Here is a 53989-nt window from a genome sequence, read left to right on the forward strand (position 1 = left end):
CAGCACGGCCAGCGCCGCAAGGGCAAGCTTTCCGACTTCGGCCTGCAGCTGCGCGCCAAGCAGAAGCTGAAGGGTCACTATGGCGACGTTTCGGAAAAGCAGTTCCGCAAGGTCTATGAAGAGGCGAACCGCCGCAAGGGCGACACCTCGGAGAACCTGATCGGCCTGCTGGAGTCGCGTCTGGATGCGGTCGTCTACCGCGCCAAGTTCGTGCCGACCATTTTCGCCGCCCGCCAGTTCGTCAACCACGGCCACGTCAACGTCAACGGCAAGCGCGTCAACATCGGCTCGTACCGTTGCAAGCCGGGCGATGTCGTCGAAGTGCGCGAAAAGTCGAAGCAGCTCGTGATCGTGCTGGAATCGGTTGCGCTCGCCGAGCGTGACGTGCCGGACTACATCGAAGCCGACCACAACAAGATGGTCGCGACCTTCTCGCGCATCCCCGGCCTGTCGGACGTTCCGTTCGCCGTGCAGATGGAGCCGAACCTGGTCGTCGAATTCTATTCGCGCTAAGCGAAAGCTTTCACGGTATCTTGGAAAGGCCGCCCTCGGGGCGGCCTTTTTGTTTGGCGCATCCGCTTTGCCGTTTCGATTTCCCGGCCGATGCGCTAATCCGGGCGGAAATCACATTCTGGGGCCGCCGCGCCATGAACATGCTGCCAGACATCGAGACGCTTGAGCCGGCCGGCGAGGGCGGCTGCCACCCGCTCTTCGCCGAGGTGCCGTCCTCGGTCGAGTTCAACAAACTGCGCAAGCGCCTGCTGCGGCTCACGCGCCAGGCGATCGAGGATTTCGCGATGGTGGAGCCGGGCCAGCGCTGGCTGGTCGCATTGTCGGGCGGCAAGGATTCCTACGGACTGCTGGCCCTGTTGCTCGACCTCAAATGGCGCGGGCTGCTGCCGGTTGACCTGCTGGCCTGCAATCTGGATCAGGGCCAGCCGAATTTCCCCAAGCACATCCTGCCCGACTATCTCAACGCCAACGGCATTGCGCACCGTATCGAATACCAGGACACCTATTCGGTGGTCACCGACAAGCTGCCGCAGGGGAGCACCTATTGTTCTCTCTGCTCGCGGCTGCGGCGTGGCCATCTCTATCGCATCGCGCGCGAGGAGGGGTGCTCCGCGCTGGTTCTCGGTCACCACCGCGAGGACATTCTCGAAACCTTCTTCATGAACCTGTTTCATGGCGGCCGGCTCGCGGCCATGCCGCCCAAGCTTCTCAACGACGAGGGCGACGTTATGGTGCTTCGCCCGCTGAGCTATTGCGCCGAGGCCGATCTGGAAAAATTCGCCGCCGCGATGCGGTTCCCGATCATCCCTTGCGACCTCTGCGGCAGCCAGGAAGGACTTCAGCGCAACGCCATGAAGGCCATGCTCGAAGACATCGAAAAGCGCATGCCCGGCCGCAAGGACACGATGATCCGCGCGCTGTCCAATACCAGGCCATCGCATCTGCTCGACCGAAAACTGTTCGATTTCGCCGCCCTCAACCACAACCTCATGACAGGACAAGACGCTTCCGATGACATTTGACGATACCGCGATCGACTGGCTGGCCGGCTTACTGGCCGAAGCGGCTGACGCCGAGATCATGCCGCGTTTTCGCCGGCTGGGCGATGGCGACATCAGGCAGAAGACCTCCGCCGCCGACCTGGTGACGGAGGCGGATGTCAATGCCGAACGCTTGATCACCGCCAGGCTGCGCCAGCGCTACCCCTCGGCCATGGTTGTCGGCGAGGAAGCCTGTTCCGACAATCCGGCGCTGCTCGATGGCCTGGGTGATGCTGATCTCGCTTTCGTCATCGACCCCGTCGACGGCACCTTCAATTTCGCCTCCGGCGTGCCCTTGTTCGGCGTCATGCTTGGCGTCGTGGTCCGGGGCGAGACGGTTGCCGGCATCATCCATGATCCGGTCGGCAAGGATTGGCTTATCGGCGCCAGGGGCGCCGGCAGCCACATCCGCCACGCGCATGGCGCCATCGAGAAGGTGAGGGTTGCCGCGCCGGCGCCGATATCGCAGATGACCGGCGCCGTCTCCTGGCAATACATGGCAGAGCCCGACCGCACGCGCCTTGCCTGCAACCAGACCAAGACGCTGTCGCAGTTCAACTACCGTTGCGCTGCGCATGAATACAGGCTGCTGGCGAGCGGGCATGGCCATTTCGTCGTCTACAACAAGCTGATGCCATGGGATCATCTCGCCGGCGCGCTGATCCATGCCGAGGCCGGTGGCCATGCGGCGCGCTTCGACGGCAGCGCCTACTTGCCGGCGCATGTCGGTGGTGGCCTGCTCGTGGCGCCCGACAAGGAAAGCTGGCAGGAACTGCGCCGTGAGCTGTGGGCGGCTTGAGCCGCCCGCCCGACTTCAAGGCTGGCCCGCGCTCAATGCAGGTCGGTGACATGCCCTGAAACGGGTGGATTGTGCGGCTGGAACATCCGGCCGCGCTCGGCAATGAGGATCATCAGCAGCGCCGCGACGGAGACGCTGCAGAAGCCCGCGGCAAGCGGTGTCACCGTGCCGTTGAAGGCCTGGCCGATGAGCGCGCCGATGATGGCGCCCAGAAACGTCTGCATGAAGCCCAGGATGGATGCGGCCGTGCCGGCGAGTTCGCCGAGAGGCTCCATGGCCAGCGCATTGAAATTCGCGCCCAGTCCGCCGAACGGCAGCATCGCGCCAGCGAAGAAGGCAATGAACAGCCAGAGCGGCATCTTCATTTCGAGCGAGACGACCAGCCAGGCAAGGCTGATGCAAAGGAACACGAGCAGCGCGCCTTGCGACAGCCGGCGCATGCCGATCCGTCCGACCAGCCGCGAGTTGAGGTAGTTCGAGAACGCGAGCACGCCGGCAACGCCGGCGAAGATGACCGGGAACAGCTCGCCGACATGGAAGATGTCGACATAGATCTGCTGTGCCGAGCTGATGAAGCCGAACATCGCCGCGAAGATGAACGTGCTGGCAAAAGCGTAGCAAAGCGTGAGGCGGTTGGTGAGCACGATGCGGAAACCGTCGACGACCGAGCTTACCGTCAGCGGCCGGCGATATTCCGGATGCAGGGTCTCCGGCAGGCGCAGCAGCGACCAGGCCGAAATGACAAGCGCGCCGACCGCCATGGCCACGAAAATCCAGTGCCAGCTGGCAAACAGCATGATGAGCTGGCCGATACCGGGCGCCACCACCGGGATCGCCATGAACACCATGAAGATCAGCGACATCACCTCGGCCATGCGCCGGCCTTCGAATGTATCGCGAACGATCGAGACGGCGATGACGCGGGTCGCGGCGGCGCCGAAACCCTGCACGAGCCGGCATGTGAGCAGGATCGCGAAACTCGGCGCGATGGCCGCGGCGCCCGCGGCGGCGACATAGACGATCAGGCCGAAGACCAGCGGGGCGCGACGCCCGTACCGGTCCGAGATAGGTCCGAAGAAAAGCTGCCCGCCGCCGAAGCCGAGCATATAGGCTGTTATGACATACTGGCGGTGGTTCTCGCTCTCGACGCCGAGCGAGGCGCCGATCTGCTGCAATGCCGGCAACATGATGTCGATGGCCAGCGAATTCAGCGCCATCAGCGCCGCGCAAAGCGCGATGAACTCCCAGCGAGGAATGGGCAGTTTGCTTGCCGGGGGCAAAGTGCCTGCCTGTTGCGGCGCTGTCGATTGCTGATCCACGGCAAGTCCGATCTCTCAAACGAAAATGCGCCGGCGGGCCGGCGCATTGGCTCGTCTCGGTCCCGGATTCGGGACATAAAATTGCCGAGGTGGGGCAGCCCCGGATTGCTCAGGACATATCGATCAGGACATGCCCAAACCTGAAATCAGGCCGCGCCTTTGACGCTGACGCCCTTCTCGACCAGGAAATCCTGCAATTCGCCGGCCTGGAACATTTCGCGCACGATGTCGCAACCGCCGACGAATTCGCCCTTGACGTAGAGCTGCGGAATGGTCGGCCAGTTGGAATAGTCCTTGATGCCCTGGCGCAGTTCGGCGGAATCGAGCACGTTCACGCCTTTGTAGTCGGCGCCGATATAGTCGAGGATCTGGACGACCTGACCCGAGAAGCCGCACTGCGGGAAACCGGGCGTGCCCTTCATGAAAAGGACGACGTCGTTGCTCTTCACTTCATTGTCGATGTAGTCGTTGATGCCGCTCATGGACGATCCTTTCACGCCTGTGGGAGTCAGGCTCGAAGCATGTCCCTCAGATAAACCCATAGGTTGCCCGAAACAAGACATTAGCCGCGCCATGGCCGAAATGGCGCAAAGAATGGCCTGATTTGGGCCAAGGCAAAGCCATCACGCAACAAGTCATCACGCAAACATGATTGTTAATATCATGTTTTGGCATTACTGCATGTCCGCAACCAACCAAAGTAGGGATGTGCGTGATGCGGAATGTTTCTCGATGCGTTTTTGGCCTCGGATTGGCCGCCTGCCTGTTGGCCGGTGTGGCGCTGGCCGAAGACGCAAAAACCCAGTCCGTCGTTGACGATCGCGGCGTCACGGTCGAGCTTCCAGCCCATCCCGCGCGGATTGCATCGATTTCCTATTTCGCCACGGATGTCGCGTTGGCGCTTGGCGTCAAGCCGGTCGCGACGACATACATGGTCGCGGGACGTTACCCCGACTTTCTGCTCGGCCTGACGAAGGACATCGAGCAGATAGGCCAGCGTGCGAAACCCAATCTCGAACTGCTGTCGCAGGCCAAGCCCGATCTCATCATCGCCATGAAGCGCTACACCATCGGCAATGCCGAGCAGCTGCAGAAAATCGCTCCCTACGTCGCCTATAACATGGAGCTTTTGAGCGAGAGCTACAGCGAGGTGGCCGAGCTTTCGAAGATCATGGGAAAGGCGGAGCGCGGCCAAGAGCTCAACGCCGAGTTCAAGAAACATCTGGCGGAGTTCGCCGGGCGGGCGCCGAAGGATGAGCATCCGCGCTTCCAGATCATGTGGGGCGGCGACACGCCTTTCTCGTTCCATACCGAGAACACGGCGGCTTCCATTGTAGCCGCGCTCGGCGGCGACAACATCGCCGGCCCGATGACGCCGGGTGGCCATTTCGGCATCGAACTCAGCCTGGAAACCATGCTGGAGAAGGACCCGCAGGTGATCTTCGTCATGGATAGCGGCCCTGACCGTCCGCACGAGAACAACCCGATCTGGAGCCAGCTCTCGGCAGTCAAGAACGGGCGCGTGCACTATGTCGGCGACGAGTGGGCCGAAACCAACGGGCCGATCGGCCGCGAGATCGTGCTGCGTGAAGCGGCGCACTATCTTTATCCCGACACGTTTCCGGAAGTCGACGTGAAGGCCGAGGCCGCAAAGCTCATCCCCGCCGACATGCGCCAATGACGTCAGGCCGGACAGCGCGGCCGCCGGCACATCACCTCCGAGCCTTGACGGTGACGGCGGCGATAACAGTCATTTCCCTTCTGGTTATCGCAGGCGGGTTGACGATCGGCACAAGGCCGCTTGCACCGCAGGCGGTGATGTCGGCTCTGTTTACGCCCGATGGCAAGATCGATTCGATCCTGGTCTGGACGCTCCGGCTGCCCCGCAGCCTCGCGGCCTTTGTCGGCGGCGCCGGCCTCGCTGTCTCCGGCTATCTCATGCAGACACTCACCCGCAACCCGCTTGCGGGGCCGGAACTCACCGGCGTCAGCGCAGGTGCCGTGGCGCCGATCGTCTTCTGCTTTGTGTTTCTGCCCTGGCTGTCGTCCGCGCTCTATCCGTTCATCGGCATGGCCGGTGGGTTGGCCGGCGCATCCGCCACTTTCTGGATCGCGCGGGGAGGGAGGGGAAGGCCGCTGCATCTGGCGCTGGGCGGCATCAGCGTTTCCCTGTTCCTTGGCGCGATCACGACATATGTGCTGCTCCTCAGCGGCCCCCAGGTGCCATCCTTGCTGTTCTGGCTGTCGGGGGGCTTTCAGGGCCGCTCGTGGCCGCAACTCGCCTATATGGCGCCATGGGTGATTGTCGGTGTCGCGGGCGCGCTGGCCTGCCATCGCGTGCTCGATCTGCTTGCGCTGAGCGAACAGGCGGCGGCGGGCATGGGCCTGCGGCTGGCGTTCTGGAAATCCGCCGTGCTGTTTCTTTCCGTGCTTCCGGTTGCGGGCGTCGCTCCCGTGGCGGGCCCGGTGGCTTTCGTCGGTCTGGCGACGCCACATATCGTGCGCTTGCTGCGGCCCGGTTCGCCGGCGTGGTCGATCGCGCTGACGGTCGCGCTTGGCGGCTTGATGACGGCAAGCGCCGATATTATCGCGCGCAGTGTTGCCGCGCCCAAGGAGATTCCCGTCGGCATCATCACGGCGCTGATCGGTGGGCCGGTGTTTATCTACCTCGTCCAGCGCCGCGATGGCGCGCGAGCGGGTGGGCTATGACGGCGGCAACCCAGGCCTCGCAGCGCGCAGCTTCAGGCTGGCTGGTGCTGGCCTTCGCCGGCATGGCCGTACTGTCCCTGGCCCTCGCCACCTTCCTCGGTGTCGTCGACCTGCCGCCATCCGACGTCATCGCCGCGCTTGCCGGGCACGGGTCGAGCGAGGCGCGCTCCATCATCCTCGACATCCGCCTGCCGCGGGTCGTCACCGGTATCCTGGCGGGCATCCATTTTGCCGTGGCGGGCCTTTTGCTTCAAACGATCACGCGAAATCCGCTGGCCGATCCATCGCTGATGGGGATCTCGCAAGGTGCGATGCTGGCCGTCAGCGGCTTTCTGGTCTTCACGGTGTATGTTCACGATCCCGGCTCCAACACGCTGCAGGCGCTGCCGCTCGGCTGGCTGCCGGTGATCGGCACCATCGGCGGCATGCTTGCCGGTGGCTTCATCTATGCGATCGCCTTTCGCCGCGACCTCGGCCCGCTGCGCATCACGCTCTGCGGGATCGCGGTGGGTGCCGTTCTGCATGCCATAGGCATCGGGATGATCGCCGGCTGGGGATCGGCGCGTATCGAGGTTCTCCTCGAATGGTTCTCGGGCAGCCTCTATGCGCGCAACTGGCAACATGTGGTCTTTCTGCTGCCGTTCACCGTGGCCGGCCTGGCTATCCTGCCGCTGGTCAGGCGACCGCTGGCGCTGCTTCGGTTCGAGGCGACCGTTGCCCGTTCCTTCGGGCTTTCCTACCGCCGGCAATTCTCATTGGCGCTGCTGATCGCGTGCGTGCTCGCCGCCAGCGCCGTCGGTGTCGTTGGCCCCGTCGTGTTCGTCGGGCTCATCGTTCCGCATCTGGCGCGCTTCATTGCCGGCCGGCGCTTCGACCTAGTCCTGCCGCTGACGATCGCCTTGGGGGCGATATCCGTAACGCTGGGCGATCTGGTGGGCCGGCTCCTGGGCCAAGCCGAGGAAATCCCCATTGGCGTCATCACGGCTGTCTGCGGCGTGCCCGTGCTCGTTGCGCTGCTGCGCAGAACCGCGTGAGGTATCCAATGCTTTCCTGTTCCGGGCTGTCTGTCTCGTATGGTCGTCGTAAAGCATTGAGTGATTTCAGCCTCTCGCTGGCTCCCGGCGAGATAAGGGCGCTGATCGGACCAAACGGGTCCGGCAAGAGCACGGCTCTCCAGGCGCTGGCCGGTTTGATAAGACCCGCGGCGGGAAGTGCTGCGATCGGCGACCGGGCGGTTGCCTCGATGTCACGCCGCGAGATCGCGCGCCATCTGGCATTCCTGCCGCAACAGCCCGTCGCGCCCGACGAGATGACCGTCGAGCAACTGGTGCGCCAGGGCCGCTTCAGCCATGTCGGCCTGTTCAGGAGCTATGGCCCACGCGACGATGAGGCCATTCGCTGGGCCTTGGAAAGCACCGGGCTGGCCGACTTCGCGGACAGGGGATTGCGCGAGCTTTCCGGCGGCGAACGCCAGCGGGCGTGGATATCGGCGGCACTTGCCCAGGAGGCGCGGATCTTGCTGCTCGACGAGCCGACCTCGTTCCTCGACATAGGCTACCAGATCGAGGTGCTCGATCTGGTCTACCGCCTGAGCCGGGAGCGCGGCGTCGGCATCGTCATGGCGATCCACGATCTCAACCAGGCCATGTCGATCTGTGACCGCATTTCCCTGTTGGAGAAAGGCAGGCTTGTGTTCGACGGACAGGCGCAGGCGCTGGCCGAAAGCGGGCTGATCGAGAAGGTGTTTCGCGTCGAGGGGCGCTTTGTCCAGCTCTCGCCGGAGTCGGCGCCTCATTTCGACGTTCACCTGTCGCGCTGGCGCGCCGTCACGGCTTGACCAGCCGGTACACGATCTTGGTGCGGGTATAGTAGTCGAGCGCGTCGGCGAAATTGGGCATCCAGCCGTCGGGCACATAGGGGATGAAGCCGTCGAATCCGAGCCTGCGGGCCGAGACCGTGAAACCGGCAGCCGCGAAGACCTGTGCGTAATCGTTGATGGAACGGTCCTGGACGACCGTGTTCGTGCGTTCGGCGACCAGCTTGCGCCAGCTTGGCCAGAGCGGATTGTCGGTGTGGCAGCCGGTGATGGCATAGTAGGTGCCTCCCGGTTTCAGCGCCCGCCAGATATCGCCGGCATGCTCCTCGATATCGGCTACCAGATAGATCACCTCATGGCTGAAGGCGAGGTCGAACTCCTCGTTCCAGCCGGGCAATCGCGAACCCGCCTGATACTGGATCGGCAGATTGCCTTTCAGCGCATTCGCCCTGGCGATCGACTGCTCGGCGATATCGATGCCGAGCGCTTTGCGAAAGGGCCGCATCGCATGGAGGTGGCGCAGGAAGCCACCCTGGTTGCAGCCGAAATCGAGAATGGCTTTTCCCGAGAGGTCGCGTTCGGGCACCAGTTCGATCAGGTGCCGCCAGATCGGCGCATGGCCGTCGGCCATCGCGTCTTCGGCGTCCGGATCGATATACCATGTCGATATTGTCGGAGCGCCATTCATGCGGGCTTGATCCTTACTCGCGTGCTCAAGTTTTTAGTTGTGGATGTCAGGAGCGCAACTATCCCGTTCTATTTTTTTATTGCGCGAACGCAAATGAACGCGGGTGCCAAGCTCAGTTCGGCAAAATGCCTCGGATCGACCGTTTGCATTTCGGGTACCGGAAGCGGCTCGACGAAACGGTCGAGCCTCCAGCCAGCATCGACAAGACCGTTGATGATATCGCCAAGCGGTCTGCGATAGGATTCCACATAGGGATTGGGTTCGCCAAACCCGCCCCAGTACATGCCCCACCGATTGGTTTCAAAATAGGTCTTCTCGCCTCTGGCGAGGGTATCTGCCCAGTCCCGCATGGGATGCCCCATGGAAAAGACCAGCCAGCCGCCCGGCCGGGCAATGCGATGGAATTCGTCGAACACTGGTCGGAGATTCTCGACATAGTCGAGCGCCAGCGAGCACAGCACGCCGTCGACGGTATGGTCTACAATCCAGTCCAGCGGCTTCGACATGTCGCCTTCGCGAATCTCCACTCCGAGTCCGGCGCAGCGTTGCCGGGCAAGGGCCGTCATTTCCGGCGTGACGTCGAAGGCGCGGACATGCGCGCCGGCACGCGCTAGCTTTTCCGAGCAGATGCCCGAGCCACAACCTGCATCGAGAATGTCGAGCCCCGCGACATCGCCGACGAGGGCCAGGGAGGCCGGGCGTTCATAGAGCGCGTTGTGCGGCTTGGTTGGAGCAAGCGCATCGTAGCGATCCGCAAACGATGCATAGGCTGGCTTGGCGATCGGCATATCGCTGGTCATCTTAGCCGTCCCTGCGATGGGAGTGAAAATACCTCAGTCGGGCACGCTGGTCTGCAGGGCAAGGGCATGCAGCACGCCGCCCATGTTACCCTTCAGCGCGTCATAGACCATCTGATGCTGCTGGACGCGGCTTTTTCCCCGAAAACTCTCGGCCACGACTTCCGCCGCGTAGTGGTCGCCATCGCCGGCTAGGTCGCGGATCGTCACCCTTGCGTCCGGGATGCCGTCCTTGATCAGTTTTTCGATGTCGCGGGCGTCCATTGCCATTCTACAATTTCCTGTGTCGGGCGGGCGGCGCTGCGGCAACCCGTGCAATGAGAGTCGGTCAAGCCTAGAGACTTTTCCGTCCGGATTGAAGCCGTTCCGTCCGATTGACGGTCAGGAGATGGTCCCGCCCTCGTCTTGCACGGGATCATCCTCGCGCATCGAAAAGGCGCGGCCGAGGCTGAACACTAGTATGTAGAGCGGAATGTTGAGCACCAGATTGACTATCGGCAAGTAGCTCGTCATCCCCCAGGCGGATGAGAAGAAAGGTTGGCCGTAACCATCGCAGGCAAGCGAGGAGCCATACTCCCAGAGCGCGCCGATGACCGCCGCGGCGAGGAAAAGCTTGATGCAGGTGACAATCCGCTTCGCTCGTGCAGGCTCCGGCAGAATGCGGTTCCAAAGCACCAGGCAGATGATCGGAATCGCATAGATCAGGTTCTGCAGAGCCAGCATCGGCAGCGTGCCGTTTGCCATGGCCAGGAACTGCTCCCGTCTTTCCAGGAGCGGGCAAACCTGGCTCGACGTCGTCGACAGCAGGAAGAAGACGAACGGACCCAGGCACCAGAAGAAGAACAGCGACGGCCAGAAAACGACTGCGAGCAGCGCCCGGACGGCCAGTGCGTTCAACTGGCCTGATCCATGAAGCGGGGGAACCAGCCTTCATGCGCGGCGGTCAGGTCGGCAACCGGTATTGCCTTGGCATCGCCGAGCTTCAGCGTGTTGCCGCCGGTCGAACCGATCCACGGCGCGAAGATGCCGAGTTCGCCTTGCCGTTTGCGGATGGCGTCCCACTCCTGGCCGTGAGGGTCGATGGAAAGCGTCAGCAGATAGCGGCCCTGGTCCTCGCCGAACCAGACCGGGATAGGGTCGGTGCCGACCAGGCCGGGAATGGTCGCGCCGATGCCCGACGCCATCGCCATTTCGGCCAGGGCGACAGCGATGCCGCCATCGGAAACATCGTGTGCCGCGGTGACAATGCCGGACGCGATCAGGGCGCGCACATGGTCGCCGACACGCTTCTCATGGTCGAGATCGACCGGCGGCGGCGGGCCATCGGTGCGGCCATGGATGTCACGCATGTATACCGACTGGCCAAGATGCGTGCCCCAGGAGGAGGGCGCCCCGACCAGCAGGATCATCTGACCTTCGGCCGCGAAGCCGATGCGCACCATCTTCGACCAGTCGGCGATCAGCCCGACGCCGCCAATGGTCGGCGTCGGCAGGATGCCCTGGCCGTTGGTCTCGTTGTAAAGCGAGACATTGCCGGAAACGATCGGGAAGCCGAGCGCGCGGCAGGCGTCGCCGATGCCTTTCACCGCGCCGACCAACTGGCCCATGATCTCGGGCCGCTCGGGGTTGCCGAAATTGAGATTGTCGGTGGCCGCCAGCGGCTGTGCGCCGGTGGCGGTCAGGTTGCGCCAGCATTCGGCGACAGCCTGCTTGCCGCCCTCATAGGGGTCGGCCTCGCAATAGCGCGGCGTCACGTCAGAGGAGAAGGCAAGCGCCTTAGTGGCATGGCCCTCGACCCGGACCACGCCTGCGTCGCCGCCGGGAAGCTGCAGCGAATTGCCCTGGATAAGCGTATCGTACTGTTCCCACACCCAGCGGCGCGAGGACAGGTCCGGGCCGCCGAGCAGCTTCAGCAGCGCATCGGCGACATCGGCCTGAGGAACATCATTGGCGGCAAGCGGCGCCGGCTTCTTGGGCTCGATCCAGGGGCGGTCATATTCCGGCGCCTTGTCGCCGAGATCCTTGATCGGCAGGTCGGCGACCTGCTCGCCCTGATGCAGCACGCGGAAGCGCAGATCGTCTGTGGTCTTGCCGACGATGGCGAAGTCGAGCCCCCATTTGTGGAAGATCGCTTCGGCTTCCTTCTCTTTCTCGGGGCGCAGCACCATCAGCATGCGCTCCTGGCTTTCCGAGAGCATCATCTCATAGGCGCTCATGCGCTCCTCGCGCACCGGCACCTTGTCGAGATCGAGTTCGATGCCGAGGTCGCCCTTGGCGCCCATCTCGACCGCCGAACAGGTGAGGCCGGCCGCGCCCATGTCCTGGATGGCGATGACGGCGCCCGATGCCATCAGTTCCAGGCAGGCTTCCAGCAGGCATTTTTCGGTGAAGGGATCGCCGACCTGCACGGTCGGGCGCTTCTCGTCGATCTTGTCATCGAATTCGGCCGACGCCATGGTGGCGCCGCCGACACCGTCACGCCCGGTCTTGGCGCCGAGATAGACGACCGGCAGGCCGACGCCCTTGGCTTCGGACAGGAAGATGGCATTGGTCTTGGCCAGGCCTGCGGCAAAGGCGTTGACCAGGATGTTGCCGTTGTAGCGGGCGTCGAAATTGACCTCGCCGCCCACTGTCGGCACGCCGAAGGAATTGCCGTAGCCGCCGACGCCCGAAACCACGCCGGCGACGAGATGCCTTGTCTTGGGATGGTCCGGCGCGCCGAAGCGCAAGGCGTTCATCGCCGCGATCGGCCGCGCGCCCATGGTAAAGACGTCGCGCAAGATACCGCCGACACCGGTCGCGGCCCCCTGGTAGGGCTCGATGAAGGAGGGATGATTGTGGCTTTCCATCTTGAAGACGACGCAGTCGCCGTCGCCGATGTCGACCACGCCGGCATTCTCGCCCGGACCCTGAATGACCTGGGGCCCCTTGGTGGGCAGCGTGCGCAGCCATTTCTTCGAGGATTTGTAGGAGCAGTGCTCGTTCCACATCGCCGAGAAGATGCCGAGTTCGGTAAAGCTCGGTTCGCGGCCGACCAGGTCGAGGATGCGCTGATATTCGTCGGGCTTGAGCCCGTGGGCGGCAATGAGCTCTGATGTGATCGGCACGGAATTAGAAATGGTCATGGGCGGTGATGTATGTCCATGGAAGCGGGGATTTGAGTCCCCTCTTATTGCAAGCCGACAGGGCGATACACCCATGGATTGACGAAAAACGCAGGAAAACCGGACAAAGCGACAGGGTGGTCCGGCTAGGTCGATATCCTGCGGCTGCGAAGCAATCCGGTTCAGGAAAAACTGTCGTAACCCGCCCGGCCTTCGTCCAGCAGACGCCTGATCACCGCGACGCCGCCGGCGATATCCTCGCGCCGCCTCGGCTGCGAAACGCCGAAGCGCACACCGTGGAAAACCCGCTCCGAGCGTCCCGCCTTGAACTCGTCTTCATCGTCGATAAGCACGCCGTGCTCGAGGCAGGCATTCTTGAACGTGCCGGAAAGCCAGGGGTCGGGCAGGGTAAGCCAGACGAACGGCACTTTGTCGTGTGCCTTGAACGAGAAGCCTGCCAGGCTCTCGCGTACGATGGAGATGCGGGCACTGATCTCGGCGATGCTGCGCTTGCGGATGTCGCTGGCCTGACCCGACAGCACCAGCCGCGCATTCACCTCGGCCAGCAGGAACGGCATGCCGCCGGTCATCATCTTGTGGGCGACGCGGATGCGATGGCGATAGGCGGGCGGGCAGGAGAGCCAGCCGCCCCGCAATCCGGCGGCCACCGATTTGGATAGGCCGCCGGCAACGATGGTTCGCTCCGGCGCATATTCGACGAGCAACGGCGTCGGATCGTCGGTCAAATGGCCGTAGAGATCATCCTCGATCAGGATGACATTGTAGTCCCGCGCGACGCGCGCGATCGCTTCGCGGCGTGCCGCCGACAAAGTGACAAGGGTCGGGTTCTGCGCCGTCGGTATCAGAAACAGCATCCTGGGGTGCTTCTGTGCGCAGACACGCTCGAAATCGATTGGATCAAGGCCCTCATCGTCCGACGCCACCAGCGCGGTACGCCGCCCGATCAGCCCTGCGCTGCGGGAAATCTGCGAGTAGGTGAGGTGCTCGAAGGCGACATAGTCGCCCGGCGCGGTGAGCGCCGCGATCACGGCCATCACCGCTGCATGCGTGCCGAGGGTGGGGACGATGGTATCGGCCGTTGGCAGAAACGAATTGCGCGACAGCCACCGGGCACCGGCTTCATACCAGCGGTCCGGAAAGTCGCGCGTGTAGCTGGAAATCTCGTGCGGATGGTCTTGTGCCGTCCGCGAAAGAACGTCGGCGACGATGGTGCCCTGGCCGATGTCGGGAGCCGCCGTGCTGTCGAAGCGCAGCTTGTCCTTGGGGGCATCGACATAGCGCGTGCCCTCGACACTCACGTCCGAGGCTTCCGGCTGGGCGCCCGGACTCTGCCCGAGCACATAGGTGCCGCGGCCGACTTCGCCGCTGACGAGACCGCGCTCGCGCAGCAATTGATAGGCGCGGCCGACCGTGCCGACAGTGGCGCCTATGTCGTAGGCGAGGTCACGCTGCGGCGGCAGTTTTACCCCCGCGCCGATCACCCCCCGATCGATATCGGCTTCAATGGAGTCCGCGAGGCGCTGATAGAGCGGCCCGGAGCCCGTCAGGTCTGGAATCCAATTTGTCATGGTGACAATTTTGTATATTGCACCGTCTTGTGAGTCAATACATATCACGATTGCGTCAAAAAAGGTGCAATTGACAATTTCGGCAGAAAGACAATGGACACAATCGCAACAATCCGTCACCCGGCAACCGAATTGCTCGGCCAGTCCGCCCGCCCATCAGGCCGGCGTGGTTTCGTCGGCCGCTTTGTGCAGGTGGTGATGTCGCTGGCGAAATGGATCGACCATCTGCTGGAACGCCGCCGCAGCCGGCTGGCATTGCTCGAGATGACGGATGATCAGCTCAAGGACATCGGCATCTCCCGCTGCGATGCCCACCGCGAGGGTATCAGGCCGTTCTGGGAGTAGGAACTGGCCCTATCCTGCGCCTTTGGTCCTGAGGCTCGCGACGCCATGATCGGCGAGCACCGCGACGGCGCTTATAGCAACGAACAATGCGGTGATGGCGAGCGCTGACACGGCGACACTCTCGATGCCGTTCTTGGCGACATCCAGGAACGGGTAGGGCACCTCGCCGGCCAGCGGTGCCCGCGCCAGAACATAAGCCAGATAGGCGATGGGGTAGAGCATCCACCAGGAGATGTCGCTCCATCGCGTCCTGCCATCGGTGCCAGATATCAGCCACCAGAGTACGAAAAGTACTGGCGTCACATAATGCAGCAGCACGTCGCAAAGCAGAAACAGACCTTGCGGTTGCCAGAGCGGGGCCAGAACCGTGGCATAGACTGTCGACACCAGGGTGATCGAAACCGCCACCCCGGCACGCATGCGTGATCTCGCAAAGGCCGGCAGCCAGGCATAGCCGGTGGACGAGAGCAGTGCGGTATGGACGAGCACTGCGCCGATGTTGGTCAGGATGGTGAAAAAGCTGAAATAGAAGACAACAGAGCCGAGGAAGCTTCGGCCTGCCGCCATCGATGCCGGGATGGTGATCGCCAATTGCAACACAAGCCCGATCAACCCGACGACCAGCCCCGCGATCTGCAGGAACCGGCCCATCGCAGCCTTACGCGGCAGCCGTGCAGGACGGATTACCCGCCTGCCAGCGGGCAATGTCGGAACCGATACGCGCGCCGAGCGGATCGTTCATCAGCGGGCCGAATGCGTCGACGCGGCTCGAATTGCCTTGCGCCTGCACGACCAGAAGCGGCTTGCCGCCATAGTGCTTGGCCGGCACCAGCAGGAAGCGCGGCGTGCCGCTGAACGAATTCAGTTCGTTCGCCATCTGATATTGCCTGAAGGCCGGGTCCTTGCTGGCGATCCAGCATTTGTGGGCCGCGATCGCCACCTGCTCCATGGCCAGCAGCGACGCGCTCTTGCCCGAAGGGGCAGGCGTGCTCTTCGGGCTCGACTGGCACGATGCCAGGGCAAAACCGGCCGCGACGACTAAGAAGACAGTCTTGCTCTTGATCAAGCGGCACCCATCTCGAGTTCGGACAGAAAAATCTTCAGGCCGTCGGTCATCTCGCCCCATACCCTGGACAATGCCGGGTGCTGCAAGGCGATCTGCTCATAGGCATCGAATTTGGGGTAGGCGTCGAGCAGATCATGGCGGCCGGTCATGACACGGAAATTGTTGAAGACGAACCGGGTCGGCGTCAGCCAGGCATCGGCGAAGCTGATGTCGTTGCCGAGCGCGAACGGGCCTTGCGCCATGCGCGCCTCGATCGCCGCCAGTCCGTGGTGAAGACGGGCGAACTGGGCGTCGATCTCGGCATTATTCCGCTTTTGCACGAAATGCAGCTCGAACAGTTTCATCGTCGGCGTCAACACATCGAGATCCGTGATGCGGGAGAACATGCGCACCAGCGCGCGGTCCCTGGAATCGGCCGGCAGCAGCGCCGGTTCCGGAAACCGCTCCTCGAGATATTCGGCGATGACCACCGATTCGACGATCGTTTCGCCGGAGCCGGTGATCAGCACGGGAATCCGGTTCATCGGCGAGATGGCGCGAAACTCTTCGGGGATCGGGAAGCCGGGCGGCGGCGCGATGATCTTGAGCGGCACGTCCTTGATATAGGCCAATGCCCGCACGATCGACGAGTAGGGCGACAACGGCCGCGAATAGAGTTTCATGACCGTTTCTCCCCGAGATTGTTATTTTGAATCACCGCAATTCTTAAGGTTGCGGTCGCAAACTTCAAGCGGCAATGCCGAGCGCGCCTTCGAACAGCGCCCTTCCGTCGCTGCCGCCATGAGCCGCCTCGATCAGATTCTCTGGGTGCGGCATCAGACCGAGCACATTGCCCTTGTCGCTGATGATGCCGGCAATGTCATTGATCGAGCCGTTGGGGTTGGTGCCCTGGGCATAGCGGAACACCACCTGGCCCTCACCCTCGATGCGGGCGAGCGTTTCGGCGTCGGCGAAGTAATTGCCGTCATGGTGCGCCACCGGCGAGCGGATGATCTGGCCCGGCTGGTAGCGCCGGGTGAACATTGTGTTGGCATTGGTGATCTCGAGCTTCACCTGCCGGCAGACGAATTTCAGCGAAGCATTGCGCATCAGCGCGCCCGGCAGCAGGCCGGCCTCGACCAGGATCTGGAAGCCGTTGCAGACGCCGATCACCATAACGCCCTTGGCCGCCTTTTCGGCGACCGCCCGCATGACAGGCGTGCGCGCCGCGATCGCGCCGCAACGCAGGTAGTCGCCAAAGGAAAAGCCGCCGGGAATGGCGATCAGGTCGACATCGGGGATTTCGGTGTCGGTCTGCCAGACGGTGGCCGGCGCCTTGCCGGAAATCTTGGTCAGCGCGGCGATCATGTCGCGGTCGCGGTTGAGGCCAGGAAGAAGGACGACGGCTGATTTCATCTTGGTTCGTAAGGCCTCTGAGCTTCGGCAAGTTCACGCAGTTCGAGACGGCGATCTATGCGTTCAAGTCGATCATCCTGGCGGGCGAGAATGCCATAGATGTTATGGATGTCACTCTGCGTCGCCACCATGTGACCCCGCATCACATTCAATTCCCGTTTCGTCTCGGACACATCCTGACGAAGCTCACCAATTTCCTGATGAACGCGCTTCAAAAGCTCGAACATCAGCCCATTCGTGACTTCAGACATGGCGCCTCCGATGCAACCTCAGGTAAGCGTCACACTATAGTTCTCAATCACCGTGTTCGCCAGCAGCTTGTCGCACATGGCTTTCAGGTCGGTCTCGGCCTTGGCCTTGTCGGTTCCCGCCAGTTCGACGTCGAACACCTTGCCCTGCCGCACCGCGCCGACGTCGTCAAAGCCCAGCCCGGACAGCGCGTGTTCGATCGCCTTGCCCTGCGGGTCGAGCACGCCGTTCTTGAGGGTGACGGTAATGCGGGCCTTGATCACGCTGGGTATGCTCCTGTCTGAATGTTGGATCGCAAGCCGCACTCAGTGCGGCTTGCCCTTGAAGCCGTCGGTCGAGGCGACCAGCACCGGGCCGGTCGGGCGCGGCGGCTCGTTCTCGTTCATGATGCCAAGGCGGCGAGCGACTTCCTGGTAGGCTTCGACGAGGCCGCCCATGTCGCGGCGGAAGCGGTCCTTGTCGAGCTTGTCCTGCGTGGCCACGTCCCAGAGCCGGCAGGAGTCCGGCGAAATCTCGTCGGCGACGACGATGCGCATCATGTCGCCCTCGAACAGGCGGCCGCATTCGATCTTGAAATCGACGAGCTGGATGCCGACGCCCATGAACAGGCCGGAGAGGAAATCATTGACGCGGATGGCGAGCGCCATGATGTCGTCGATCTCCTGCGGGCTCGCCCAGCCGAAGGCCGTGATGTGCTCTTCCGAGACCATCGGGTCGTCGAGCGCGTCGGCCTTGTAATAGAATTCGATGATCGAGCGCGGCAGAACGGTGCCTTCCTCGATGCCGAGGCGCTTGGACAGCGAGCCGGCGGCGACGTTGCGCACCACGACCTCGAGCGGAATGATCTCGACTTCCTTGATCAACTGCTCGCGCATGTTGAGCCGGCGGATGAAATGGGTTGGGATGCCCATGCGGTTCAAATGGTTGAAGATGTGCTCCGAAATGCGGTTGTTGAGCACGCCCTTGCCATCGACCACTTCGTGTTTCTTCTTGTTGAAAGCGGTCGCATCGTCCTTGAAGAATTGGATCAGCGTGCCCGGTTCCGGGCCCTCATAGAGGATCTTGGCCTTGCCTTCATAAATGCGGCGGCGATTTTTCATTTGATTTTTTCTCTGGATTTGCGGGCAGGCGGCAAGCGACCAGTTCCTGTCCGTCTGCCTAAATTAGTGCGGCGACGGTGGCGTTCAATGCCGGTGTCTATCGCAATCGCATTGTTTGCTCAATCGTCAAATCCTTCCAATCAACCGCTTTCGGGACTGAAATGCCGCAGCGCAGCATGCGACGAAGCGTATTGACCGGCTCGCGACCTTTTGGTTTGTGCTTCGGCAACACACATATGCACCGCAAAACGAATCGGATTTGACCCGGAGGGACGCCATGAGCAGCATGAAAGACCGCGAAGAGGGCTTCGAGCGCAAATTCGCTTTCGACGAGGAGCTTCGGTTCAAGGCCTCGGCGCGCCGCAACAAGGCGCTCGGCCTGTGGGCCGCCGAAAAGCTTGGAAAGTCGGGCGCCGACGCCGATGCCTACGCCAAGGAGGTCGTGGTTTCCGACATCGAGGAAGCCGGAGACCATGACGTTTTCCGCAAGATCCGCCGGGATTTCGATGCCGCCGGCGTCGACCAGTCCGACCATCAGATCCGCCGCACCATGGATGAACTGATGGCGCAGGCGATCGAGCAGATCAAGAACACCTGATCTAGCCGTGTCCGCGAAAGTGTCCCACGGTTTTGACGCAAAACCTGCGGCAAGCCTTGAGTGACTCGACCAATCGACCGCCCGGCACCACCGGGCGGTTTTTCTTTGCCTTTGCCCCGGTTTCCGGCTGAAACTGCGATCCTTAACAAGGAAAGAGATTTAGATGTCGCTGAAGTCCCGCCTCGCCGCCGATGAAACGCTGGTCACCGCATGGTCCGGCGTGCCGGATGCCCTGACCGTCGAGATTCTGGCCAAGCAGGGGTTCGACGCGGTCACGCTCGACATGCAGCATGGCGGCCATCACGAGGACAGCGTTCTGCGCGGCCTTATGCCCGTGCTTGCGGCCAACAAGCCGGCACTCGTGCGCATCCCGGTCGGGCGCTTCGACATGGCGAGCCGGGCGCTCGATTTTGGCGCCGAGGCGGTCATCGCCCCGATGGTGAATTCGGTGGCCGACGCGAAGCTGTTCGCCGCGGCGATGAAGTATCCGCCGCTCGGCGAGCGCTCCTGGGGGCCGACTTATGCCTTTCCGCGCCACGGCAAGGGCGACCATGCCGAATGGCTGCGCGACACAAACCAGCGCACCATGGCCTTTGCCATGGTCGAGACACGCGCCGCGCTCGACGCGCTCGACGGTATTCTCGACACGCCAGGCATCGACGGCATTTTCCTCGGGCCATCCGACTTCTCGATCGCCTGGACCAACGGCGCCACCGTCAGTTCGACGCTGGAGAGCATGATGGAGACGGTGGCCTCGGTGGCCGAGCGCACCCGCAAGGCCGGCAAGCACGCCGCGATCTATGTCGTCGAGCCGGCCATCGCAGGCCGTGTCGTGTCGATGGGCTACCGCCTGCTCGCCACCGGTTCCGAACATGCGCTGATTTCGCTGGGCGCCAAAACCTTGCTCAAGGGCATCAAGGATTCGATCGGCGCCTGACGCGGCGCGGCTGGAGACCTCAGGCCTTCAGTTCCGTCAAAAACTTGGCGAAGGTCATGGATCCCTCCGGCCACGGGCCGAAACCTGAATCGGCGTTGAGGTGGCCGGCTTCGCCGGCATCGATGAACAGCGAGCCCCAGGCGGCGGCAATGTCCTCGGCCACCTCGAAGGCGCAAAACGGGTCATTGCGGCTGGCGATGACCATTGAGGGGAAAGGCAGCGGCTCGCGCGAATAGGGTCCGAAGGTCATCAGGTGCCTCGGGCGGATTTCGGGGTTGGCGACGTCGGGCGGCGCAACGAAGAAGGCTCCGGCCACGGGCTTCACGAATTGCGGAATGGCTTGTACCGCCGCCGCTACTCCCAGCGAATGCGCGACAAGAACCACCGGCTTCTCGGCCTCGTTGACCGCCTTGGCCACGTTCGCCGCCCAGTCCTCGCACACAGGCTTAGACCATTCCGCCTGCTCGACGCGTCGCGCCGTCGACAGTTTCGACTGCCAGCGGGTCTGCCAGTGCTCGGGTCCGGAATTGGTGTAGCCGGGAATGATGAGAATATCTGCGTCTTTGACTTTCATGCCGCTGAGATAGCGAGCGCGATTGCCTCGTGCAACCGTTGATGAGCTTGCCTCAGCGCGGAACGGTGAACACCATGTTCGCATTTCGCCGTCTTGTGTGAACGATTGCGATCGACGATCTCTGGTCATGAGAGAAACAGCCGTGGAGGACCGGATTTTGGCACTGACACGACGCACAATGATCGGCGGCGCCGGGCTCCTGGCATTGGGAGCTTCCTCACGCGTTGCCGCAACGGAGACAATGATGAGCGAACTGCCATTTGCCGCCACCACGCCGGTGAGCGTTGCCCGGGTCGGGCTGAAGGCGCGCGATGCCGAGAGCCTCGCCGCCTACTATCGCCGGGTCGTGGGCCTGCAGGAATTGAGCCGCGCCGACGGCGCGATCACCTTGGGCGCCGCCGGGCGGCCCTTGCTGGTCCTTGAGCCCGACACGTCTGCCAAGCCGGACGATCCGCGCAGCGCGGGTCTCTTCCACACGGCTTTTCTGCTGCCCAGCCGGGCCGATCTCGGCCGCTGGATCAACCACGCCATTGCTGAAAAGATCGCGATCGAGGGGGCTTCGGACCATCTCGTCAGCGAAGCGCTCTACCTGACGGATCCCGAGGGTAACGGCATTGAAATCTATGCCGACCGCCGCCCGCAGGATTGGAAATGGAATGGCGACAGGATCGCCATGGCGACCGAGCGGATGAACGTTCCGTCCGTGGTCGCCAGCGTACCGGCCGGCGATGCCGGCTGGCAGGGCGCGCCCGAGAACAGCATCATCGGCCATGTCCATCTGCGCGTCGGCAGGCCCGAAGAGGCCGAAGCCTGGTGGAACCAGGAATTCGGTTTCGACACCGTTGCCAAATATGGCAGCCAGGCGGTGTTCCTGTCGTCAGGCCATTACCACCATCACATCGGCGCCAATGCCTGGCAGAGCGCCGGCGCCGGCCCCCGTGATCCGTCTCGTTCCGGTCTCGCCTGGGTCGAGATGCGCTCGGACAATGTGACCAGCCCGGTGGACCGCGAAGACCCGTGGGGGACAGTGATCAGGACTGTTCCTGGAAAGGCTTGATTGGACGTCGGCGCAGCTTCCTTCTCCCCGTAAACGGGGAGAAGGAAGCTCAGGCCTCTCCAAACACCCGCCTGAAAATCGTATCGACATGTTTAGTGTGGTAGCCCAGATCGAATTTCTCGCGGATCTCGGCCTCCGGCAGGGCAGCAGTCACTTCCTTGTCGGCTAGCAATTCCTCAAGAAAATCAGCGCCTTCCTCCCACACCTTCATGGCGTTGCGCTGTACCAGGCGATAGGCGTCCTCACGCGACACTCCGGCCTGCGTCAACGCCAGCAGGACGCGCTGAGAGTGCACCAGGCCGCGGAACTTGTTCATGTTCTTCAGCATGTTGTCGGGGTAGACGAGCAACTTGTCGACCACACTGGTCAGCCGCGACAGCGCGAAGTCGAGCGTCACCGTGGCGTCCGGGCCGATCATGCGCTCGACCGACGAGTGCGAGATGTCGCGCTCATGCCAGAGCGCCACATTCTCCATCGCCGGCAGCGCCATGGAGCGCACCATTCGGGCAAGGCCGGTCAGGTTTTCCGTCAGGACCGGATTGCGCTTGTGCGGCATCGCCGACGAGCCTTTCTGGCCCGGCGAGAAAAATTCCTCCGCTTCGAGCACTTCGGTGCGCTGCAGGTGGCGGATTTCGGTCGCCAGCCGCTCGATCGACGAGGCGATGACGCCGAGCGTGGCGAAGAACATGGCGTGACGGTCGCGCGGGATCACTTGCGTCGACACCGGCTCCGGCTTCAGCCCGAGTTTTGCCGCCACGTGTTCCTCGACATAGGGCTCAATGTTGGCAAAGGTGCCGACCGCGCCTGATATGGCGCAGGTGGCGATGTCTTCGCGCGCATGCACCAGCCGCTCGCGGCAGCGCGAGAACTCGGCATAGGCCTGCGCCAGCTTGACGCCGAAGGTCGTCGGCTCGGCGTGGATACCGTGGCTGCGGCCGATGGTTACGGTGTCCTTGTGTTCGAAGGCGCGGCGCTTGAGCGCCGCCAGCAGCGCGTCGATGTCGGCAAGCAGTTTGTCGCTGGCGCGGGTGAGCTGGACCGCGAAGCAGGTGTCGAGAACGTCCGAAGACGTCATGCCCTGGTGGATGAAACGCGCGTCCGGTCCGACGAATTCGGCAAGATGGGTCAGGAAGGCGATGACGTCATGCTTGGTGACGCGCTCGATGGCATCGATCTTCTCGACGTCGAATTGCGCGGCGCCACCCTTTTCCCAGATGGTCTTGGCGGCTTCCTTCGGGATGACACCAAGCTCGGCCAGCGCGTCGCAGGCATGGGCCTCGATTTCGAACCAGATGCGGAACCGTGTTTCGGGCGACCAGATGGCGACCATTTCCGGCCGGGAGTAACGAGGAATCATCGGTCAGTCCTGACATGTCGGTGGGATTAGCCCGCCTCCTAACAGAGGCAGCCAAAATCCTCAACGTTGATGCCGAGCAAACCAGAGGCTGGCGGCGAACAAGGCGATGAAACCGAGCGGAAGATAGAGCCGTATGCCAAGCACGACGAATTGGTAGGACGCCACCGCCATGGTGAATGCGAACTGAAAGCCCCAGGTGAGGGTGAAGACGGGCGCATGCCATTCGGCATAGTAGGATCGGTATTGCAGGGCATAGAGCAGGGCGGTCAGGCCGATGGTCGCCGCCGCGATGCCGACGAACGCCGCTGCGAAGGCGACCTCCGGGCTCCTTCCAAGCGAGACCAGCCGGGCGGCGAACAACCCAACCGGAAACGCCAGGCCGCCGCCGGCCGCGAACAGCACCGAGACGGTGCGGATTTTCTGGGGCGTCACCCAATTGTCCAGCAACAGGTTGACGAGCGTGCTGGCGCCCATCGCGAGCGCCCACAGCAACGCTCCCAGAAACGCGGTACCCGGCGTCGGTATCGCGCGACAAAGGTGGTTCAGGACACGACTATACCTTGCGGCCCGCACAAGCTCTGTCACAGGCGGCCGGTCACGGCGATCCAGCGGTAGTCCGGCCCTTCGAAGCCATATTGGCGCACCGCGATCAGCACGGCATAGGCGCTGAGACTGTCCATCGAAAACGTCTGCACCGCGCCGATCCGGTATCCGTTCGGGCAACCTCGGCTCTTGGGGATGGACTTGTCCTCATGCAGCAGTCTGGTCGTGCCGCCGTCCTGCGCCTCGATGCGTAGCAGCCGGAAGCCATTGATCTCGCCCTGGCTTTCGCAGCCCTCGGTGGCATTCATGCCGATCTCGTCCAGCCGGAATTCGAGCGGCTGGTCCACCGGGGAAAAGATCGGGCGCGGATTGACCGCCATCCGGTGTGGATCGGCCGAAAGTTCGGTCACCGGGTTGAAGCCGGCGGTAATGCCGCGATTGGCGTCAAGCTCGGCCTGGCTGACGATCGCCTCACCCTTTTGCCGCGCCTGAAGGCGCGCCGCATCCAGTTTCGCGCTCTCGTCATCCAGGCGGACGCGGATCGGCGTGCCCTTGAGGAAGCTGTCGGTGCGGGTGTCGATGTAATAACGGTTGGCATAGGGAAAGCCTGAGCCGTCCTGCACGCCATATTCCTCGAAGGCGAACACGCCGCCATCCCTGGTGAATCCCAGGATTTCCAGTCCGGCGACATCTCCGGCATGCCCGGCGATCGGAGCCACAAGCTGCGCGGCCAGGGAAACGGCAAACAGGAAAAGCATTCGCATCGTGTTTCACTCCGGGGGTGCGGTTGTTTCAATGCCTAGCATGCCGAAATCAAAACGTCGTGCGGGTCAGGACCTATGCATCCAATCGGCTCGTCATTTGTTATTGTCGGCAGTCCCAATGGAGAACTACCATGACCGACACCAGCAAAATTCGTGAGCATATGGAAGTCGTCGGCGCCGATGGCGTGCATGTCGGCACGGTCGACAAGGTCGACGGCCAGCGCATCAAGCTGACCAAGGCCGATAGCGGAGAGGGCGCACACAAGGGCCATCACCACTACATTTCGCTGGCGCTGGTCGCCGAGGTCGATGGCAAAAAGGTCTGGTTGTCGGCGAATTCCGATGTCGCGGTTACGTTCGAGGAAGAAAAATCGGATCCTGTCTGATCATCGGGTCAATCGGCGCGCGATGACCAGACCGGGAACAAATCGTTCTCGGCTGGCGTCGCGGCAAACACACCGCGGCTGATGGCGCGCGCCATGGTGGCGCCGGCCGCGGCATAGAGGTCGATGGCAGCGTCGGCTTCGAGCTGGATGCCGCTTCTGCCCGTCGCCAGCGCGAAGACCAGATCGCCGTCGGCCGGAGTATGGGTCGGCCAGATGGCGCGCACGAAGCCGTCATGCGCGGCCATCGCCAGGCGTTTTGCCGCCGCCTTGGTGAGAACGGCATCCGTGGCGATGACGGCGATGGTGGTGTTGCCGCCGGTTTCCATCTGCATGCCAGAGTGCTTGTCGCGATATTTGAGCAGGATCCGCTTGGCATCGTCCGGCATGGGCGTGGGGTAGCCGAACCCACCGAACTCCTCGCCGATTTCGAAAGGGGCAGCCCAGAAATGGCGGGTACGGCCGACCGTTACCGATCCGGTCGGGTTGACGGCGGCCAGCGCGCCGATCGTCACGCCATTGTCCAGCCGTGTCGAAGCTGAACCCAGGCCGCCTTTCAGACCGGCGGTCAATGCACCGGTGCCGGCGCCGGCTGTTCCAATCTGGAAGTCGGCGGTGGCGGCTTGGGCCGCCTCATAGCCGAGGTCGCGATACGGGGGATAACGACCCCAATCCTTGTCGCCGCCATTGCGCAGGTCGAACAGGATCGCCGCCGGCACGATTGGTACCCGGAAGCCGCCCACTTCGAAACCGATGCCGCGCTCACGCAGCGCTGCCTGCACGCCGGACGCGGCGTCAAGGCCGAAAGCCGAACCGCCCGAGAGCACCACGGCATGGACGGTTTCGACCGAATTGTGCGGCTCGAGCAGGTCTGTCTCGCGCGTGCCCGGCGCTCCGCCCAGAATCTGTACGCCGGCCACCGCCGCCTGATCGCAAAGGACGGCGGTCACTCCAGACTTCAGCCTGGCATCGGCAGCGTTGCCGACATGCAGACCGGCAACATCGGTGATCAGGTTGCGCGGACCGGTACGGAACATCAGTTGCTTTCCAGGGGCACGAAGCGTGTGCCGTCGAAACGGAAAACGCGGTAGGGGCTCTGGCTGAGGTCACCCTTTGCATCGAAGCGGACGGGGCCGATCGCGGTGGTGAAATCATGCCCGGTCAGCATTTCGGCCAGCGGCTTACCAGTGTTCGCGGCTTCCTCCGACGCCACTTTGGCGATCTCGATCGCCGCATAGGCGGGCAGCGTATAGCCGTCGGGCACGGCTTTTTGCGCCGCAAAGGCCGCCAGCACTTTCGGGTCGGCGACATCGGCCCATTCGGGCGGCGCGATCATCAGCGTGCCGGTCGCGTAAGGCACGTCGCCAGGCGGCGTGCGCAGATTTTCACCGCCGGCAATCACGATGCCCGCCTGGAGCTGCGCGGCATCGCGGCCCATGATGGCGATGTCGTCGCCGTCGCCGCCGGCAAAGACATGCGTGGCGCCGGCCTTCTTCAGGCGTCCGATCAGGCCGATCTGGTTGTCGAGCTGAGGCCGGAACGTGTCGACGAAGACGGGTTTCAGTGCTGCTTGCTCCGCCGCGGCGCGAAATGTCTCGGCGATCTCGCGGCCATAGATGGTGCCGTCATCGATGATGGCGAACAGTTCGTCCCGCCACAGACGGGTCAGCGCGGCTGCAACGGCGTTGCGCTCGTCGTCGCCGCGCGGGCCGAGGCGATAGACCGGCCAACCGGTCTTGGCGCGTCGGTCGGTCAGGCTTTCGGTCCGCACGCCGACGGTGATGACCGGGATATTAGCGCCCTTGAGGATCGGCATTGCCGCTGCGATAGCGTCGGTGCAAAGGAAGCCGACGACGATGTTGACCTTTGCCGCCGCGAACTCCCTCGCCGCCGCCGTGCCGCCATCGGCGGTGCAGGCGTCATCGATGGTCTTGAGTTGGATGCCGTTCGCTTCGGCCGCTAGCCCTGCACCGGTCTCGATCTGTTTGCCGAGAATGGCCGATGGTCCCGACAGCGGCGCAGCGACGCCGATCGTCAGCGTCTGGGCGCCGGCGGGGCCGGCCAGAAGCAGCCAGGCCAATGCGGCGTATATCATTGCTCGCGATCGCATCCTGTCGCTGAATTCCTCCGGGGCCGCGCCTGCCGGGCAGCCATCAATTCCCGCCAAGACCTAAAGGCTGCCCGGCCTTGGTGCAACACGCGAATTCAGGGATATCAACCAAGCACTTCGCTTGTGGCATGCCATGTCTGGCCATATATAGCGGTAGGGTTCTGGTTACGGAAAATTCCGGTGCTGAAGAAGAATGACATTGGACCACAGGCCTATCGCGACGCGATGAGCCATTTTGCCGGCCACGTCCACGTGGTCACGACGGATGGCCCGGCCGGCAAACGGGGTACGACGGTGATCGCGGCCTGCTCTGTATCGGACACGCCGCCGACCATTCTGGTCTGCCTCAATCGGGAGAATCCGAAGAACGAGGCGTTCGTGAAGAACGGCAGATTCGCCCTGAACACCTTGGCCTCGCACCAGCAGCCGCTGTCTGTCGGGTTCTCCGGCATCACCGGCCTTCCCGTTGAGGAGCGTTTCGCACTGGGCGAGTGGGATGTGATCTCCACCGGTGCGCCGACGCTGAAGGGCGCGCTCGCCGTGTTCGACTGCGAATTGATCGACACCAAGGACCTTGCCACCCATCGTGTGCTTTTTGGCAAGGTGACAGGCCTGCGCATGGGCGATAATTTGCGGCCGCTGATCTATCACGCCCGCGGCTACCATGTTCTCGAAAGCGGTGCGGCGGCGTTCACGGAGAAGGAATGAACGGGCTGACACCGCGCGCCGTGCCGCGGACGATCGACGAGACGCTCGATCTCCTGACCGGAGCGGACTATGTGGCGGATCGCTCTTTGGCGACGGTCCTTTTCCTCTCGCTGCGCATGAAACGACCGCTTTTCCTCGAGGGTGAGGCAGGCGTCGGCAAGACCGAGATCGCCAAGGTGCTGGCCGAGGCGCTCGGCCGCCGGCTGATCCGCCTGCAATGCTATGAAGGGCTCGATGTCTCCTCGGCTGTCTATGAGTGGAATTACGCCGCCCAGATGATCGAGATCCGCATGGAGGAGGCATCCGGCAAGGTCGATCGCTCCGCCATGGAGCGCAATGTTTTCTCGGAAAAATACCTGATCCGCCGCCCGGTTCTCGATGCGCTGACCGGCAAGGAAGGCGCGGCCCCGGTCTTCCTGATCGACGAACTCGACCGTACCGACGAAGCCTTCGAGGCTTTCCTGCTCGAAATCCTGTCCGACTATCAGGTGACGGTGCCGGAACTCGGCACCATCAAGGCCGAAGAGCCGCCGATCGTCATCATCACCACCAATCGTACCCGTGAGATCCATGACGCGCTGAAGCGGCGATGCCTCTATCACTGGGTCGACTACCCCAATGCCGAGCGGGAGCTCGAAATCGTGCGCCGCAAGGTGCCGCGGGCCAATCAGCGGCTTTCGGCGGAGGTGGTCTCCTTCATCCAGAAGCTGCGCCGGATCGAACTGTTCAAGGTGCCCGGCGTTGCCGAAACCATTGACTGGGCTGGCGCGCTGACCGAACTCGACAAGGTGGCGCTCGACCCCGAAACCGTATCGGACACGATCGGCGTGCTGTTGAAGTACCAGGACGATATTGCCCGCATCGGGTCGGGTGAGGGCCGGCGTATCCTCGATGAGGTCAAGGCCGAGCTTTCGGCGGCGGAGTAGACCGTGACCGCGCCCCGTGCCGAACCCAGGGAAGCGACAGCGGACGGGCGGATCGCTGACAACATCGTCTATTTCGCGCGCACCTTGCGCAAGGCCGGCATGCGGGTAGGGCCGGCCTCGGTGAAGGACGCCATCGAGGCGGTGCTGGCGGCCGGCATCGGTTCGCGCGACGACTTCTATTGGACGCTGCATGCCGTTCTGGTCTCGCGGCATGAGGACCACGTGATCTTCGACGAAGCTTTCCGGCTGTTCTGGAAATCGCGCGAATTGATCGAGAAGCTGCTGGCGATGTTTTCGCCGGTGGCGCTTGATACCAAAGAGAAGCAGAAGCCACGCGCGGCGGAAAACCGTGTCAGCCAGGCGATGTTCGAAGGCCATCAGAAGAGCCGGCCGACCCAGGAGATTCCCGAGATCGAGGTCGATGCCCGCTTTACCTTCTCCGGCAACGAGCTGTTGCGGGGCAAGGACTTCGCCCAGATGAACGCGGCCGAGATGGCCGATGCGAGGAAGGCGATCGCGGCGTTACGGCTGCCTGTCGATCTGGTACGGACCCGCCGCTTCAAGGCCGATGCGCATGGCCGCCGCATCGATCCGCGCGCCATGATGCGTTCGGCCGCGCGCACGGGTGGCGAATTGATCCTGCCGAAGTTCCGCTCGGTCCGGGAAGTGCATCCGCCATTGGTGGTTCTGGCTGACATCTCCGGTTCTATGAGCCAGTACACGCGCATCTTCCTGCATTTCCTGCATGCGCTGACGGAAAAGCGCCGGCGCGTCCACACTTTCGTCTTCGGCACGCGGCTGACCAATCTGACCCGGCAGATGCGCCACAGGGATCCCGACGCCGCCCTTGCCGACTGCTCGGCCGCGGTCAAGGACTGGTCGGGCGGCACGCGCATCGGCGACACGCTGGCGCAGTTCAACCTTGTGTGGTCGCGGCGCGTGCTGGGGCAGGGCGCGGTGGTGTTGCTCATCACCGACGGGCTGGAGCGCGACGATGTCGCCGGGCTTTCGCAGGAGATGGAACGGCTGCACAAATCCTGCCGGCGGCTGATCTGGCTCAACCCGTTGCTGCGCTTCGACGGTTTTCAGGCGCGCGCCCGTGGCGTCAGGGCGATGCTGCCGCATGTCGACGAGTTCCGCTCGGTGCACAACCTCGATGCGCTCGCCGATCTCTGCGCTTCGCTGGACAAGAAATCGGCGCTTTCGGTCGATCCGCGAAGATGGATGGATGCTGGCGCGAGGCATGCCGCGTAGCCATATGTTTTCGGCTCCCTGGAAAAACAGACCCTGAGAGAAGCAACCATGAGCGACAGTCTTTATCTCGATGAGGCCCGCGATCCGCTGATCATCGCGGAAGGCTGGATGAAGGACGGCAAGGATGTCGCGATCGCGACCGTGGTGGAGACATGGGGTTCGGCGCCGCGCCCGGTCGGCAGCCACCTCGTCATCGATGCCGAGGGCAATTTCCACGGCTCCGTGTCGGGCGGTTGTGTCGAGGGCGCCGTGGTAAGCGAGGCGATCGACGTCATCGGCTCCGGCAAGGCCCGGATGCTGGAGTTCGGCGTCGCCGATGAGACTGCCTGGCAGGTCGGTCTGTCTTGCGGCGGCCGCATCAGGGTCTATGTCGAACGATTGGGGTGATTTCGGATGGATCCCTATGCGCTGAAAACCCTCAACGCCGAACGCCGCGCCCGCCGTGCGGCCATCCTCGTTACCGACCTCGGCGATGGCCGCGATCGCATCGTTCGCGAAGGCGATCAGGTCGCCGGCGATCTCGGAACGGCCATCGCCAAGGCGTTTCGATCCGGCAATTCCGGCTCTGTCGAGGCTGAGGGGCGGACCTTCTTTCTCAACGCGCATCTGCCGCGGCCGCGCCTTGTGGTGATCGGCGCCGTCCATATCAGCCAGGCACTCGCTCCCATGGCCCGGATATCAGGCTATCCCCTTGAGATTATCGATCCGCGCACGGCCTTCGCGACGCCGGATCGCTTTCCCGATGTCACGCTTCACGCCGAATGGCCGCAGGATGTGCTGGAGCGCCAGCCGCTCGATGCCTACACCGCGCTTGCCGCCGTCACTCATGATCCGAAGATCGACGATTTCGCGCTGAAGGCGGCTCTCGACGCCAGCTGTTTCTATGTCGGAGCGCTTGGCAGCCGAAAGACGCATGCCAAACGCGTCGAACGGCTGCTGGCGCTGGGCGCCAGCGCCGAGCAGATCGCCCGTATCCATGCGCCGATCGGGCTGGATATCGGTGCCGCGAGCCCGGCCGAGATAGCGGTTGCCATTCTCGCGCAAACGATCCTTGCCTTCCGCTCGCGCGGCCTGGACGCGAAGGGCGCCGCGGCGTGAAATTCGGACCGATTCCGATCGATGCCGCCGAAGGGGCGGTGCTGGCGCATGCCATGACCGCTGGCGAAACGCGGTTTCGCAAGGCGCACAGGTTGAGCGCCGAAGACCTCTCGATATTGAAGGCGGCGGGCGTTGCGCAGGTCGTCGCGGCCGTGCTTGCTCCCGGCGACCTCAGTGAAGACGCGGCGGCGCAGAAAATCGCCGAGAGCATGATTTTCACAGGCATCGAGGCAAGGCCCGCCGCCACCGGCCGGGTCAATCTTCATGCCGAGGCGGCCGGCATCTTCACGGTCGATGCCGCCGTCATCGACGCCATCAACGCTGTCGATCCCGCCATCACCCTTGCCACTCTGGCCCAGCATGCTCCGGTCGAGAAAGGACAGATGGTCGCGACGGTGAAGATCATTCCCTTCGCGGTCGCTTCCGCGCTGGTCGATGCGGTGACGAAAATCTGCGCCGGTGGCGAAATCTTCGCCGTCAATGCTTACAAGCCGGTGCGTGTCGGCGTCATTCAAACGGTGCTGCCGGGTATCAAGCCAACAGTGCTCGACAAGACGTTGCGCGTCACCGAAGCAAGGCTGGCGCGCTCGGGCGGCTTGCTGACGGCGGAGCGCCGCACGTCACATGAGATTGCCCCTGTAGCCGAGGCCGCTGTTGCGCTCGCGCGCGACAATGACATGGTGGTGATCTTCGGCGCCTCCGCCATGAGCGATTTCGCCGATGTCGTCCCGGCGGCGATCGAAAGGGCTGGCGGAACCGTCATTCGAGCGGGCATGCCGGTCGATCCGGGCAATCTGCTGGTGCTAGGCACGCTCGATGGCAAGCGCATCATCGGCGCGCCCGGCTGCGCCCGCAGCCCCAGGGAGAACGGCTTCGACTGGGTGCTCGACCGGTTGATTGCGGGTCTTGACGTCACTGCAAGAGACATCGCCGGCATGGGGGTGGGCGGGCTGCTGATGGAGATACCGACGCGACCGCAGCCGCGCGAGCCGCTGCCAGCCCGGAACCGGCTCAAGGTCGGGATCGTGCTTCTTGCGGCGGGTCGGTCGAGCCGCATGGGCGGCCCGAACAAGCTCATGGCGCTGTTCGACGGACAACCGTTGGTGCGCCGAACAGCCGAACGCGCACTCGCCTCGAAAGCTTCGGGCACGATCGTCGTTACCGGCCATCAGCGCGAGCGGGTACGCGGTGCCTTGTCGGGTCTGGACGTGACCTTTGCCGACAATCCGGATTTCGCCGATGGCCTGTCCACCTCGCTCAAGGCCGGTATTGCCTATATGCCCGAAGATACTGCCGGTGCGATGATCGTTCTTGGAGATATGCCGGGCATTGCGCCTGGCGACCTCGACCGGCTGATCGATGCGTTCCGTGCGGCCGGGGGCAATTCCGTGGTCCGCGCCTCGCATCTCGGCAAGCGCGGCAACCCGGTGCTCCTGCCGCGCTCGCTGTTTGCAGCCATTGCCCACCTCGAAGGCGATACCGGCGCACGCCATCTGGTTGAGGCCGAGGGGCTTGACGTCATTGATGTCGAGATCGGCGAGGGCGCCTCTGTCGATGTCGACACCCGCGAGGCGCTTGAAGGGGCGGGCGGCGTGTTGCAGGATTGACAAACCCGGGCTGAAAAACGCAAGCCTGCGGCATGGCTCGTCGTTCTGTTTCTCTCCTCCTGGTCGCAACGTTCGCGCTTTGCGCCACAGGTCGCGCCAACGCGCTCGAACTCAAACCCTTCAAGGACGATCTCTTCGCCTATCCGGCCGCCTTGTCGTCTGACAGCAATGGCGCTTACACGGTCCTCGACTACCACGAGATGCGCGATATCAACCAGCGTGACGAGGTGCCGGAGAAGCGCGTCCGTGCGCAATATACCGATACCGGTGTGCGCAAGGTGCAGCAGGATCTGCTGCTGAAGACCGACGCCGGCGACGTCAGGCATGTCGCCGTGGGCAAGACGGAAGGCGCCGCCATCATCGTGCTCTACCTGCACGGGCAGGGCGGCAGCCGCAAACAGGGCGTCGACGACTTCACCTTCGGCGGCAATTTCAACCGCATCAAGAACCTTATGGCGGCCAATGGCGGCCTCTACATCTCTCCGGATTTCCCCGATTTCGGCGACAAGGGCGCCGCACAGGTCGCGGCCCTGATCGATCATTATGCCGAACAGTCGCCGGGCGCGAAAATCTTCGTCGCCTGCGGCTCGATGGGCGGCGCCCTGTGCTGGAAGCTCGCCGGCCGCAAGGATACCGGTGGCCGCATCAACGGCCTGCTGCTGCTTGGTTCGCTCTGGGACCAGAGCTTTCTTACAAGTCCCGCCTTCAAGCGCCGGGTGCCGGTCTTTTTCGGCCAGGGCAGCCATGACGTGGTCTTCCCCGTGGCCAACCAGGAAGCCTTCTTTCGCTCCATCACAGCCAAATCGAAGACCTATCCGACCCGTTTCGTGCGTTTCGAGACCGGCACGCATGGCACGCCGATCCGCATGGTCGACTGGCGCGGAACGTTGAACTGGATGCTGTCGAAGGCGCCTTGATTAGCCGGGTGGCTCAAGGCGCCGTGTTGTAGTCGACCACGGTCTGCGGGTTTTCCTCGCCGTCATAGGATGCGTCGACATCGTACTGGACCAGCGAGAAGTCGCCGTTGCGGAACAGATAGGTGCCCGATGACGAGGCATCCCCGACACCGCGCCACTTGTCGAACGTGGTGATCGTGTGGGCATTCTCATCATAGCTGGAATTCGTCGCCCAACCGGTCGTCCGGAAGCCGACTATGTGCATGGATTCGACCTTGCCCTCGCTGTCGTTGTTCACATAGCGGATGTCCATTTCCGGTTCCGTGAACTGCAATTGCTGCACGACCGACAACGGGTCGGTCATGTAATAGACCGAACTTTCATTGTACGCCGCGGCAGCGCAGGAGAAATGGAACAGCCGGGTTTCCTTGTCGGGATCGCCGGGCTGCGCGTCCTTGTCCTTGTACTTGATCGAAAAGACCTCCGGCTCGCTGGCCAGCTTGTCCTTGTCGCACTGGTCGCCATAGGTCGCCAGGAAGGCCTTCTTGGCTTGTTCGAGGGCCGCATCCTTCTTTGGCGGCGGCGGACCGTCACCGCAGCTCGGCGGCACGGCTTGCTCGAAATCGGCTGTCGACGGCTTCAGCGCTCCCTTGTCGATGAAGATCGGCTGGAATGGCGGCGCCACCTGGGCTTGGGCATTCACCTGGCGCAGCGTGTAGCAGCCGGCAAAGACTTTCGACTCACCTTTCTTGTCGGTCGCCTGGATAGCGACCGGAACGCTGTAGTAGATGCTGCCCGCCGCGCCTTCGTCGGATACGGCGCCGGTTTTGACCTCCACCCTGTCGGTGCCGTCATAGCCCTTGACGAACGTATCGAAATCCTTTGCCGGCTTTGTATCGCCGTAGTAGCCCCAGGCCCGCGCGAATTCGTGCCGGTTGATGGCGCTGTAGAGCGAATTGACGACCGCTTCCGCGGTGGACCGGTCGTCGACATAGGGCGCTTCGGGTGTATCGCCGGCGGCGAAAGCCGGCAAATCCGTCGTGGCAAGGGAGAGAAGGGCAGTCGCTGCGAGAAAGGCGCGTCTCATCGGGAATCTCCGCTCGATAACGCAGATTCTACCATGGCGATTGCGGCGGCGTGGTGACGCGACGCCCGCCGCGCTTGAAGAATCGTGTTTGAGGGCGCTACGTCCTCACCGTCGGCGTTCCTGCCGGATAGGAGATTTCACGTGACGATATCGATGTATGAGGCATCCGTACCGGTGTTTTCAGCCAGGCTGAAAGCCCTTTCCAATGTTCTGGCCGCGGCCGAACAAAACGCGCTTGACCGCAAGATCGACCCGCAAGTGTTTTTGACCGCGCGGCTTGCGCCGGACATGTTCGCGCTGACCAGGCAGGTGCAGATCGCTACCGACCACGCCAAGGGCGCCCCCTCGCGACTGGCTGGCCGCGAAGTGCCGAAATACGAGGACAATGAAGCAAGCTTTGCCGATCTCGAGGCGCGCATTGCCAAGACGGTCGCGCACCTGGCGACGTTCTCGGCCGCCGATATCGACGGTTCCGACGACAAGATGATCGAGTTGAAGCTGGGAGGCCGCGAAATCACATTGGGCGGCATGCAGTACCTGCTGCATGTGGCCATGCCCAACTTCTATTTCCATCTCACCACCGCTTACGACATCCTGCGCCACAATGGCGTGCCGCTGGGCAAGGCGACCTTCCTGGGATCTCGTTGAGCCGAAGCTTCGAGATGTCCCGGACCGGTCCGGGACATCTCGCCGGATTGCATTCAGCGGATGGACATTTCGCGGGCGATACGCGGAAAATCGGCGGGCTTGATGCCGATATCGGCACGGTCGGCATTGCTCATCGAATTAAGCAGTGCGAGCGCCGAACGATATCTCAGATGTTCCTGCGGGCGCGGCCGGGCGAACATTTCAGTGAAGAAACCCATGTTCAGGCTCCTGGTTGGTCCTCCACAGCGGCCAATATAGGTGAATCGTGACGATTGTGCAGTGCAGCATTTGCATGCCTGCCATGTCCGGATGATTTTCATAAGATTTTTTTGTCGTTACGGCGAAACTTTTCCGCCGCACCGATCGTAGGCTTCGATGCTGGCACTGGCCAGTTTTCCTCGCCACTCCTGGCGAATTTCCGGACTGCATGAAAGTGCAGTCCGGCTTTTTGTTTGTGGCAGGCGGCAACCCGCTCAAACGACTAGATTCCTTGAGATCAATGGCATGTATTTTTAACGAGCCGGTTCTATGCTCTCAAAACTTGACAGTCGGGCAAGGGGGAGGCTGACATCGCTACCAGCGCCAAGCGCGATTTCGCGTCGTTGCTCGACGACCTTTTCGTTGCTTCCGACAAGGTCGAGGGCATTGAGGGCGACGCTATTGAGAACGAGGGGCGTGGCGCGCGTCCGTCCATTCCCTTCGACTATCTCTCTGTCGCCGATGAGCTTCATTCCGGCCGCATCAAGGTATCCGCTAGCGAATATCGTGAGGCTGGCGCCGACCTGGCGAGCGAATTCGCCGCCTTGCTTGACCATGCGAGGCTCGCCCTGGCCGGCGAAGAGCCGAAGCCCGAGGAAAGACTGCCGCCCATCGATCCTGAATCGATCGCACTCGAACTGGGGCTGGATAAGCCCAAAAGCACTGCTGATTTCAGCCGGATGCGCCGCAGCTTCGCCTTCGCCAACCATCCGGACCGTGTCGCTCCGCATCTGCGCCAGCGCGCCATGATCCGCATGCAGGTCGCCAATATGCTGATCGACGAGGCCAAGCGCCGCGCGGTGGCGGGCGCGCGCCGCTGAAACCGGCCCAAGTCACGCAAAAGTCGGCCCGCCAAGGCTTGGAGAGCGGCCGCGCTTTCTTGTAGATTAGCGCTTCCCTCCCGCGCAGCCGCGCACGCCTTCCCCTCCGGAGCAGAATTCGATGCATAAACGCCGTCTTGGTCGGACCGATCTTCTTGTTACCCAGATTTGCCTTGGTTCGATGACCTGGGGGCAGCAGAACACCGAGGCCGAAGGGCATGCCCAGATGGACCTGGCCTTCGCGCGCGGCGTCAATTTCATCGACACCGCCGAACTCTATCCGATCCCGCCCAAGGCGGAGACCCAAGGGCGGACCGAGAAGATCATCGGCAGCTGGATGAAGGCCAAGCGCAACCGTGACAAGGTAATACTGGCCTCGAAGGTCGTCGGCCGCACTGCCAACGCCTGGTTTCGCGGCAACAGGCCCTCGCAACTGGTGCGCGCCGACATTTTCGACGCCATCGACAAGTCGTTGGCCAAGCTCGGCACCGACTATCTCGACCTTTACCAGATCCACTGGCCGGAACGGGATATTCCCTGGGGCGCCAATCCGACGCGTGTCGGCGCCGTGGCGCGTCGCGCCGATTCCGTCGGCGCACCGGCTGGCGAGACGCCGATCGCCGAGACGCTTGCCGTGTTCGATGAACTGGTGAAATCAGGCAAGATCCGCCATTTCGGCCTCTCCAACGAGAGTTCCTGGGGCACGATGCGTTACCTCGCGGAGTCCGACAAAGGAATCGGTCCCCGCGTCGCCTCGATCCAGAACGCCTACAATCTCGTCAACCGCACCTTCGAGGTGAACCTCGCCGAGGTGTGCGAGCGCGAGCAGGTATCGCTGCTCGCCTATTCGCCACTGGCGCAGGGCTATCTGACGGGAAAATACGACCATGGCGCGCGCCCGCAGGGATCGCGCTCGCAGCTTTTCAACCGTGGCCAGCGCTACGAGACGCCCAATGCCGCGCAAGCGCTGCTCGAATACAATCAACTGGCGCGCTCGTTCGGATTGGAACCGGCATTGTTTGCCAATGCTTATGTGTCGAGCCGTCCATTTGTGACCTCGAACATCATCGGCGCGACATCGATTGCACAGCTCGACATGGCGCTGTCCTCCGTGGATGTCGTCTGGACCGAGGAGATGCAGAAGGCGGTCGATGCCATACATCAGCGGGTCGGCAACCCCTGTCCCTGACAGATTTTGGGCCGCGGAATTATTGGAGCTGACAAAAAGTGGAGGGAATGATGGTGGATTTTCCGATCGAGGCCGTGCGTGGAAAATTCCCCGCTCTCTCGCTGACCGACAAGGGCCGCCGCCGGATCTATCTGGACAATCCAGCCGGCACGCAGGTGCCGCAGGCAGTTGCCGATGCGGTGGCGCGCTGCCTGCTGACCACCAACGCCAATCTGGGCGGTTACTTCGAAACCACGATCGCCGCTCAGGCCGTGGTTGACGAAGCGCATGCCGCGATGGCCGATTTCCTCGGCGCGGCAAGCCACGAGGAAATCATCATCGGCGCCAACATGACGACGATGACCTATCATATGTCGCGCACGCTCGGCCGCACGATGAAGCCGGGTGACGAGATCATCCTCACCCGGATGGACCATGAGGGGAATGTCTCACCCTGGCTGCAACTGGCCGAGGATATCGGCCTCGTCGTGCGCTGGCTGCCATTCGATGAAAAGAGCTGGCAGGTCGAGGAAGCGACGCTGGCCGGCCTGCTGTCCGACAGGACGCGGCTCGTCGCATTGAACTATGCCAGCAACCTGACCGGCTCGATCAATCGGGTTAAGTCCTTGACCGCCATTGCCAAACAGGCTGGCGCCCTGGTCTATGTCGACGCCGTGCAGTTCGCGCCGCACGGGCTGATCGACGTGCAGGGCCTCGGCTGTGACTTCTTGGTCTGCTCTGCCTACAAATTCTTCGGCCCGCATATGGGCATCCTGTGGGGAAGGCGCGACGTGATCGGTGGCCTCACACCCTATAAATGCCGCTGTTCGTCCAACGGCCTGCCGGAGCGCTTCGAACTCGGCACGCCGCAGATCGAACTCATGGCCGGTTTGACGGCGGCGGTTGACTATTTTGCCGGGCTTGGTGAGGCGGCAGGCGAGGGCGGCTCACGCAGGGATAAGATCGCCAAGGCGTTCGAAGTGTCGATCGCCCACGAAAACCCGCTGGCGCAAAGGCTGATCGACGGCCTGTCGGCCATTGCGGGGCTCACCATCCACGGCATTACCGATCCGAAGCGGCTTGGCGATCGCGTACCGACAGTCTCCTTCACGGTCGATGGCATCGTGCCGGAGACGATCGTGCGGCAGATGAATGCCGAAAACATCTTCCTGTGGTCAGGCCACAACTACGCCTGGGAGATCGTCCACCAGCTCGGCATTCCGGCCGAGCACGGCGTCGTGCGCATCGGCATCGCGCATTACAACACCCCGGACGAGATCGACGAGACGCTGGAGAGCGTGCACCGGGTCATTGCCATGCTCAGGCAGCAGCGGCCTTGAAGTAACGGCAAGGCTCTACCGTGCCTTGCCGCCGAACCCGGTGAGGAATGCGGTGAGATTGTCACCGAGCGCATCGCAGAGATAGCCGCCTTCCTGGACGATGACCGTCGGCAAACCCAGTTTGGCGATGGCCTCGCCGATGCGCGAGAAGCCCGGCGTCGTGACCGAAAGCCCGCCGAACGGGTCTCCCTCGAAGGCATCCAGTCCGAGCGCGACGACCAACGCATCCGGCGAGAAGGCGCGGATGCGCTGGAACGCGACGCCAAGCGCTTCGAGAAACGCCGCGTCGGCGGATTTGCGCGGCAGCGGCAGGTTGAAGTTGTAGCCGAGCCCCGGGCCTTCGCCGCGCTCGTCCGCGTGACCCCAGAAGAACGGATAGAACCGCACAGGGTCGGCATGCAGCGATACGGTCAGCACATCGGGCCGCGCGTAAAAAATGCCCTGCGTGCCGTTGCCGTGATGCAGATCGACATCGAGGATCGCCACGCGCGCCGCCTGCCTGCGCAGGACCTGCGCGGCGACCGCCGAGTTGTTGATGAAGCAGAAGCCGCCGGCGACGTCGGCGAAGGCATGGTGGCCGGGCGGCCGGCACAGCGCATAAGCGGCCGGTGCGCCTGACATCACCGTTTCCGCTGCCTCCACCGCGCTCCACGCGCTCCACAGGGCGCTTTCCCACGTGTCCCGGGAGATCGGGCAGGCCGTGTCGGCCATGTGATAGCCGGCCTGGCCGACGGCGGAGGCCGGATATGAACCTGTGCGTGCGATCGGGTGGATGTTGGGGATCACCTCGGCGGAAGCACCTTCGATACGCTGCCAGCGCGCAAAGATGTGCTCGAGAAAGTCGAGATATTCAGGCGTATGCACTGCCGAGACAGGCCCAAGCCCATGATTTCCCGGTCGTTCGATCACGCACCCAGCGGATTTTGCGCCGGCTAACAATCTTTCGACGCGCTCCGGTTTTTCCGGATTGGGTTGCGGGGCGCCGCTGGAAAGAAAGGCCTTGGGGTCGTGGCGCTTCTGTTCCTGCGCGTAAAAGGCTTTCATTCCTGCTCCCCATTTTCCGGCGCGTCGGCGAAGGCGAAAAACGCATCGCCGAGGATCTTCTGAGTCTGTTCGTAGCTCGACCAGGCGATGCCCAACCGTTCATAGAAAGCCTTGGCGCCCTCATTGTCGGTGTCGACGGAGAGCCTGAGATACACGCCGCCATCCCTACGGCACTCGGCCGCGACCCGCCGCAGCAGCCGCTCGCCGATCTTGCGGCCGCGAAAGCGATCCTCGACATAGAGGTCCTGCACATAGACGCCGGGCCTTCCCATCCAGGTCGAGAAGATCGGAAAATACAGGCAAAGCCCGGCGAATTCGCCGTCGATCTCGGCGATCAGCGTCGAGAAGGACGGTTTTTCGCCGAAGCCGTAGCGGCGAAGGTCGTCAGGGGTCGAAATGATCTCCTGATGCGCTCCGATATGGGTGCCAAGCCTGAGCAGCGCGGCGTGGATGGTGTCGACGTCTTCAATCCGGCCGGGTCGGAGCGTGATCGTACTCACGACAGGTGCGGCGCCAAGGCGCCCCCCTCTGTCCTGCCGGACATCTCCCCCTCAAGGGGGGAGATTGGCAGTTCCGAAGCTTCGACGAACTCCGTGACGCTGGTGATTGGCGAAACCGCGTGCGGCATCCAATCTCCCCCCTTGCGGGGGAGATGGCCGGCAGGCCAGAGGGGGGTGGGACGGAACGCCAGCATTTCAGACCATCATCACTAGAAAGCCACCCGGTCGCCACCCTTAAGCGCCAGCATGTCGCGCGCCTCGGCCGGGGTGGCAACCTCCAGCGACAGCCCATCGAGGATACCACGGATGCGGCGCACCTGGTCGGCATTGGATTTCGCCAGCTGTCGGCCATCGTAGAGGCTGTCTTCCAGCCCGACGCGGACATTGCCGCCCATGGCCGCGGCGATCGAGATCAGCGGCATCTGGTTGCGGCCGGCGGCCAGCACCGAGAACTGGTAGCTGTCGCCGAACAGTTTGTCGGCGATCCGCTTCATGTGGATGAGATTGTCCGGATCGGCGCCGATGCCGCCCAGAATACCCAGCACGAACTGGATGAACAGCGGACCGGACACCAGCCCGCGGTCGCGGAAATGCGCCAGCGAATAGAGGTGGCCGACATCGTAGCATTCGAATTCGAAGCGTGTGCCGCAACCCTTGCCGAGTCTCTCCAGTACGCCTTCCATGTCGGCGAACGTGTTCTTGAAGATGGTGTCGCGGGTCGCTTCGAGCAGCTTCGGCTCCCATTCATGCTGCCATTCGCGCGGCTTGTCGAGCATCGGAAACAGCGCAAAGTTCATCGAGCCCATGTTGAGCGAGCACATTTCCGGTTGTGCCCGCAACGGCGCCGCCAGCCGCTGGTCCAGCGTCATCAGCGAGGAGCCGCCGGTGGTGATGTTGATCACCGCATCGGTCGCCTGCTTGATGCGCGGCAGAAACTGCATGAACACGTCGGGATCGGCGGTTGGCCGGCCATCCCTCGGGTCACGGGCATGAAGATGCAGGATCGAGGCGCCGGCTTCGGCGGCCGCGATCGCATCCGCCGCGATCTGGTCCGGCGTCACCGGCAAATAGGGGGACATCGATGGTGTATGGACCGAGCCGGTGACGGCGCAGGTGATGATGACTTTGCGCGGCGCCATTGTGTTACCCCCGGCTTTCGACCGGCAGGTCGAGTTCGCCGGCCAGAACTTCCAGCGAGTCGCCGATGATGGAGACGATCTCGCCGACCTGCTCGCTGGTGACGATCATCGGCGGCGCGACCATGAAATTGTCACCGTCGACGCCGCCCTTGACCTTGCGGCCGTAAATGATCAGTCCGCGCTCATAGGCGAGATCGAGCAGGCGTTGCGTTGCTTTCCTGCTTTGGTCGATCGGTTTCAGCGTCTCCGGATCGGCGACCATCTCTGCTCCCGTCAGCAGGCCTTTGCCCCTCACGTCGGCGATGAACGGGAAGCGCTTCTTCAGCCCTTGCAGCCCCTCCATCAGCACGTCACCCATGGCTGCCGCATTGGCGATCAGGTCGAGCCGGTCCATTTCACCGAGCACCGCCAGTCCGGCGGCGCAGGCCAGCGGATTGCCGGCATAGGTATGGCCATGCTGGAAACCGCCCGAGGCGAGCAGCGGCTGCACCAGGCGCATAGGCGCCGCGAGCGCGCCGAGCGGCGCGTAGCCCGAGCCCAGGCCTTTCGACAGCGCGACGATGTCGGGCTTGCAATTCCAGTGATCGCCACCGAGGAACTTGCCGGTGCGGCCGGCGCCGCTCATCACTTCATCGTGGATCAGCAGAATGCCATAGCGGTCGCAGATCTCGCGCACCCGTGCGTAGTAACTATCCGGCGCCACAAGCGCGGCGGTGGCGGCGCCGCCGATCGGCTCCATGATGAAAGCCACGACGCTTTCCGGTCCCTCGGCGAGGATCTTCTCCTCCAGCAGGTCGGCATAGCGCACGCCGCGCTGTTCCATCGAAAGGTTGTCGCGGTCGCGCCAGGCGGTAGGCGCCGGAACGGTCGGCATCACCCGCATCATCGGCTCGAAGGTTTCGGCCAGCGCGTCGTCGCCGGTGATCGAGAGCGAGCCGAGCGTGCCGCCATGGTAGGAGGGGAAACGCGTGATCACCTTCCAGCGGGATGCCTGGCCGGTGGCCACGGCCCATTGCCGCGCCAGCTTGATGCAGGATTCCGTCGCTTCCGAGCCGCCCGAGACGAAGAAGATGCGGTCCATGCCTTCCGGCAGCTTGCCGGCGAGTTCGCGCGCCAGTTCTTCCGCCGGCTCGTTCTCGAAATGAAGCCGGTACGCGAAGGTGGCGCGATCCATCTGCCGCTTCATGGCGTCGAGCACGTTGCGGTTGGAATGGCCGATATTGGCGACCATCGGTCCGCTCGAGCCGTCGATGAAGCGGCGTCCGTCCCGCGTCCACATATAGATGCCTTCGGCGCGGTCGATGAGCGGCCGGCGCAGGCTGGACAGGTAGAAGAGATGCGAGTCGCGCCGGGTTTCGGCTGGTATCTGGGCTTTCGACATGTCAGGACTTTCCGAGATAGCGATCGAGGACATTTCGGGTGACGCGTTCCACCATCGGGTCTTGCCGCAGCAGGCCGGCCACCCATTCGCAGCTTCCGGCATGGAACACTTCGCCTTTGCCGCGTGAAAAATTGACGATCATGCCATTGCTGCGTTTGACTTTTTCGAGACTGGCGTCGCTGCGGTCGCCAAACAAGGTTTCGGCGCTGAAGCGGCCATCCTCGTCAGTCAGGAACTGGTCTTCGATCGGAATGTCAGCGCTTTCCTCGACCTGGCTTGCCATGCCGACGGCGAGAACCTGCAAACCATCCGGTGCGCCGCTGGTCGCGGTCGGGTAGGGCAGGCCGCCCCTTATCTCGAAATCCAGCCCGTCCACCTCATAGCCATAGACGTGGCTGTCGGCGCCGAGCAGGTCGCCATAATAGATGCCGGTGCCGGCGAATGCCCAATGTTCAGGCCGGTAGACGGGGAAACCGCGCGCACCGCGCGGCGCGCAGCCGCCCCAGCCTGCATAGAGGCCGCGCGTGGCGTTGAGCCCGAAAGTCTCGGCGCCCGGCCGGCCGATTTCGGGCGCTTCCCAGGAGTTGGTGGCGCGCGTCACGTCACCGTCGCGGTAGATCGGATCTTCGGCGCGGGCGCGGTACTTGTAGCAGACCTGGCGGCGGCCTTCGTCCTCAAGACGCGTCTGCCACATGAAATTGCCGGCGAAGCGCGCCGCATGGCCGCCGCGCTCGACATAGCGATCGACGGCGTCGCGCATTTCCCAGGTCCAGTACTCGTCATGGCCGACAAAGACCGCGCAGTCGTAGCCGTCGAGAATTTCGGGCGAGAAATGCAGATCGTGCTGGCTGGCAAGATCGACGGCGTAGCCGGCCCGTTCGGCGAAGCGAAACATATGGCTGTCGTAGCTTGCCCAGCCCGACGAGGCGTATTTCTTGGAATGACCGGTGGCGAGCGCCCATTCCATATGGGGATAGCGCGGCACCGTCTTCGGCGGCACCGCAACCTCCAGCGGCACGCGCGGCGCGTCCTTGGGCAGTACGACGAAGCCACGACACCAGGGACGCTGCGTCGACACGATGGGCGAATAAAGGTTGCGATCCGGCCCGGTGATGCCCTGATAATGGTTGGAACCGCCCCAGGTATTGTAGGCGAGCCAGGTGCCTGTCGCGGCGACCTGCAGCACCCGGCCAGGTTTCTTGCCGGCCTGAGGAGAGACGATGAAAATGTGGTGGCTCTGGATCGGCTTGCGGTCACGGCCATCGGCTGTCAGCGTTATCCGATAGGCACCGGACGGCCAGTCGCTGCCGACACGGAATTCAAACGAAGCTTCCCAGCCGCAGCCTTCGGCCGAACATTGATCCGGACTGTCCTGCCAGCGCGACGCGATGTCCGACTTTTCGAAAACCTTTGTCTCGGTGCCGCCGTCGCGAATGATCGTCATGTTGAAGGATGGCGCGGTTGAGCTGACATGCAGCCTCACCGTTTCGCCGGCGCGATAGGAAAACCGGTCGCTGTAGCACCAGATTTCGCCGCGCTCGCCGTCCATCCCGGGCCATTCGTAATAGTGGCCGCGCACGGCGTGGCGGCGCTGCTCCTCCGTCAGTCCGAAATCCGGGAATTGTGTGGGTAATCTGGTCATTGGCTTGCTCAGGCGGAAAGGTATTTCTTCAGGAAACTGCGGGTGCGCTCCTTCCGTGGGGCGCGAAAAATCTCGACCGGCGGGCCTTCCTCGACCACGACGCCGCCATCCATGAACAGCACGCGGTCGGCGACCTCGCCGGCAAAACGCATTTCATGCGTTACGATGAGCATGGTCATGTGCTCGGCGGCAAGCTGTTTCATCACCGCGTTCACCTCGTCGACCAGTTCCGGATCAAGCGCGGAGGTCGCCTCGTCGAACAGCATGACCTTGGGCTGCATGGCGAGCGCTCGCGCAATGGCAACGCGTTGCTTCTGGCCGCCGGAAAGTCGCGACGGATAGGCGTCGATCTTTTCGGCCAGCCCGACCTTCGAAAGCAGGTTGTGCGCGAGCGCCCTGGCGTCGGCCTTGGGCATGCCTTTGAGGATGACCGGCCCCATGGTGATGTTCTCCAGCACGGTCAGGTGCGGGAACAGATTGAAGTGCTGGAACACCATGCCCATCTGCTGGCGCACCTTGTTGATGTGCCGCTCGAAGGCCTGGCCATGCAGAGGCTGGTTGACCTGCACCCCGTCGAGCCAGACCTCGCCGCCGTTCAAGGTCTCCAGATGATTGATCGAGCGCAGCAGCGTGCTTTTGCCCGATCCGCTCGGGCCGATAATGGCCACGATCTGCCCGCGTTCGACCGAAAGGTCGATACCCCTCAGAACCTCGACGGCGCCGAAGGATTTGCGTGCGCCGCGAACCTCGGCCATTGGCTGCGTTGCGCTCATCGGGAAACCTCCACCTGCCGTTCAAACCGATGCAGGGCCGCCTCCAGCACGAGGTTCAGGATGTAATAGAGCGCGGCGGCCGTGATGTAGAACTCGAACGGCCGGAAGGTTTCGCTGATCGCCAGCTGCGCTGAATGGACCAGTTCGGCGATGCCGATGACGGACACGATGGAAGATTCCTTCAACAGCGCGATCAGGTTGCCGCCGATCGGCGGCGCGGTGTTGCGGATGGCCTGCGGCACCACGACGTAGCGCAATGTTTGCCATTTGCCGAAACCGATGCTGCGCGCACCCTCCGTCTGGCCGGCGTCGACGGCCACGATGCCCGCGCGGATGACGTCGGCATTGTAGACGGCGAAATGCAGGCCGAGCCCGATGATGCCCGCCGCCAGCGCCGGGATATCGATGCCGATCTGTACCAGGCCGAAATAGATCAGGAACAGCTGCAGCAGCAGCGGCGTGCCCATGAACACCCACATGAAGGCGCGCACGGGATAGGCCAGGATCGCCGGAGCATAGAGGACGGCAACGGCGAATAGGATGCCGAAGAGAAAGCTCAGCGCACCCGCCGAAACGGTCAGGACAGCCGTCCACCAGGCGCCTGTCAGCAGAAGATCCCAGTAGGGCGCGACGACAGTGAAATCCAGACCTTGCATCATGTTCCCCCGTCAGACGATGGCAAAGCGTTTGTCGAGCAGGTCGACGACGCGGGCGACGGCATAGACCATGATCATGTAGAGCAGCGCCGCGACACCAAATATTTCGAACGGCTTGTAGGTGGAGCCGATGAAGCGCTGGGCTGTGTAGGTCAGTTCGACGACCGAAATGGTGGATACCAGCGCCGAACCCTTCAGCAGGGCGACGGTGTTGACGCCGAGCGGGCGGATCATCAGCCTTGCCGCCTGCGGCAGCACGACCTTGCGCAAGGTCTGGAAGCGGCTGAAGCCGATGGTGCGGGCAGCCTCGGTCTGGCCCCGGTCGACAGCCATCACAGCGCCACGGATCGATTCCGCCATGTACGCGCCGATGTTGAGGCCAAGGCCGATGACGCCGGCCGAGAAAGGCTCCAGGTTGATGCCGATCTGCGGGCCGCCGAAATAGAGCACGAACAGCTGGATCAGGCAGGGCGTGCCGCGAAAAAGGCTGACATAAAGCGTGCCGACTGCGCGCAGGATCGCCGATCTCGACATCTTTGCCGTGGCCGCCAGCGCTGCCGCCGCCAGCCCCAGGACGAGGGCCAGTGCGGTCAGTTCCAGCGTTACCAGAGCGGCTTCCACGAAGAACGGGAAGACACGGCTCATCAAGGAGAAATCCATAGGGTCGGCCCCTCAGGAGTGGTGATCGGCCCCGGCCGGATTGGCTCGCCCGGGGCCGGATGACATCAGCGTATGTCGCTGCCGACCCACTGCTTGGAAATCTTCTCGTAGCTGCCGTCAGCCATCATGTCGTCCAGCGCTTTCTGCATGGCGGCCTTGAGTTCGGGATTGTCCTTGCGGATGGCGATGCCGATGGCGACGCTGCCGCCTTCGATGTTGGGCGTGTCGAGCTTGCGCACCTTCTCGCCGGTTTCCTTGACGGCGACCATGACCGGGATGTTGTCGACGACGATGGCGTCGACGCGGCCGGCCTTCAGCTCCAGCAACAGCTCCGGCAGGCCCTTATAGGTGCGGACATCCCAGCCGCCCTGCTGGCGGGCCCATTTCTCGTGCGTCTCGCCCAGCGTCACGCCGAGGGTCTTGCCCTTGAGGTCGTCGAGGCTCTGCACCTTGGAATCCTGGCTCACGAAAACCGCGCGCCCGGCGTGGTAATAAGGGCCGACGAAATCGACCACCTTCTCGCGCTCCGGCGTGATCGTCATCGAACCGACGACGGTGTCGTATTTGTTGGCGAGCAGGCCAGCGATGATGCCGTCCCAGGCGATGGTGATGATGGTGCCCTTGACGCCGATGCGCTCGGCGATCGCCTTGCCGATATCGGCGTCGAAACCGACGACCTCGTTCTGGTCGTTGACGAAATTGAAGGGCGGATACTGGCCGCTCATCGAAATCTTGAGCTCACCCGCCGCCTTGATCTTTTCGAGATCGTCGGCCCGGGCCGAGGCCGAATTGAAAGTCGACGCCAGCAGCAGCGCCGCCACGGCGATGCCGGAGAGTATCTTGTTCATAGGATGTCTGTCCTCTGGATGGAGCGCGAAGGCTTGTTCTTGGGAGGCGTTGGGGCGCTCTCCTGACGACAATGATTGCGTTTGCCGAAGCATTGCGCAAATAGATAATGGAAATAGGGAGCATAGATCTGAGGAATGGCTTTGCCGCGCCCCGAACGTCTGGTCTGGGACCTGGACTGGAACCTCTTGCGGACGTTCGTCGTCATCGCCGAGGTCAAGAGCATCACCCGCGCCGCCGAGCGCCTGAACCTCAAGCAACCCAGCGTCAGCAATGCGCTGCGACGCCTGGAGGACCGGGTCGGGCGCCGGCTGGTGGAGCGCGATGCGACACGTTTCGAGCTGACCGAGGTGGGACGGCTGATCTACGAGCAGAGCGTCGAGGTGTTCGGCTCGATATCGCAACTGCCGCTGCTGATGCGCGGTATCAGCGACGACGTCACCGGCCATGTCATGATCGCCACCGCCAGCCATGTCGTCTCGCCTCTGTTCGACCGTGCCTTGGCGGAATTCCACCGCGATTATCCGCGCGCCAGCATCACCATCTCGGTCGCGGCAAGCACCGAGGTGGCCAAGCAGGTGAGGGAGCGTCGCGCGTCCTTCGGCATCTGCCTGGTCAGCCAGCGCGATCCGGCGCTGGACTATGCGATGGTCTACCGCGAATTCTTCGGCTTCTTCTGCGGTCCTCGTCACAGGCTTTATGGCAAGACCGGCCTGACACTTGCCGATCTGCGCGGCGAACCCTCGGTGTCGTTCCAGACCGATCACATTTCGGATGCGCTGCGGCCGGTCGCGCTGCTGCGCAGTGAGGCGAGGCTGAATGCCGATGTCGTGGGCGTCTCCTCGAGCCTGGAAGAGGTGCGGCGCATGATCGTCGCCGGGCTCGGCATCGGTCCGCTGCCGCTGCATGTCGCGCGGCGCGATGTGACGGATGGGATATTGTGGCGGCTGCCGCCCTATGATGCGCCGCCGGCGATCGATATCTTCCTGCTGACCAATCCCGACAAAGCGATGAATCGCGCCGAGAAGGCGCTCCTGTCGGGGCTGCAGGCGCTGATCGCCGAGACCCCGCTCGAGGAGCGCATCTACAACGCCTGACCAGCCGGCAGAGGCCTATTCGACGAGGAGGGCCGCCGCGCGCTCGCGCATCGGCTCGTCCAGCGCCACCGAGCTTCGTGCTGCAAGGTCGAAGCGCACGCTGGTCGTCCGGCTCGATGCGTGGACGATGTCGTCCAGCGATCCGGACATCACCTGTTCGAAACTGATGGAGGAGCGGCCGACCTTCACGACGTGCGAACGGATGGTGAGCAGCGATCCCGCCTTCGTTTCATGGCGGTAGTCGATTTCGGTGCGCACGTCGGCCCAGCCGATCTGCGATCCCGCATGGGTCTCCTGTCCGGCTATATGGCCGAGAATCTGGAAGCTCGCATCATCGAACATAGCCGCGTAGTGGCGCACATTCATGTGCCCCATCACATCGCACATCCAGGGGTGGGCCATGCCGACGAAGGTAACGAGGGATTTGCTCATGGGATTGTTCCGCGGACTTCGTTAACGTGACGGGAGCCCATATCGAAACGTGCGACAGCAGGCAAACCGCTGGACGCTTCGGCAGAGCGTTCCAAGTCGGAAGAGGCCTATTCGCTGGCCATGCCCTTGGCCCTCCCGGACAAACCGACTATCTCAGGGGAACGGCGGCGGTTCCGCCACGGGGATAGCCGATGCTCAGGGTGCAAAAAGTCAAAGTCGACGATATCTACGTGCCCACCGCACGCAAGAAGACGCTGCACCCGGAGACCGTCCGCCATCTTGCCGAGGACATACTGGAAAACGGCATGAAGATGCCCATCCAGGTCCGCCATGACGGCAATCGCCATATCCTCGTCGAAGGCTTGCATCGGCTGGAAGCGGCAAAATGGCTCGGCGAGTCGGAGATCGACGCCTATCTGGTCCAGGCCAAGCGCCACTGACGCAGTCGCCGCGCTGCTTCCACGCGGTCTGAGCAGTCTCGATATTTTTTCTCCGGTGTTGTCGGCTGGCATTCCATTGGCTCGTCTTTGAGACGGAAGCCAGATCAAACCCAACACCGAGGAGACCACCGTGGCCACCAAGCTCGACATCACCCCCGCCAACGACCGTGAACTGGTCATTGCCCGCATCATCGATGCGCCGCGCGAAAGCGTCTATCGCTGCTGGAGCGACCCGAAGCTGATTACGCAATGGTTCGCGCCAAAGCCCTGGACCACGCCGCGCGCGGAAATGGATGTGCGCACCGGCGGTTCGAGTTTTGTCGTCATGGCCGGGCCGGACGGCAATGAATTCCCCAACCACGGCGTCTTCCTCGACGTCGTTCCCGGCGAGAAGATCGTTTTCACCGACGCCTACATCAAGGCATGGGAGCCTTCGGAAAAGCCGTTCATGACCGCGGTCCTGACCTTCGAGGACGAAGGCAAGGACAAGACCCGATACACGGTCCGGATCCGGCACTGGAGCGTCGCCGACCGCGAACAGCACGAGCAGATGGGCTTTCACCAGGGCTGGAGCCAGTGCGCCGACCAGCTCGAGGAACTCGCCAGGACGCTTTGAAATTAGCGCACGGAGAGGAGATCGAGATGTCCAAGACTCTGTTTTTCGCCATTCTTGCTTCGGTTGCGGCGCTTGTCGCTTGCCCCAGCGCCACAAATGCCGAGGAGGCAAAACCTGCCATGACGAACCAAGCCAAGACATCGCCGAAACCCGAAAAGTCCGGCCTGCTGCCGATCAACGGCTTGAACTACTATTACGCCGTCTACGGCAAGGGCGAGCCGTTGCTTCTCTTGCATGGCGGCCTCGGCTCCATCGATATGTTCGCGCCGATCCTGCTCAAGCTCGCCGAAAACCGCACCGTCATTGGCGTTGACCTCCAGGGCCATGGCCGCACCGCGCTCGGCGACCGGCCATTCAGCCTGCAGGCGATCGGAGACGACATGGCCGCTATCGTCAAGGCGCTCGGCTACGACAAGGTCGATGTCATGGGCTATTCGCTGGGCGGCGGCGTCGCCTTCCGCATGGCGGTGCAGCACCCCGAGACCGTGCGCCGGCTTGTCCTGGTCTCGACCGGCTATGCCGCCAACGGCTTCTATGACGAGATGCGCCCGCAACAGGCGCAGGTGAGTGCCGCGGCGGCCGAATTCATGAAGGACACGCCGATGTACAAATCCTATGTCGCGGTGGCGCCGCATCCGGAAGAGTTTCCAAAACTGCTCGATGCGCTCGGCAACTTCATGCGCCAGGATTACGATTTTTCAGCCGATGTTCCCAAGCTGAAGATGCCGGTCATGCTCGCCTATGGCGACAGCGACATGTACAAGCCCGAGCACGAGATCAAGTTCTACCAGATGCTCGGCGGTGGGTTGAAAGATGCCGGCTGGATGCGCGAGAACCTGTCGCAGAACCGCCTGGCGATCTTGCCCAACCGCACCCATTACGACGTCTTCTTCGCGCCGGAGCTGACGGCCGCCGCACTGCCGTTCCTGAACGGCGAGACCAAGGTCAAGAGCTGGGACGAGGTCGTCAGCGAAGCGGAATAAAGGCATGACATTTTTCCGACGGCCGTCTCCTGCGAGATGGCCGTCGGTTTGTTTATGAAGCCTTCGACTGACGTGGCTGCCTCAGATGCTTGATGCCGCTCATCTCGACGAAATTCGTCGCCGAATCCCAGAGGTAGTCCCCATAGAGAAACGGCTCGAACGGCTCGGCGCCGCGCCACGGCAAGGGCGCGATCTCCGCGTCGACCCGCGGTTCATAGAAGAACGGGATCGAAAATCGCACAGTCTTGGGTGCAATCACCCGGTGCCGCGTCGCCCTGACACGACCGCCGGTCCAGCGCTCCAGCAACTGGCCGAAATTGACGGCCAGCGTGCCGTTTTCAGGCGGCACGTCGATCCACTCGCCGGCAAGGTTCTTCGCCTGCAAGCCCTCGACGCCATCCTGCGCCAGCAAGGTGACGAAGCCTGAATCGGCATGTTCGCCGCCGATGATGGTGCGCGTTTCGCCCCTGTGGACCACCGAAAACTCCCGGCCACCAGTCTCGGCGCCCGTATTGGCGTCGCGCAGGGGATAGCGGATGAGGCGCAGTGTTGAGATGCCGTTCTCGAAATATGGATCGAAGATCCTTTCGGGCAGGCCAAGTCCGCGCGCGATTGACCGCATGAGCGCGTTGCCGACGATCTCCATCGCGCGATAATAGTCGGCGGCTGCGGATCGCCAGCCGGGCAGGACATTTTCGGCCGGCAACGGTGTCGGCTCGCCCAGCGGATCGTCGGAAGCCGAAACGCGCAGCGGGTCCGCAAGGTCCGGCCCCATGTCGATGCCTTCCTTGTAGGAGATGGCTCGCGGCTGCAGCGGGAACCAGCCGCGGTAAAAATTTTTCCTGGTGTTGTCGAAATTCCAGCGCAGCAGTTTCTGCTTCTCGCTATCTGCAAGCGTGAAGATGCGCAGCAATTGCGCGCGTTTGACCGGTGTGAGCCAGTCATCGCCGGGAAAATCCCGGATCGCCATGAAGCCGATCCCCGAGGCGGCGGCCATGATCCTGGCATCGGTGCGGTCGCGGGCGGGCGAGGGCGGCGCGAACAGTTCGGCTATGCCGATGGTTTCGATGTCTTGCGTCATGGCTTCTTGGTCCCACGGCATCACGGCAATCGATGAAATCCTATCAAAGCTTTTCAATTGACCCAATCGGTTCCACGGCTAGGTTGCCGGCCTATTCTCCATTGGATTACGGCGATGGCTAAATATCAGGGCGGATGCCTGTGCGGGACGGTGCGCTATAGCGCCGATGCGGCACCGATCAACGAACGCATCTGCCATTGCCGGCTCTGCCAGCGGGCGATCGGCGGCGCCTTCAACGCGCGTGTTCTGTTCCGCATCGAGGACGTGACCATCGAAGGGCAGTGGGCGAGCGTGAACACCTCGCCGGATCTCAAGCGCGGCTTTTGCCCGAACTGCGGCACGACGATGTTTTCGCGCCGCGATTCCGCCGGCATCATAGGCGTCACCACGGGTTCGCTCGACGATCCGTCGCTGTTTCGCCCGCAAATGCATATTTTCACCGCCTCGAAGCAGGCATGGGTACAGATCGACGATGGCCTGCCACAGTATGAGGCCGGCCCGCCAGCGTAGTTTCGCTGCTCCTCCCGCTGGGATTCAACAGGCGACCATGACCAAAATTTAATCCAAATCGACACGCGATAGCCGGCAAAGCGTCATTGGCGAGCCATCATTGTCTTCCTATCTATGCTGCGCGGGCCGGCATTCGAGGAGACGACGGATGAACGACACCATCAGCACCCTGGACGAGCTCTTGAGCGATCCGATGGTCCTGCTTGTGATGGAGCGCGACCGCGTGCATCCCGACCAGGTCCGTTTGCTGCTCGAACGGGCTCGTCGGCCTTCCCAGGACGAGCCTGCCGTTCCCCCCGCCCATGTGATCGCAAGGACATGTCAGAAACTCTGGCTGTGCCCGTAGGTCCGCGGCGTGACCTGCGCGAATGCAAACCGGCAACTTGGCCGGTTTGAGGTGCGCGTTGCTTCGGCACCAGCTTACAAATCCGTAAATTGATTATCCCGCCCGTGACGATAAGGCTTGCCCGCGATAGGCCAACAATGGTCTGATCCCCCAGAAGCCCGATCTCTCACACACGGAATCCGACATGGCTGACATCTGCACCCAGGGCGTGGATACGGGTTTCGTCGGCCTCGGATATGCAAAGGTCGCTTTCCTGGGGCTGGTGCAAGGCATCACCGAGCTGCTGCCGATTTCCTCGACCGCCCACATGCGCATCGTGCCGGCGGTGCTCGGTTGGCAGGATCCGGGTTCCGCTTTCTCCGCCGCCATGCAGCTTGCCGCGCTTGCCGCCGTCGTCAGCTATTTCTGGAGCGACGTCAGGGAGCTGCTGTTCGGATCGCTTGGGGCCCTGACGCGTCGCGATTTCGCCGACCGGCATTTCCGGATGGCCTTCTGGATCGTGATGGCGACGATCCCGATCATCATCGCCGGCTTGGCGCTGTCTGGCGTTCTCAATGCCTGCAATTCGCCGCTGCGCAGTCTGAGCGTCATCGGCTGGTCGTGCATCGTCATGGCGATCCTGCTGGCGCTGGCGGAGATTTTCGCCCGCCACCGTCTCACCATGGCTCAGGCGTCGCCCGCCGATGCGCTCCTTGTCGGCCTTGCGCAGGTCGGCGCTCTGATACCTGGTGTCTCACGGTCGGGCTCGACCCTGACGGCGGCGCTGGGCCTCGGCTTCAAGCGGGAGGAGGCGGCTCGCTTTTCGTTCCTGCTCGGCCTGCCCGCGATCGCGCTCGCCGGCCTCAAGGAATTGTGGGAACTGCACAAGGTCCATCTCGATGGCCATGGATGGTCGGTGCTTGCTGTCGGACTGGTCGTCGCCTCGATTTCCGCCTTCTTCGCCATCTGGGGGCTGATGCGGGTGCTGGAGCGCTTCTCCGCCTGGCCCTTCGTCATCTATCGTGGCGTGCTTGGAGTGGTCCTGCTGCTCTGCGTGGCGATGGGATGGCTTGCCTGATACAGACCGGCACGGAAGCAAAGGCGCGTGGCGTGGCTCGTTTCGATGCGAGGCTTCGGGCTGACGTGTCGGGAGCTCTGTGTTGCACGGTTGCAACCCTGAACCTGCCTGATTCGCTCTCTG

64 protein-coding genes are annotated in these 53989 nt (G+C 63.0%); 30 read left to right on the top strand and 34 right to left on the bottom strand.

The annotated features are described in order from the left end of the window. From rpsD to J0I79_RS07290, 3 genes are all read left to right on the top strand, one after another. The coding region (rpsD, locus tag J0I79_RS07280; protein ID WP_292856089.1) for a 30S ribosomal protein S4 at positions 1 to 513 on the top strand (513 nt) is incomplete at its 5' end. A 134-nt stretch (positions 514 to 647) separates the two neighbouring features. After that, positions 648 to 1535 carry a tRNA 2-thiocytidine(32) synthetase TtcA gene (ttcA, locus tag J0I79_RS07285; protein ID WP_292856090.1) on the top strand — a complete coding sequence of 296 codons (888 nt, stop codon included), beginning with the start codon at positions 648 to 650 and terminating at the stop codon, positions 1533 to 1535. Then, on the top strand, positions 1525 to 2352 hold the full coding sequence (locus J0I79_RS07290; RefSeq protein ID WP_292856091.1) for an inositol monophosphatase family protein: 828 nt from the start codon (positions 1525 to 1527) through the stop codon (positions 2350 to 2352). The genes ttcA and J0I79_RS07290 overlap by 11 nt, the downstream gene beginning before the upstream one ends. 32 nt (positions 2353 to 2384) lie before the next feature. Here the strand turns inward: J0I79_RS07290 and J0I79_RS07295 are convergent, their stop codons facing one another. Both J0I79_RS07295 and grxD read right to left on the bottom strand, forming a co-directional pair. Further along, entirely contained in the window at positions 2385 to 3608 is a 1224-nt protein-coding gene (locus J0I79_RS07295) for a multidrug effflux MFS transporter (RefSeq protein WP_292856228.1), read from the bottom strand. Positions 3609 to 3817: 209 nt separating this feature from the next. Next, a complete protein-coding gene (gene grxD, locus J0I79_RS07300; protein ID WP_095806028.1) occupies positions 3818 to 4153 on the bottom strand; it encodes a Grx4 family monothiol glutaredoxin in 336 nt (111 codons plus the stop codon). A gap of 233 nt (positions 4154 to 4386) precedes the next feature. On the opposite strand from grxD, the gene J0I79_RS07305 reads away from it, so the two are divergent. The 4 genes from J0I79_RS07305 to J0I79_RS07320 are packed head-to-tail and all read left to right on the top strand — an operon-like array spanning position 4387 to position 8217. Further along, on the top strand, positions 4387 to 5352 hold the full coding sequence (locus tag J0I79_RS07305) for an ABC transporter substrate-binding protein (protein ID WP_292856092.1): 966 nt from the start codon (positions 4387 to 4389) through the stop codon (positions 5350 to 5352). A 50-nt stretch (positions 5353 to 5402) separates the two neighbouring features. Continuing rightward, positions 5403 to 6380 carry an iron ABC transporter permease gene (locus J0I79_RS07310; protein WP_292856094.1) on the top strand — a complete coding sequence of 326 codons (978 nt, stop codon included), beginning with the start codon at positions 5403 to 5405 and terminating at the stop codon, positions 6378 to 6380. Then, a complete protein-coding gene (locus J0I79_RS07315; protein WP_292856095.1) occupies positions 6377 to 7414 on the top strand; it encodes an iron ABC transporter permease in 1038 nt (345 codons plus the stop codon). The genes J0I79_RS07310 and J0I79_RS07315 overlap by 4 nt, the downstream gene beginning before the upstream one ends. 8 nt (positions 7415 to 7422) lie before the next feature. Further along, a complete protein-coding gene (locus J0I79_RS07320) occupies positions 7423 to 8217 on the top strand; it encodes an ABC transporter ATP-binding protein (protein WP_292856096.1) in 795 nt (264 codons plus the stop codon). On the opposite strand, the gene J0I79_RS07325 is transcribed toward J0I79_RS07320, so the two are convergent. The 6 genes from J0I79_RS07325 to J0I79_RS07350 all read right to left on the bottom strand — a co-directional run bounded on the left by J0I79_RS07325 (position 8207) and on the right by J0I79_RS07350 (position 14374). Further along, positions 8207 to 8884 carry a class I SAM-dependent methyltransferase gene (locus tag J0I79_RS07325; protein ID WP_292856098.1) on the bottom strand — a complete coding sequence of 226 codons (678 nt, stop codon included), beginning with the start codon at positions 8882 to 8884 and terminating at the stop codon, positions 8207 to 8209. The genes J0I79_RS07320 and J0I79_RS07325 overlap by 11 nt on opposite strands. Positions 8885 to 8952: 68 nt before the next feature. Continuing rightward, positions 8953 to 9684, bottom strand: a complete 732-nt coding sequence (locus tag J0I79_RS07330; protein ID WP_292856100.1) for a class I SAM-dependent methyltransferase — start codon at positions 9682 to 9684, stop codon at positions 8953 to 8955. Between the two features lie 33 nt (positions 9685 to 9717). Next, entirely contained in the window at positions 9718 to 9951 is a 234-nt protein-coding gene (locus J0I79_RS07335) for a BolA family transcriptional regulator (RefSeq protein ID WP_056562227.1), read from the bottom strand. A 111-nt stretch (positions 9952 to 10062) separates the two neighbouring features. After that, positions 10063 to 10578, bottom strand: a complete 516-nt coding sequence (locus tag J0I79_RS07340; protein WP_292856103.1) for a hypothetical protein — start codon at positions 10576 to 10578, stop codon at positions 10063 to 10065. Continuing rightward, entirely contained in the window at positions 10575 to 12806 is a 2232-nt protein-coding gene (purL, locus tag J0I79_RS07345; protein ID WP_292856105.1) for a phosphoribosylformylglycinamidine synthase subunit PurL, read from the bottom strand. The genes J0I79_RS07340 and purL overlap by 4 nt, the downstream gene beginning before the upstream one ends. A gap of 161 nt (positions 12807 to 12967) precedes the next feature. Then, complete coding sequence (locus J0I79_RS07350; RefSeq protein ID WP_292856107.1) at positions 12968 to 14374, bottom strand: PLP-dependent aminotransferase family protein; 1407 nt, start codon at positions 14372 to 14374, stop codon at positions 12968 to 12970. Between the two features lie 93 nt (positions 14375 to 14467). On the opposite strand from J0I79_RS07350, the gene J0I79_RS07355 reads away from it, so the two are divergent. Continuing rightward, positions 14468 to 14719, top strand: a complete 252-nt coding sequence (locus J0I79_RS07355) for a DUF1127 domain-containing protein (RefSeq protein ID WP_292856108.1) — start codon at positions 14468 to 14470, stop codon at positions 14717 to 14719. 9 nt (positions 14720 to 14728) lie between these two features. Here the strand turns inward: J0I79_RS07355 and J0I79_RS07360 are convergent, their stop codons facing one another. The 7 genes from J0I79_RS07360 to purC all read right to left on the bottom strand — a co-directional run bounded on the left by J0I79_RS07360 (position 14729) and on the right by purC (position 18529). Then, positions 14729 to 15370 (bottom strand): Pr6Pr family membrane protein, encoded by a 642-nt coding sequence (locus J0I79_RS07360; RefSeq protein ID WP_292856109.1) that lies wholly within the window; start codon positions 15368 to 15370, stop codon positions 14729 to 14731. Between the two features lie 7 nt (positions 15371 to 15377). Further along, the gene (locus J0I79_RS07365) at positions 15378 to 15785 is read right to left on the bottom strand and encodes a hypothetical protein (protein WP_292856110.1); all 408 of its coding nucleotides are present in this window, start codon (positions 15783 to 15785) and stop codon (positions 15378 to 15380) included. Further along, positions 15782 to 16447 (bottom strand): glutathione S-transferase family protein, encoded by a 666-nt coding sequence (locus tag J0I79_RS07370; RefSeq protein WP_292856111.1) that lies wholly within the window; start codon positions 16445 to 16447, stop codon positions 15782 to 15784. Before J0I79_RS07370 ends, J0I79_RS07365 begins: the two co-directional genes overlap by 4 nt. A 64-nt stretch (positions 16448 to 16511) precedes the next feature. After that, on the bottom strand, positions 16512 to 17180 hold the full coding sequence (gene purQ / locus J0I79_RS07375; RefSeq protein WP_292856113.1) for a phosphoribosylformylglycinamidine synthase subunit PurQ: 669 nt from the start codon (positions 17178 to 17180) through the stop codon (positions 16512 to 16514). Then, positions 17177 to 17431, bottom strand: coding sequence for a hypothetical protein (locus tag J0I79_RS07380; protein ID WP_292856115.1), 255 nt, complete (start codon positions 17429 to 17431; stop codon positions 17177 to 17179). The genes purQ and J0I79_RS07380 overlap by 4 nt, the downstream gene beginning before the upstream one ends. 18 nt (positions 17432 to 17449) lie before the next feature. Next, the gene (purS, locus tag J0I79_RS07385; protein ID WP_292856117.1) at positions 17450 to 17692 is read right to left on the bottom strand and encodes a phosphoribosylformylglycinamidine synthase subunit PurS; all 243 of its coding nucleotides are present in this window, start codon (positions 17690 to 17692) and stop codon (positions 17450 to 17452) included. Positions 17693 to 17734: 42 nt separating this feature from the next. Then, positions 17735 to 18529, bottom strand: a complete 795-nt coding sequence (purC, locus tag J0I79_RS07390) for a phosphoribosylaminoimidazolesuccinocarboxamide synthase (protein ID WP_137930004.1) — start codon at positions 18527 to 18529, stop codon at positions 17735 to 17737. Positions 18530 to 18806: 277 nt separating this feature from the next. On the opposite strand from purC, the gene J0I79_RS07395 reads away from it, so the two are divergent. Together J0I79_RS07395 and J0I79_RS07400 are read left to right on the top strand one after the other, a co-directional pair. Further along, on the top strand, positions 18807 to 19127 hold the full coding sequence (locus J0I79_RS07395; protein ID WP_292856120.1) for a DUF1476 domain-containing protein: 321 nt from the start codon (positions 18807 to 18809) through the stop codon (positions 19125 to 19127). A gap of 163 nt (positions 19128 to 19290) precedes the next feature. Further along, entirely contained in the window at positions 19291 to 20064 is a 774-nt protein-coding gene (locus tag J0I79_RS07400) for an HpcH/HpaI aldolase/citrate lyase family protein (protein ID WP_292856121.1), read from the top strand. A 19-nt stretch (positions 20065 to 20083) separates the two neighbouring features. On the opposite strand, the gene J0I79_RS07405 is transcribed toward J0I79_RS07400, so the two are convergent. After that, positions 20084 to 20638 carry an alpha/beta hydrolase gene (locus J0I79_RS07405; RefSeq protein ID WP_292856122.1) on the bottom strand — a complete coding sequence of 185 codons (555 nt, stop codon included), beginning with the start codon at positions 20636 to 20638 and terminating at the stop codon, positions 20084 to 20086. Positions 20639 to 20882: 244 nt separating this feature from the next. Here J0I79_RS07405 and J0I79_RS07410 point away from each other — a divergent pair, with 244 nt between their 5' ends. Then, entirely contained in the window at positions 20883 to 21695 is an 813-nt protein-coding gene (locus tag J0I79_RS07410) for a VOC family protein (protein ID WP_292856124.1), read from the top strand. Positions 21696 to 21744: 49 nt separating this feature from the next. Here J0I79_RS07410 and purB read toward each other — a convergent pair whose 3' ends face one another. The 3 genes from purB to J0I79_RS07425 are packed head-to-tail and all read right to left on the bottom strand — an operon-like array spanning position 21745 to position 24359. Further along, a complete protein-coding gene (purB, locus tag J0I79_RS07415; protein ID WP_292856126.1) occupies positions 21745 to 23052 on the bottom strand; it encodes an adenylosuccinate lyase in 1308 nt (435 codons plus the stop codon). A 60-nt stretch (positions 23053 to 23112) separates the two neighbouring features. Next, positions 23113 to 23577 carry a hypothetical protein gene (locus J0I79_RS07420; RefSeq protein ID WP_366013989.1) on the bottom strand — a complete coding sequence of 155 codons (465 nt, stop codon included), beginning with the start codon at positions 23575 to 23577 and terminating at the stop codon, positions 23113 to 23115. Positions 23578 to 23633: 56 nt separating this feature from the next. Then, complete coding sequence (locus J0I79_RS07425; RefSeq protein WP_292856129.1) at positions 23634 to 24359, bottom strand: DUF2259 domain-containing protein; 726 nt, start codon at positions 24357 to 24359, stop codon at positions 23634 to 23636. A 131-nt stretch (positions 24360 to 24490) separates the two neighbouring features. On the opposite strand from J0I79_RS07425, the gene J0I79_RS07430 reads away from it, so the two are divergent. After that, positions 24491 to 24745 carry a DUF2171 domain-containing protein gene (locus J0I79_RS07430; RefSeq protein ID WP_115143044.1) on the top strand — a complete coding sequence of 85 codons (255 nt, stop codon included), beginning with the start codon at positions 24491 to 24493 and terminating at the stop codon, positions 24743 to 24745. Between the two features lie 8 nt (positions 24746 to 24753). On the opposite strand, the gene J0I79_RS07435 is transcribed toward J0I79_RS07430, so the two are convergent. Further along, positions 24754 to 25779, bottom strand: coding sequence for a P1 family peptidase (locus J0I79_RS07435; RefSeq protein ID WP_292856132.1), 1026 nt, complete (start codon positions 25777 to 25779; stop codon positions 24754 to 24756). Then, positions 25779 to 26852: an ABC transporter substrate-binding protein gene (locus J0I79_RS07440; RefSeq protein ID WP_292856134.1), complete on the bottom strand. Its 1074-nt coding sequence runs from the start codon at positions 26850 to 26852 to the stop codon at positions 25779 to 25781. Before J0I79_RS07440 ends, J0I79_RS07435 begins: the two co-directional genes overlap by 1 nt. 180 nt (positions 26853 to 27032) lie before the next feature. Here J0I79_RS07440 and J0I79_RS07445 point away from each other — a divergent pair, with 180 nt between their 5' ends. From J0I79_RS07445 to J0I79_RS07475, 7 genes are read left to right on the top strand one after another with little or no spacing between them, the layout of a single operon-like run. Continuing rightward, positions 27033 to 27560 (top strand): flavin reductase, encoded by a 528-nt coding sequence (locus J0I79_RS07445; protein ID WP_292856136.1) that lies wholly within the window; start codon positions 27033 to 27035, stop codon positions 27558 to 27560. Further along, positions 27557 to 28486: a MoxR family ATPase gene (locus J0I79_RS07450; protein WP_292856138.1), complete on the top strand. Its 930-nt coding sequence runs from the start codon at positions 27557 to 27559 to the stop codon at positions 28484 to 28486. Before J0I79_RS07445 ends, J0I79_RS07450 begins: the two co-directional genes overlap by 4 nt. A gap of 3 nt (positions 28487 to 28489) precedes the next feature. Next, on the top strand, positions 28490 to 29740 hold the full coding sequence (locus J0I79_RS07455; protein ID WP_292856140.1) for a VWA domain-containing protein: 1251 nt from the start codon (positions 28490 to 28492) through the stop codon (positions 29738 to 29740). Between the two features lie 48 nt (positions 29741 to 29788). After that, complete coding sequence (locus tag J0I79_RS07460; RefSeq protein ID WP_292856141.1) at positions 29789 to 30127, top strand: XdhC family protein; 339 nt, start codon at positions 29789 to 29791, stop codon at positions 30125 to 30127. A 6-nt stretch (positions 30128 to 30133) separates the two neighbouring features. Beyond that, a complete protein-coding gene (locus J0I79_RS07465; protein ID WP_292856142.1) occupies positions 30134 to 30838 on the top strand; it encodes an XdhC family protein in 705 nt (234 codons plus the stop codon). Then, positions 30835 to 32445 (top strand): molybdopterin-binding/glycosyltransferase family 2 protein, encoded by a 1611-nt coding sequence (locus J0I79_RS07470; protein WP_292856144.1) that lies wholly within the window; start codon positions 30835 to 30837, stop codon positions 32443 to 32445. Before J0I79_RS07465 ends, J0I79_RS07470 begins: the two co-directional genes overlap by 4 nt. A gap of 32 nt (positions 32446 to 32477) precedes the next feature. Further along, complete coding sequence (locus J0I79_RS07475; RefSeq protein WP_292856146.1) at positions 32478 to 33362, top strand: alpha/beta fold hydrolase; 885 nt, start codon at positions 32478 to 32480, stop codon at positions 33360 to 33362. A 13-nt stretch (positions 33363 to 33375) separates the two neighbouring features. Here the strand turns inward: J0I79_RS07475 and J0I79_RS07480 are convergent, their stop codons facing one another. Then, positions 33376 to 34428, bottom strand: coding sequence for a DUF1176 domain-containing protein (locus J0I79_RS07480; RefSeq protein WP_292856148.1), 1053 nt, complete (start codon positions 34426 to 34428; stop codon positions 33376 to 33378). A gap of 141 nt (positions 34429 to 34569) precedes the next feature. Between J0I79_RS07480 and J0I79_RS07485 the strand changes: the two genes are divergently transcribed. Continuing rightward, a complete protein-coding gene (locus J0I79_RS07485; protein ID WP_292856149.1) occupies positions 34570 to 35076 on the top strand; it encodes a DUF1993 family protein in 507 nt (168 codons plus the stop codon). 53 nt (positions 35077 to 35129) lie between these two features. Here J0I79_RS07485 and J0I79_RS07490 read toward each other — a convergent pair whose 3' ends face one another. Further along, complete coding sequence (locus J0I79_RS07490; RefSeq protein ID WP_292856150.1) at positions 35130 to 35294, bottom strand: hypothetical protein; 165 nt, start codon at positions 35292 to 35294, stop codon at positions 35130 to 35132. Positions 35295 to 35678: 384 nt separating this feature from the next. On the opposite strand from J0I79_RS07490, the gene J0I79_RS07495 reads away from it, so the two are divergent. From J0I79_RS07495 to J0I79_RS07505, 3 genes are all read left to right on the top strand, one after another. Beyond that, on the top strand, positions 35679 to 36155 hold the full coding sequence (locus J0I79_RS07495; RefSeq protein ID WP_292856152.1) for a hypothetical protein: 477 nt from the start codon (positions 35679 to 35681) through the stop codon (positions 36153 to 36155). Between the two features lie 121 nt (positions 36156 to 36276). After that, entirely contained in the window at positions 36277 to 37344 is a 1068-nt protein-coding gene (locus tag J0I79_RS07500; protein WP_292856153.1) for an aldo/keto reductase, read from the top strand. 50 nt (positions 37345 to 37394) lie between these two features. Next, positions 37395 to 38663, top strand: coding sequence for a cysteine desulfurase-like protein (locus J0I79_RS07505; protein ID WP_292856155.1), 1269 nt, complete (start codon positions 37395 to 37397; stop codon positions 38661 to 38663). A 15-nt stretch (positions 38664 to 38678) separates the two neighbouring features. Here J0I79_RS07505 and J0I79_RS07510 read toward each other — a convergent pair whose 3' ends face one another. The 9 genes from J0I79_RS07510 to J0I79_RS07550 form a co-directional block, all read right to left on the bottom strand. Further along, positions 38679 to 39707, bottom strand: coding sequence for a histone deacetylase family protein (locus J0I79_RS07510; protein WP_292856157.1), 1029 nt, complete (start codon positions 39705 to 39707; stop codon positions 38679 to 38681). Continuing rightward, on the bottom strand, positions 39704 to 40207 hold the full coding sequence (locus J0I79_RS07515; protein WP_292856158.1) for a GNAT family N-acetyltransferase: 504 nt from the start codon (positions 40205 to 40207) through the stop codon (positions 39704 to 39706). Before J0I79_RS07515 ends, J0I79_RS07510 begins: the two co-directional genes overlap by 4 nt. A 209-nt stretch (positions 40208 to 40416) precedes the next feature. Then, on the bottom strand, positions 40417 to 41346 hold the full coding sequence (locus tag J0I79_RS07520) for a 3-keto-5-aminohexanoate cleavage protein (protein ID WP_292856159.1): 930 nt from the start codon (positions 41344 to 41346) through the stop codon (positions 40417 to 40419). Positions 41347 to 41350: 4 nt separating this feature from the next. Next, a complete protein-coding gene (locus J0I79_RS07525; protein WP_292856161.1) occupies positions 41351 to 42727 on the bottom strand; it encodes an aspartate aminotransferase family protein in 1377 nt (458 codons plus the stop codon). Between the two features lies 1 nt (position 42728). Next, positions 42729 to 44369: a N,N-dimethylformamidase beta subunit family domain-containing protein gene (locus J0I79_RS07530; RefSeq protein ID WP_292856163.1), complete on the bottom strand. Its 1641-nt coding sequence runs from the start codon at positions 44367 to 44369 to the stop codon at positions 42729 to 42731. An 8-nt stretch (positions 44370 to 44377) separates the two neighbouring features. Then, positions 44378 to 45142: an amino acid ABC transporter ATP-binding protein gene (locus J0I79_RS07535; RefSeq protein WP_292856165.1), complete on the bottom strand. Its 765-nt coding sequence runs from the start codon at positions 45140 to 45142 to the stop codon at positions 44378 to 44380. Further along, positions 45139 to 45798 (bottom strand): amino acid ABC transporter permease, encoded by a 660-nt coding sequence (locus J0I79_RS07540; RefSeq protein ID WP_292856167.1) that lies wholly within the window; start codon positions 45796 to 45798, stop codon positions 45139 to 45141. The genes J0I79_RS07535 and J0I79_RS07540 overlap by 4 nt, the downstream gene beginning before the upstream one ends. A 12-nt stretch (positions 45799 to 45810) precedes the next feature. Further along, positions 45811 to 46458 carry an amino acid ABC transporter permease gene (locus J0I79_RS07545; protein WP_292856168.1) on the bottom strand — a complete coding sequence of 216 codons (648 nt, stop codon included), beginning with the start codon at positions 46456 to 46458 and terminating at the stop codon, positions 45811 to 45813. A 65-nt stretch (positions 46459 to 46523) separates the two neighbouring features. Then, positions 46524 to 47306, bottom strand: coding sequence for an ABC transporter substrate-binding protein (locus J0I79_RS07550; RefSeq protein WP_292856170.1), 783 nt, complete (start codon positions 47304 to 47306; stop codon positions 46524 to 46526). Positions 47307 to 47441: 135 nt separating this feature from the next. Between J0I79_RS07550 and J0I79_RS07555 the strand changes: the two genes are divergently transcribed. Beyond that, entirely contained in the window at positions 47442 to 48401 is a 960-nt protein-coding gene (locus J0I79_RS07555; RefSeq protein WP_292856172.1) for a LysR family transcriptional regulator, read from the top strand. A 15-nt stretch (positions 48402 to 48416) separates the two neighbouring features. Here the strand turns inward: J0I79_RS07555 and J0I79_RS07560 are convergent, their stop codons facing one another. Further along, entirely contained in the window at positions 48417 to 48833 is a 417-nt protein-coding gene (locus tag J0I79_RS07560) for a thioesterase family protein (RefSeq protein ID WP_292856173.1), read from the bottom strand. Positions 48834 to 49024: 191 nt separating this feature from the next. Between J0I79_RS07560 and J0I79_RS07565 the strand changes: the two genes are divergently transcribed. The 3 genes from J0I79_RS07565 (at position 49025) to J0I79_RS07575 (ending at position 50872) form a co-directional block, all read left to right on the top strand. Then, positions 49025 to 49273, top strand: a complete 249-nt coding sequence (locus tag J0I79_RS07565) for a ParB N-terminal domain-containing protein (RefSeq protein ID WP_292856174.1) — start codon at positions 49025 to 49027, stop codon at positions 49271 to 49273. Positions 49274 to 49403: 130 nt separating this feature from the next. Next, positions 49404 to 49889 (top strand): SRPBCC family protein, encoded by a 486-nt coding sequence (locus J0I79_RS07570; protein WP_292856176.1) that lies wholly within the window; start codon positions 49404 to 49406, stop codon positions 49887 to 49889. A 26-nt stretch (positions 49890 to 49915) separates the two neighbouring features. Then, positions 49916 to 50872 (top strand): alpha/beta hydrolase, encoded by a 957-nt coding sequence (locus J0I79_RS07575; RefSeq protein WP_292856177.1) that lies wholly within the window; start codon positions 49916 to 49918, stop codon positions 50870 to 50872. A gap of 52 nt (positions 50873 to 50924) precedes the next feature. Here the strand turns inward: J0I79_RS07575 and J0I79_RS07580 are convergent, their stop codons facing one another. Beyond that, positions 50925 to 51953 carry a 2OG-Fe(II) oxygenase family protein gene (locus J0I79_RS07580; protein WP_292856179.1) on the bottom strand — a complete coding sequence of 343 codons (1029 nt, stop codon included), beginning with the start codon at positions 51951 to 51953 and terminating at the stop codon, positions 50925 to 50927. Between the two features lie 114 nt (positions 51954 to 52067). On the opposite strand from J0I79_RS07580, the gene J0I79_RS07585 reads away from it, so the two are divergent. The 3 genes from J0I79_RS07585 to J0I79_RS07595 all read left to right on the top strand — a co-directional run bounded on the left by J0I79_RS07585 (position 52068) and on the right by J0I79_RS07595 (position 53866). Continuing rightward, a complete protein-coding gene (locus J0I79_RS07585; protein WP_292856181.1) occupies positions 52068 to 52463 on the top strand; it encodes a GFA family protein in 396 nt (131 codons plus the stop codon). 148 nt (positions 52464 to 52611) lie between these two features. Then, positions 52612 to 52809: a hypothetical protein gene (locus J0I79_RS07590; RefSeq protein ID WP_292856182.1), complete on the top strand. Its 198-nt coding sequence runs from the start codon at positions 52612 to 52614 to the stop codon at positions 52807 to 52809. Between the two features lie 184 nt (positions 52810 to 52993). Continuing rightward, positions 52994 to 53866 (top strand): undecaprenyl-diphosphate phosphatase, encoded by an 873-nt coding sequence (locus J0I79_RS07595; RefSeq protein WP_292856183.1) that lies wholly within the window; start codon positions 52994 to 52996, stop codon positions 53864 to 53866. The last annotated feature ends 123 nt before the right edge of the window (positions 53867 to 53989 follow it).

The sequence above is a fragment of the Mesorhizobium sp. genome, assembly GCF_017306585.1.
Taxonomy (GTDB): Bacteria; Pseudomonadota; Alphaproteobacteria; order Rhizobiales; family Rhizobiaceae; genus Mesorhizobium.

Excerpts from the sequence above, each read along its gene's own strand:
- J0I79_RS07465 (WP_292856142.1), top strand. The coding sequence starts at position 30,134 with ATGGATCCCTATGCGCTGAAAACCCTCAACGCCGAACGCCGCGCCCGC.
- J0I79_RS07425 (WP_292856129.1), bottom strand. The coding sequence starts at position 24,359 with ATGCGAATGCTTTTCCTGTTTGCCGTTTCCCTGGCCGCGCAGCTTGTG.
- J0I79_RS07555 (WP_292856172.1), top strand. The coding sequence starts at position 47,442 with ATGGCTTTGCCGCGCCCCGAACGTCTGGTCTGGGACCTGGACTGGAAC.
- J0I79_RS07565 (WP_292856174.1), top strand. The coding sequence starts at position 49,025 with ATGCTCAGGGTGCAAAAAGTCAAAGTCGACGATATCTACGTGCCCACC.
- ttcA (WP_292856090.1), top strand. The coding sequence starts at position 648 with ATGAACATGCTGCCAGACATCGAGACGCTTGAGCCGGCCGGCGAGGGC.
- J0I79_RS07505 (WP_292856155.1), top strand. The coding sequence starts at position 37,395 with ATGGTGGATTTTCCGATCGAGGCCGTGCGTGGAAAATTCCCCGCTCTC.
- J0I79_RS07580 (WP_292856179.1), bottom strand. The coding sequence starts at position 51,953 with ATGACGCAAGACATCGAAACCATCGGCATAGCCGAACTGTTCGCGCCG.
- J0I79_RS07530 (WP_292856163.1), bottom strand. The coding sequence starts at position 44,369 with ATGACCAGATTACCCACACAATTCCCGGATTTCGGACTGACGGAGGAG.
- J0I79_RS07395 (WP_292856120.1), top strand. The coding sequence starts at position 18,807 with ATGAGCAGCATGAAAGACCGCGAAGAGGGCTTCGAGCGCAAATTCGCT.
- J0I79_RS07350 (WP_292856107.1), bottom strand. The coding sequence starts at position 14,374 with ATGACAAATTGGATTCCAGACCTGACGGGCTCCGGGCCGCTCTATCAG.
- J0I79_RS07575 (WP_292856177.1), top strand. The coding sequence starts at position 49,916 with ATGTCCAAGACTCTGTTTTTCGCCATTCTTGCTTCGGTTGCGGCGCTT.
- J0I79_RS07400 (WP_292856121.1), top strand. The coding sequence starts at position 19,291 with ATGTCGCTGAAGTCCCGCCTCGCCGCCGATGAAACGCTGGTCACCGCA.
- J0I79_RS07490 (WP_292856150.1), bottom strand. The coding sequence starts at position 35,294 with ATGGGTTTCTTCACTGAAATGTTCGCCCGGCCGCGCCCGCAGGAACAT.
- J0I79_RS07540 (WP_292856167.1), bottom strand. The coding sequence starts at position 45,798 with ATGCAAGGTCTGGATTTCACTGTCGTCGCGCCCTACTGGGATCTTCTG.
- purC (WP_137930004.1), bottom strand. The coding sequence starts at position 18,529 with ATGAAAAATCGCCGCCGCATTTATGAAGGCAAGGCCAAGATCCTCTAT.
- J0I79_RS07480 (WP_292856148.1), bottom strand. The coding sequence starts at position 34,428 with ATGAGACGCGCCTTTCTCGCAGCGACTGCCCTTCTCTCCCTTGCCACG.
- J0I79_RS07290 (WP_292856091.1), top strand. The coding sequence starts at position 1,525 with ATGACATTTGACGATACCGCGATCGACTGGCTGGCCGGCTTACTGGCC.
- J0I79_RS07510 (WP_292856157.1), bottom strand. The coding sequence starts at position 39,707 with ATGAAAGCCTTTTACGCGCAGGAACAGAAGCGCCACGACCCCAAGGCC.
- J0I79_RS07405 (WP_292856122.1), bottom strand. The coding sequence starts at position 20,638 with ATGAAAGTCAAAGACGCAGATATTCTCATCATTCCCGGCTACACCAAT.
- J0I79_RS07450 (WP_292856138.1), top strand. The coding sequence starts at position 27,557 with ATGAACGGGCTGACACCGCGCGCCGTGCCGCGGACGATCGACGAGACG.
- J0I79_RS07360 (WP_292856109.1), bottom strand. The coding sequence starts at position 15,370 with ATGGGCCGGTTCCTGCAGATCGCGGGGCTGGTCGTCGGGTTGATCGGG.
- J0I79_RS07435 (WP_292856132.1), bottom strand. The coding sequence starts at position 25,779 with ATGTTCCGTACCGGTCCGCGCAACCTGATCACCGATGTTGCCGGTCTG.
- J0I79_RS07500 (WP_292856153.1), top strand. The coding sequence starts at position 36,277 with ATGCATAAACGCCGTCTTGGTCGGACCGATCTTCTTGTTACCCAGATT.
- J0I79_RS07325 (WP_292856098.1), bottom strand. The coding sequence starts at position 8,884 with ATGAATGGCGCTCCGACAATATCGACATGGTATATCGATCCGGACGCC.
- J0I79_RS07305 (WP_292856092.1), top strand. The coding sequence starts at position 4,387 with ATGCGGAATGTTTCTCGATGCGTTTTTGGCCTCGGATTGGCCGCCTGC.
- J0I79_RS07550 (WP_292856170.1), bottom strand. The coding sequence starts at position 47,306 with ATGAACAAGATACTCTCCGGCATCGCCGTGGCGGCGCTGCTGCTGGCG.
- J0I79_RS07380 (WP_292856115.1), bottom strand. The coding sequence starts at position 17,431 with ATGTCTGAAGTCACGAATGGGCTGATGTTCGAGCTTTTGAAGCGCGTT.
- J0I79_RS07535 (WP_292856165.1), bottom strand. The coding sequence starts at position 45,142 with ATGAGCGCAACGCAGCCAATGGCCGAGGTTCGCGGCGCACGCAAATCC.
- J0I79_RS07440 (WP_292856134.1), bottom strand. The coding sequence starts at position 26,852 with ATGCGATCGCGAGCAATGATATACGCCGCATTGGCCTGGCTGCTTCTG.
- J0I79_RS07475 (WP_292856146.1), top strand. The coding sequence starts at position 32,478 with ATGGCTCGTCGTTCTGTTTCTCTCCTCCTGGTCGCAACGTTCGCGCTT.
- J0I79_RS07585 (WP_292856181.1), top strand. The coding sequence starts at position 52,068 with ATGGCTAAATATCAGGGCGGATGCCTGTGCGGGACGGTGCGCTATAGC.
- J0I79_RS07525 (WP_292856161.1), bottom strand. The coding sequence starts at position 42,727 with ATGTCGAAAGCCCAGATACCAGCCGAAACCCGGCGCGACTCGCATCTC.
- J0I79_RS07315 (WP_292856095.1), top strand. The coding sequence starts at position 6,377 with ATGACGGCGGCAACCCAGGCCTCGCAGCGCGCAGCTTCAGGCTGGCTG.
- J0I79_RS07320 (WP_292856096.1), top strand. The coding sequence starts at position 7,423 with ATGCTTTCCTGTTCCGGGCTGTCTGTCTCGTATGGTCGTCGTAAAGCA.
- J0I79_RS07590 (WP_292856182.1), top strand. The coding sequence starts at position 52,612 with ATGAACGACACCATCAGCACCCTGGACGAGCTCTTGAGCGATCCGATG.
- J0I79_RS07545 (WP_292856168.1), bottom strand. The coding sequence starts at position 46,458 with ATGGATTTCTCCTTGATGAGCCGTGTCTTCCCGTTCTTCGTGGAAGCC.
- grxD (WP_095806028.1), bottom strand. The coding sequence starts at position 4,153 with ATGAGCGGCATCAACGACTACATCGACAATGAAGTGAAGAGCAACGAC.
- J0I79_RS07410 (WP_292856124.1), top strand. The coding sequence starts at position 20,883 with ATGAGCGAACTGCCATTTGCCGCCACCACGCCGGTGAGCGTTGCCCGG.
- purL (WP_292856105.1), bottom strand. The coding sequence starts at position 12,806 with ATGACCATTTCTAATTCCGTGCCGATCACATCAGAGCTCATTGCCGCC.
- J0I79_RS07330 (WP_292856100.1), bottom strand. The coding sequence starts at position 9,684 with ATGACCAGCGATATGCCGATCGCCAAGCCAGCCTATGCATCGTTTGCG.
- J0I79_RS07430 (WP_115143044.1), top strand. The coding sequence starts at position 24,491 with ATGACCGACACCAGCAAAATTCGTGAGCATATGGAAGTCGTCGGCGCC.
- J0I79_RS07355 (WP_292856108.1), top strand. The coding sequence starts at position 14,468 with ATGGACACAATCGCAACAATCCGTCACCCGGCAACCGAATTGCTCGGC.
- purQ (WP_292856113.1), bottom strand. The coding sequence starts at position 17,180 with ATGAAATCAGCCGTCGTCCTTCTTCCTGGCCTCAACCGCGACCGCGAC.
- J0I79_RS07595 (WP_292856183.1), top strand. The coding sequence starts at position 52,994 with ATGGCTGACATCTGCACCCAGGGCGTGGATACGGGTTTCGTCGGCCTC.
- J0I79_RS07460 (WP_292856141.1), top strand. The coding sequence starts at position 29,789 with ATGAGCGACAGTCTTTATCTCGATGAGGCCCGCGATCCGCTGATCATC.
- J0I79_RS07560 (WP_292856173.1), bottom strand. The coding sequence starts at position 48,833 with ATGAGCAAATCCCTCGTTACCTTCGTCGGCATGGCCCACCCCTGGATG.
- J0I79_RS07335 (WP_056562227.1), bottom strand. The coding sequence starts at position 9,951 with ATGGCAATGGACGCCCGCGACATCGAAAAACTGATCAAGGACGGCATC.
- J0I79_RS07370 (WP_292856111.1), bottom strand. The coding sequence starts at position 16,447 with ATGAAACTCTATTCGCGGCCGTTGTCGCCCTACTCGTCGATCGTGCGG.
- purB (WP_292856126.1), bottom strand. The coding sequence starts at position 23,052 with ATGATTCCTCGTTACTCCCGGCCGGAAATGGTCGCCATCTGGTCGCCC.
- J0I79_RS07520 (WP_292856159.1), bottom strand. The coding sequence starts at position 41,346 with ATGGCGCCGCGCAAAGTCATCATCACCTGCGCCGTCACCGGCTCGGTC.